This is a genomic window from Streptomyces viridiviolaceus (genome assembly GCF_014650995.1).
Lineage (GTDB): Bacteria > Actinomycetota > Actinomycetes > Streptomycetales > Streptomycetaceae > Streptomyces > Streptomyces viridiviolaceus.
Genome location: NZ_BMWA01000030.1, coordinates 1 through 57671, shown reverse-complemented (window position 1 = coordinate 57671; position 57671 = coordinate 1). Strand labels below are relative to the sequence as shown.

At 66.9% G+C, this 57671-nt stretch carries 50 protein-coding genes and 8 pseudogenes (1 of these 58 running past the window's edge); 40 read left to right on the top strand and 18 right to left on the bottom strand.

The window, feature by feature from the left end; all coding sequences use genetic code 11:
• The 4 genes and pseudogenes from IE260_RS33805 to IE260_RS33790 form a co-directional block, all read left to right on the top strand.
• A protein-coding gene (locus IE260_RS33805) for a hypothetical protein (RefSeq protein WP_189878904.1) crosses the window boundary here: on the top strand, nt 1-282 show its 3' portion. It extends 168 nt beyond the left edge of the window; the window shows 282 of its 450 coding nt (coding positions 169-450); its start codon lies beyond the left edge, outside the window; the stop codon is at nt 280-282.
• A gap of 37 nt (nt 283-319) precedes the next feature.
• A complete protein-coding gene (efeU, locus tag IE260_RS33800; protein WP_189878901.1) occupies nt 320-1144 on the top strand; it encodes an iron uptake transporter permease EfeU in 825 nt (274 codons plus the stop codon).
• A 260-nt stretch (nt 1145-1404) separates the two neighbouring features.
• Nucleotides 1405-1527 carry a hypothetical protein gene (locus IE260_RS42695; RefSeq protein WP_268254956.1) on the top strand — a complete coding sequence of 41 codons (123 nt, stop codon included), beginning with the start codon at nt 1405-1407 and terminating at the stop codon, nt 1525-1527.
• Nucleotides 1528-1801: 274 nt separating this feature from the next.
• Nucleotides 1802-2204, top strand: a pseudogene (locus IE260_RS33790) (ABC transporter substrate-binding protein); the annotation flags it as partial.
• Between the two features lie 295 nt (nt 2205-2499).
• On the opposite strand, the gene IE260_RS33785 reads toward IE260_RS33790, so the two are convergent.
• Nucleotides 2500-3900: a DHA2 family efflux MFS transporter permease subunit gene (locus IE260_RS33785; RefSeq protein ID WP_268254955.1), complete on the bottom strand. Its 1401-nt coding sequence runs from the start codon at nt 3898-3900 to the stop codon at nt 2500-2502.
• A gap of 701 nt (nt 3901-4601) precedes the next feature.
• Here IE260_RS33785 and IE260_RS33780 point away from each other — a divergent pair.
• The 3 genes from IE260_RS33780 to IE260_RS33770 all read left to right on the top strand — a co-directional run bounded on the left by IE260_RS33780 (nt 4602) and on the right by IE260_RS33770 (nt 8723).
• A complete protein-coding gene (locus tag IE260_RS33780) occupies nt 4602-5291 on the top strand; it encodes a cysteine hydrolase family protein (protein WP_189878894.1) in 690 nt (229 codons plus the stop codon).
• Between the two features lie 117 nt (nt 5292-5408).
• Nucleotides 5409-6074 carry an L-threonylcarbamoyladenylate synthase gene (locus IE260_RS33775; RefSeq protein ID WP_189878892.1) on the top strand — a complete coding sequence of 222 codons (666 nt, stop codon included), beginning with the start codon at nt 5409-5411 and terminating at the stop codon, nt 6072-6074.
• Nucleotides 6075-6311: 237 nt separating this feature from the next.
• Nucleotides 6312-8723, top strand: coding sequence for a SpoIIE family protein phosphatase (locus IE260_RS33770; protein WP_189878890.1), 2412 nt, complete (start codon nt 6312-6314; stop codon nt 8721-8723).
• Between the two features lie 84 nt (nt 8724-8807).
• Here IE260_RS33770 and IE260_RS33765 read toward each other — a convergent pair whose 3' ends face one another.
• From IE260_RS33765 to IE260_RS33755, 3 genes are all read right to left on the bottom strand, one after another.
• Nucleotides 8808-9788 carry a zinc-binding dehydrogenase gene (locus IE260_RS33765; protein ID WP_229881581.1) on the bottom strand — a complete coding sequence of 327 codons (981 nt, stop codon included), beginning with the start codon at nt 9786-9788 and terminating at the stop codon, nt 8808-8810.
• A 90-nt stretch (nt 9789-9878) separates the two neighbouring features.
• On the bottom strand, nt 9879-10250 hold the full coding sequence (locus IE260_RS33760; protein WP_189878886.1) for a cupin domain-containing protein: 372 nt from the start codon (nt 10248-10250) through the stop codon (nt 9879-9881).
• A gap of 598 nt (nt 10251-10848) precedes the next feature.
• The gene (locus IE260_RS33755) at nt 10849-11460 is read right to left on the bottom strand and encodes a VOC family protein (protein WP_189878884.1); all 612 of its coding nucleotides are present in this window, start codon (nt 11458-11460) and stop codon (nt 10849-10851) included.
• Between the two features lie 456 nt (nt 11461-11916).
• Between IE260_RS33755 and IE260_RS33750 the strand changes: the two genes are divergently transcribed.
• Entirely contained in the window at nt 11917-13125 is a 1209-nt protein-coding gene (locus IE260_RS33750) for an amidohydrolase family protein (protein WP_189878882.1), read from the top strand.
• A gap of 174 nt (nt 13126-13299) precedes the next feature.
• Here IE260_RS33750 and IE260_RS33745 read toward each other — a convergent pair whose 3' ends face one another.
• Nucleotides 13300-13983 carry a FadR/GntR family transcriptional regulator gene (locus tag IE260_RS33745; RefSeq protein WP_229881552.1) on the bottom strand — a complete coding sequence of 228 codons (684 nt, stop codon included), beginning with the start codon at nt 13981-13983 and terminating at the stop codon, nt 13300-13302.
• A gap of 218 nt (nt 13984-14201) precedes the next feature.
• On the opposite strand from IE260_RS33745, the gene IE260_RS43220 reads away from it, so the two are divergent.
• The 3 genes from IE260_RS43220 to IE260_RS33730 all read left to right on the top strand — a co-directional run bounded on the left by IE260_RS43220 (nt 14202) and on the right by IE260_RS33730 (nt 16330).
• Nucleotides 14202-14588, top strand: coding sequence for a Rieske (2Fe-2S) protein (locus tag IE260_RS43220; protein WP_189878879.1), 387 nt, complete (start codon nt 14202-14204; stop codon nt 14586-14588).
• 214 nt (nt 14589-14802) lie between these two features.
• Nucleotides 14803-15591, top strand: a complete 789-nt coding sequence (locus tag IE260_RS33735) for an HpcH/HpaI aldolase family protein (RefSeq protein WP_189878877.1) — start codon at nt 14803-14805, stop codon at nt 15589-15591.
• A 253-nt stretch (nt 15592-15844) separates the two neighbouring features.
• Nucleotides 15845-16330, top strand: a complete 486-nt coding sequence (locus IE260_RS33730; RefSeq protein ID WP_189878875.1) for a MarR family winged helix-turn-helix transcriptional regulator — start codon at nt 15845-15847, stop codon at nt 16328-16330.
• 942 nt (nt 16331-17272) lie between these two features.
• Here IE260_RS33730 and IE260_RS33725 read toward each other — a convergent pair.
• Both IE260_RS33725 and IE260_RS33720 read right to left on the bottom strand, forming a co-directional pair.
• Nucleotides 17273-18670 (bottom strand): cytochrome P450, encoded by a 1398-nt coding sequence (locus IE260_RS33725; RefSeq protein ID WP_189878873.1) that lies wholly within the window; start codon nt 18668-18670, stop codon nt 17273-17275.
• Nucleotides 18671-19123: 453 nt separating this feature from the next.
• Nucleotides 19124-19633 carry a MarR family winged helix-turn-helix transcriptional regulator gene (locus IE260_RS33720; protein WP_189878871.1) on the bottom strand — a complete coding sequence of 170 codons (510 nt, stop codon included), beginning with the start codon at nt 19631-19633 and terminating at the stop codon, nt 19124-19126.
• A gap of 368 nt (nt 19634-20001) precedes the next feature.
• Between IE260_RS33720 and IE260_RS33715 the strand changes: the two genes are divergently transcribed.
• From IE260_RS33715 to IE260_RS33680, 9 genes and pseudogenes are all read left to right on the top strand, one after another.
• A complete protein-coding gene (locus tag IE260_RS33715) occupies nt 20002-20523 on the top strand; it encodes a DoxX family protein (protein WP_229881549.1) in 522 nt (173 codons plus the stop codon).
• A gap of 600 nt (nt 20524-21123) precedes the next feature.
• Nucleotides 21124-22248 (top strand): thiolase family protein, encoded by a 1125-nt coding sequence (locus tag IE260_RS33710; RefSeq protein WP_189878869.1) that lies wholly within the window; start codon nt 21124-21126, stop codon nt 22246-22248.
• 421 nt (nt 22249-22669) lie between these two features.
• Entirely contained in the window at nt 22670-24043 is a 1374-nt protein-coding gene (locus IE260_RS33705) for an MFS transporter (RefSeq protein ID WP_189878867.1), read from the top strand.
• Nucleotides 24044-24218: 175 nt separating this feature from the next.
• The gene (locus IE260_RS33700; RefSeq protein WP_189878865.1) at nt 24219-24704 is read left to right on the top strand and encodes a hypothetical protein; all 486 of its coding nucleotides are present in this window, start codon (nt 24219-24221) and stop codon (nt 24702-24704) included.
• Nucleotides 24705-24909: 205 nt separating this feature from the next.
• Nucleotides 24910-25119 (top strand): annotated as a pseudogene (locus tag IE260_RS43215) (IS3 family transposase); the annotation flags it as partial.
• A 77-nt stretch (nt 25120-25196) separates the two neighbouring features.
• Nucleotides 25197-25646 carry a DDE-type integrase/transposase/recombinase gene (locus tag IE260_RS43210; protein ID WP_373303440.1) on the top strand — a complete coding sequence of 150 codons (450 nt, stop codon included), beginning with the start codon at nt 25197-25199 and terminating at the stop codon, nt 25644-25646.
• A 368-nt stretch (nt 25647-26014) separates the two neighbouring features.
• Nucleotides 26015-26581, top strand: a complete 567-nt coding sequence (gene folE, locus IE260_RS33690) for a GTP cyclohydrolase I (protein ID WP_189878998.1) — start codon at nt 26015-26017, stop codon at nt 26579-26581.
• Between the two features lie 97 nt (nt 26582-26678).
• Nucleotides 26679-27227, top strand: a complete 549-nt coding sequence (locus IE260_RS33685; RefSeq protein WP_189878996.1) for a peroxiredoxin — start codon at nt 26679-26681, stop codon at nt 27225-27227.
• 333 nt (nt 27228-27560) lie between these two features.
• Entirely contained in the window at nt 27561-28250 is a 690-nt protein-coding gene (locus IE260_RS33680; protein ID WP_229881546.1) for a FadR/GntR family transcriptional regulator, read from the top strand.
• 444 nt (nt 28251-28694) lie between these two features.
• Here IE260_RS33680 and IE260_RS33675 read toward each other — a convergent pair whose 3' ends face one another.
• From IE260_RS33675 to IE260_RS33655, 5 genes are all read right to left on the bottom strand, one after another.
• A complete protein-coding gene (locus IE260_RS33675) occupies nt 28695-29288 on the bottom strand; it encodes a cysteine hydrolase family protein (RefSeq protein WP_189878859.1) in 594 nt (197 codons plus the stop codon).
• A gap of 211 nt (nt 29289-29499) precedes the next feature.
• Nucleotides 29500-30267 (bottom strand): SDR family NAD(P)-dependent oxidoreductase, encoded by a 768-nt coding sequence (locus IE260_RS33670; protein ID WP_189878857.1) that lies wholly within the window; start codon nt 30265-30267, stop codon nt 29500-29502.
• Between the two features lie 252 nt (nt 30268-30519).
• Nucleotides 30520-32070 carry a class I adenylate-forming enzyme family protein gene (locus IE260_RS33665; protein ID WP_229881543.1) on the bottom strand — a complete coding sequence of 517 codons (1551 nt, stop codon included), beginning with the start codon at nt 32068-32070 and terminating at the stop codon, nt 30520-30522.
• Between the two features lie 378 nt (nt 32071-32448).
• On the bottom strand, nt 32449-33585 hold the full coding sequence (locus IE260_RS33660) for a helix-turn-helix domain-containing protein (protein ID WP_189878853.1): 1137 nt from the start codon (nt 33583-33585) through the stop codon (nt 32449-32451).
• Between the two features lie 458 nt (nt 33586-34043).
• Nucleotides 34044-34253 (bottom strand): hypothetical protein, encoded by a 210-nt coding sequence (locus IE260_RS33655; protein ID WP_189878852.1) that lies wholly within the window; start codon nt 34251-34253, stop codon nt 34044-34046.
• Nucleotides 34254-34613: 360 nt separating this feature from the next.
• On the opposite strand from IE260_RS33655, the pseudogene IE260_RS42095 reads away from it, so the two are divergent.
• The 7 genes and pseudogenes from IE260_RS42095 to IE260_RS33625 all read left to right on the top strand — a co-directional run.
• A pseudogene (locus IE260_RS42095) lies at nt 34614-34712 on the top strand (5-deoxy-glucuronate isomerase); the annotation flags it as partial.
• A 120-nt stretch (nt 34713-34832) separates the two neighbouring features.
• The gene (locus IE260_RS42090) at nt 34833-34967 is read left to right on the top strand and encodes a helix-turn-helix domain-containing protein (RefSeq protein ID WP_229881541.1); all 135 of its coding nucleotides are present in this window, start codon (nt 34833-34835) and stop codon (nt 34965-34967) included.
• 214 nt (nt 34968-35181) lie between these two features.
• Nucleotides 35182-35562, top strand: a complete 381-nt coding sequence (locus IE260_RS43205; RefSeq protein ID WP_189878993.1) for an ATP-binding protein — start codon at nt 35182-35184, stop codon at nt 35560-35562.
• A gap of 247 nt (nt 35563-35809) precedes the next feature.
• Nucleotides 35810-38044 carry a telomere-associated protein Tap gene (tap, locus tag IE260_RS33640; protein ID WP_189878850.1) on the top strand — a complete coding sequence of 745 codons (2235 nt, stop codon included), beginning with the start codon at nt 35810-35812 and terminating at the stop codon, nt 38042-38044.
• A gap of 9 nt (nt 38045-38053) precedes the next feature.
• On the top strand, nt 38054-38611 hold the full coding sequence (tpg, locus tag IE260_RS33635) for a telomere-protecting terminal protein Tpg (protein WP_189878848.1): 558 nt from the start codon (nt 38054-38056) through the stop codon (nt 38609-38611).
• Between the two features lie 98 nt (nt 38612-38709).
• A pseudogene (locus IE260_RS33630) lies at nt 38710-39219 on the top strand (IS30 family transposase); the annotation flags it as partial.
• Nucleotides 39216-39611: a DUF6188 family protein gene (locus IE260_RS33625; RefSeq protein WP_189878846.1), complete on the top strand. Its 396-nt coding sequence runs from the start codon at nt 39216-39218 to the stop codon at nt 39609-39611. The pseudogene IE260_RS33630 and the gene IE260_RS33625, both read left to right, overlap by 4 nt.
• 62 nt (nt 39612-39673) lie before the next feature.
• On the opposite strand, the pseudogene IE260_RS33620 reads toward IE260_RS33625, so the two are convergent.
• Both IE260_RS33620 and IE260_RS33615 read right to left on the bottom strand, forming a co-directional pair.
• Nucleotides 39674-39990: pseudogene (locus IE260_RS33620) on the bottom strand (transposase); the annotation flags it as partial.
• Nucleotides 39991-40080: 90 nt separating this feature from the next.
• Entirely contained in the window at nt 40081-40830 is a 750-nt protein-coding gene (locus tag IE260_RS33615) for an IclR family transcriptional regulator (RefSeq protein ID WP_189878844.1), read from the bottom strand.
• A gap of 217 nt (nt 40831-41047) precedes the next feature.
• Between IE260_RS33615 and IE260_RS33610 the strand changes: the two genes are divergently transcribed.
• From IE260_RS33610 to IE260_RS33560, 11 genes and pseudogenes are all read left to right on the top strand, one after another.
• Nucleotides 41048-42133: a zinc-binding dehydrogenase gene (locus IE260_RS33610; RefSeq protein WP_189878843.1), complete on the top strand. Its 1086-nt coding sequence runs from the start codon at nt 41048-41050 to the stop codon at nt 42131-42133.
• A gap of 19 nt (nt 42134-42152) precedes the next feature.
• Nucleotides 42153-43634, top strand: coding sequence for an ABC transporter substrate-binding protein (locus tag IE260_RS33605; protein WP_189878841.1), 1482 nt, complete (start codon nt 42153-42155; stop codon nt 43632-43634).
• Between the two features lie 32 nt (nt 43635-43666).
• On the top strand, nt 43667-44557 hold the full coding sequence (locus IE260_RS33600; RefSeq protein ID WP_189878839.1) for a carbohydrate ABC transporter permease: 891 nt from the start codon (nt 43667-43669) through the stop codon (nt 44555-44557).
• A gap of 45 nt (nt 44558-44602) precedes the next feature.
• A complete protein-coding gene (locus IE260_RS33595; protein WP_189878837.1) occupies nt 44603-45568 on the top strand; it encodes a carbohydrate ABC transporter permease in 966 nt (321 codons plus the stop codon).
• 85 nt (nt 45569-45653) lie between these two features.
• Nucleotides 45654-46622, top strand: a complete 969-nt coding sequence (locus IE260_RS33590) for a hypothetical protein (protein WP_189878835.1) — start codon at nt 45654-45656, stop codon at nt 46620-46622.
• Nucleotides 46619-47674, top strand: a complete 1056-nt coding sequence (locus IE260_RS33585; RefSeq protein WP_189878833.1) for a zinc-binding dehydrogenase — start codon at nt 46619-46621, stop codon at nt 47672-47674. The genes IE260_RS33590 and IE260_RS33585 overlap by 4 nt, the downstream gene beginning before the upstream one ends.
• Nucleotides 47675-47818: 144 nt before the next feature.
• Nucleotides 47819-49000: a homogentisate 1,2-dioxygenase gene (locus IE260_RS33580; RefSeq protein WP_189878831.1), complete on the top strand. Its 1182-nt coding sequence runs from the start codon at nt 47819-47821 to the stop codon at nt 48998-49000.
• Entirely contained in the window at nt 48997-49890 is an 894-nt protein-coding gene (locus IE260_RS33575) for a hypothetical protein (RefSeq protein ID WP_229881538.1), read from the top strand. The genes IE260_RS33580 and IE260_RS33575 overlap by 4 nt, the downstream gene beginning before the upstream one ends.
• Nucleotides 49887-51098: a fumarylacetoacetase gene (fahA, locus tag IE260_RS33570; protein ID WP_189878829.1), complete on the top strand. Its 1212-nt coding sequence runs from the start codon at nt 49887-49889 to the stop codon at nt 51096-51098. Before IE260_RS33575 ends, fahA begins: the two co-directional genes overlap by 4 nt.
• An 8-nt stretch (nt 51099-51106) precedes the next feature.
• Nucleotides 51107-51259: pseudogene (locus tag IE260_RS33565) on the top strand (CoA-transferase); the annotation flags it as partial.
• A gap of 264 nt (nt 51260-51523) precedes the next feature.
• Nucleotides 51524-51649 (top strand): annotated as a pseudogene (locus IE260_RS33560) (IS5/IS1182 family transposase); the annotation flags it as partial.
• Between the two features lie 22 nt (nt 51650-51671).
• On the opposite strand, the pseudogene IE260_RS33555 reads toward IE260_RS33560, so the two are convergent.
• The 4 genes and pseudogenes from IE260_RS33555 to IE260_RS33540 all read right to left on the bottom strand — a co-directional run.
• Nucleotides 51672-51980: pseudogene (locus IE260_RS33555) on the bottom strand (IS630 family transposase); the annotation flags it as partial.
• Nucleotides 51981-52264: 284 nt separating this feature from the next.
• Complete coding sequence (locus tag IE260_RS33550) at nt 52265-52453, bottom strand: hypothetical protein (RefSeq protein WP_189878825.1); 189 nt, start codon at nt 52451-52453, stop codon at nt 52265-52267.
• Between the two features lie 50 nt (nt 52454-52503).
• Nucleotides 52504-53595 carry an integrase core domain-containing protein gene (locus tag IE260_RS33545; protein WP_189878823.1) on the bottom strand — a complete coding sequence of 364 codons (1092 nt, stop codon included), beginning with the start codon at nt 53593-53595 and terminating at the stop codon, nt 52504-52506.
• A gap of 396 nt (nt 53596-53991) precedes the next feature.
• Entirely contained in the window at nt 53992-56532 is a 2541-nt protein-coding gene (locus IE260_RS33540) for a DEAD/DEAH box helicase (RefSeq protein ID WP_189878821.1), read from the bottom strand.
• Nucleotides 56533-56832: 300 nt separating this feature from the next.
• On the opposite strand from IE260_RS33540, the gene IE260_RS33535 reads away from it, so the two are divergent.
• Together IE260_RS33535 and IE260_RS33530 are read left to right on the top strand one after the other, a co-directional pair.
• Nucleotides 56833-57108, top strand: coding sequence for a DUF6199 family natural product biosynthesis protein (locus IE260_RS33535; RefSeq protein WP_229881536.1), 276 nt, complete (start codon nt 56833-56835; stop codon nt 57106-57108).
• A 124-nt stretch (nt 57109-57232) separates the two neighbouring features.
• Nucleotides 57233-57400 carry a hypothetical protein gene (locus IE260_RS33530; RefSeq protein ID WP_189878819.1) on the top strand — a complete coding sequence of 56 codons (168 nt, stop codon included), beginning with the start codon at nt 57233-57235 and terminating at the stop codon, nt 57398-57400.
• The last annotated feature ends 271 nt before the right edge of the window (nt 57401-57671 follow it).

The window sequence follows — 57671 nt, the reverse complement described above, 5'->3', positions numbered from 1 at the left end:
CTGCAGGTGCCGATCTGGCTCGGGCTGGCCGGACTAGCCGTCAGCGGCCTGTTCCTCCACCCGGACCTGACATCGCCCCTGACCCGCGTCAAGCTCGGCCTCGTTCTGGCCATCACCTTCAACGGCCTGTACGCCCACTGGCTCGGGCAGCGCCTCGGCCGGTGCCGGGATGACGCTCGGGTACCTCGGCGCCTGCTGATCCAGTCGGGTGTGGCCGCCACCGTCAGCCAGCTCGGCTGGTGGGGCGCCACCTTGATCGGCTTCGTCAACAGCCAGTCCTGACCTCACGACGTCTGACGACCGCACACAAGGAGACCGTGTGTTCGCCAACTACCTGATCGGCCTGCGCGAGGGACTCGAGGCCAGCCTCGTCGTCTGTATCCTCGTCGCGTACCTCGTCAAGACCGGCAACCGGAGCAAGGTGCCACCTATCTGGCTCGGCGTCGGTATCGCGGTTGCGCTCAGCATGGGCGTGGGCGCGGTGCTGCAGTTCGGCTCCACGCAGTTGACGTTCGAGGCCCAGGAGATACTCGGCGGCTGTCTGTCCATCGTCGCCGTGGCGCTGGTGACCTGGATGGTGTTCTGGATGCGCCGCACCGCCCGGCACCTGAAGGCCGAGCTGCACGGAAAGCTGGACCAAGCCCTCGCCATCGGCACCGGCGCGCTGATGGCCACCGCATTCCTCGCCGTGGGACGCGAGGGCCTGGAGACCGCGCTCTTCGTCTGGTCCGCCGTGCAGGCCACGGACGACGGAGTCCGCCCACTGGTCGGCGCCGTTCTCGGTCTCCTCACGGCCGTCGTGCTCGGCTGGCTGTTCTACCGGGGTGCGCTGCGGATCAACCTCGCGAAGTTCTTCACCTGGACCGGCGCCATGCTGGTCGTGGTCGCGGCCGGCGTCCTCGCGTACGGCATCCACGACCTGCAGGAGGCAAGCATCCTGCCTGGCCTGGACAACCGCCTGTTCGACATCAGCGCGACGATCCCGCCGGACAGCTGGTACGGCGCCCTGCTGAAGGGCATCTTCAACTTCCAACCGGACCCCAGTGTGCTGCAAGCCACGTTCTGGGCGCTCTACCTCACACCCGTTCTCCTCCTCTTCCTCCGCCCAGCCCGCACCGCACCGGCCACGCCGGCGACGGCATAGAACGCACCAGAACCACGACACCTCAGAAGAAGTGGACGTGCGGGGGCGGCGGGTCTTCGCCCTCCCTGCTGAGCCGGGCCGCCTCCTCCACGTGCTCCTCCGGGGTGTTCTTCCCGCCGAACAGCCGCAGCGCGGCCATCACACCGCCGCGACCTGCTCGACCGTGCCCAGAGCTCACCCGCCCCTTCTGCGGCGAAGCCGAGAACCGTCCCCATACCACGCACGGCACCAGACGCGCGGTCTTGGAGGCACGGAGGTCGATGGCGCCCGACTGCCCCCACCAGCGGCTCGCCGAGAAGCGGCTGTGGCAGGCACTGGACGACACAGGGCTGAACGCCACCGGCTTCACCAAGCCGGACTGCTCGGCCCTGCCTGGTCGGTGATGACCCGGGTAGCGCGGCCCATTCGCTCTCCTGCCGCATCTACCCCAACCCCGGAACCCGGCCGGGGCACCCGACGTCGGGCAACTCCGGCAGGCCCTCGAAGCGGCCGCCCGCGAAGCGGACTGACCTGGACCGCTGCCGACAAGCCTCGGCGATCACACCGCCGCGGTTTTCCGACGTTCAAGACCTCCCACGGCCCCCTTTGGGACTTGCCTCGATCACACACGCCTCCACCGCATCCCCGCCGAGAACGGCGAAGTTGGGCGCGGCAGCCTTGCTGACCACCCGTGGAGCCGACACGTCGTCCCCCGACACCGCCAAGAACGCATCGGCCCAGCCCCAAGACGGGTGGCACACTGCGTGTCGGCGCCCTCGGGCCGGGCGACCGCCATCACCCGTGACCCGCACGGCACTCAGGCTAACGAGAGCGACTACCTCCTCCTGCCGCTGGTTACGACACCCTCACTATCCCCGGCGCCAAACCGAACACGCTGCCCCGCCTCGTGTCCTCCTGGACGGCCTCGGACGACCTGAAGGCCTGGCGCTTCACCCCCGCCAAGGACGCGCAGTTCCACGACGGAACGCCGGTCACCGCCGAGGACGTCGTCTTCTCGCTGCGCCGACTGCGGGGTACCCCCTCCGGCGCCTCCCGCCTGCCCGGCATCAAGGCCAAGAACTGATCTGTGCAAGGGGGATGACGTCTGGCCCCTGGGAATGGCCGGGCGGGCGACTTCCGAGGTGGCCAGCAGCGCGGTGATCGTGATCCGGGGCGGCGGGCTGGGGGTTGCGTCTGTCTGACGAAGGGCCGAGCGCGCATGGTCCGCGACTGCCGCACTGACTGACGCGTTGACGGTTGAGCCGCTAGACCAGCTCTGGAGGGGAGGACCCGGAGAAGCCGGCAGCCGGAGGAAGCGTCTGCCGGCTGCCGGCTTCGATCACGGCTTGTTCATGTGGGCGCGATGGCTCTCCCTCTCAGCGGGCGGGGTTGCTGCGTCCACGACAGAGCGAGGCGATAAGCCCTAGGACGCACGTGGTGGCGAGGGCCAGCAAAGCCCACTGGTAACTGTGGGTGAGGGCGCGCAGAGTGTGAGGGCCGAGAGCGGAGACGGTGCCGGCGTAGGCAGCCTCCTTGGCCGGGGCGGGCAGGCCGCCAGTAGCGATCGCCAGGGCCAGGGCGGTGCTGACGGCGTAGCCGGCGTTCTGAACAGTCTGACGTACACCGTTAGTGATGCCGCGCCGTTCGGCGGGCACGGACCCCATGATGGCACTGGTGTTGGGGGTCATAAACAGCCCCACTCCCGCGCCCACGGACATCAGGCAGACTGCGAAGAGGATTCCGTTCATCCGAGGTCCGATCGTGGCAGCGAGAGAGAACAACCCGGCTGCGGACAGGGCCAGGCCGGTGCTGGCCAGGGCTCGGGCGCTGAAGCGGCCACTGAGTCTGCCGGCAGCCGGAGCGGTAGCGGCCATGGCCAGCGCCACGTACAGAACATGCAGTCCGGCCTGGTAGGGGGCCATGCCCGCGGCTGCCTGGAGGTACAGCGACATCAGCAGCACCACGGCGAAGTAGGCCATCGCCATCAGGAACAGTGCCACATAGGCCATGCAGCGGGCCCGGTCGGTGAACAGGGAGAGATCCAGCAAAGGGTGGCGGCGCCGGGCCTGCACGGCGAGAAAGACGGGGCTGAGGAGGAGGAAGAGTGCTACGCCAATGAGGACCGAAGGGCTGGTCCAGCCGAGTGCCCCGCCTTCAGAGAGGGCCAGAATCAGACCGCCCAGGGCCAGGGTGGACAAGACGGCACCGAGGTAGTCGAAGGACTCGCCGCTGGCGCGTGCGGCTCCGGGACGGAGGTTCAGGCAGGCCCATATCAGGCCTACCAGGCCGATCGGCACGTTGAACCAGAACACCGCGCGCCAGCCCAGGCCCGAGGCCAGAGCTCCGCCCAAGGCCGGACCGATGACCTGGGCGAGTGCGGAGATCGTGGCGTTGATTCCCAGCGCGGTCGCCAGCTTCCTGGCGGGGAACGCGTCGGTGATCAGCGCGGTGATGTTGCACAGCAGGGCCGCGGCTCCGACGGCCTGCACACAGCGGAAGACGATCAACCAGACGATGCTCGGCGCCAACCCGCACAGCAGGCTGCCGACTGTAAGCAGGCTGATGCCGCCCACGTACATGCGGCGTCGGCCGATCATGTCGGTGACCCGTCCGAAGACGAACACCAGGACGGTGGTCACCAGCATGTAGGAGAGCAAGGTCCACGAGGCGCCAGAGGCCGATGCGCCGAAGTGACGGCTGACGGTGGGCAGGGCGACGTCCATGGTGGAGGTGTTCACGCTAGCCAGGAAACCGCCGAGCCCGGCGACGAGTTGCACTTGCCACAAGCGTCCCTGGTCTTCGGGGCCGGCTCCGGGCCGGGTGGCCGGGGCGGGGGTCCGGTTGGTGGTGGGGGTGGGGGTCGTCAATGCGTCCTCCCTTCTTTGTCACTGGCGCCGGGCAGCGCCTCGGGGTCGAGACGGGCGAGCAGAGCCTCGCCGACAGCGGTGAGCTGGGCGCGCTGCTGCGCACTGAGCGGGCCGAGCACTTGTTCGCCAACGCAGCACGTGTAGACCCGGCGCGGTCCGTTCCGCCTGCTGAAGCTCTGCCGGCGTGAGCACGGCCAGCCAGCCACGCAAGTGGCCTTCGGGGCTTTTCGGCGGACCAGATCGGCCTTCTCGAGTCGTTCGATGGCGTGGGTGATCCGGCTGCGCCTGGAGCGCGCCGTCTCCGCCAGCCGACTCGTCCGAAGAGCCCGGCCCGGAGCACGGCGCAGCCGCCAGAGGATCGCGATGTAGCAGCTGCGGGGCAGCCCCGTCTCGGGTTCCAGGCCGCAGCCAAGGCGGGCCGTCACCGACTCCCACGCACGATTAGGGCGTGAAAGGCCCGCAGTCCGTCGGAGTTCAGCCAGCTGAGTTGGTCATCACTCATCACGTTTACTACACTACAGGATTGTCCAGCGCTGTAGTAAACCGGTAGCCCATGGGAAGGAGCTGCCGCCAACTACGGAGCACAAGCCACCCCTTTGAGAAGGAACCCCTTGGCGAGCAAGACCCCCACACTGGTACCGAGCCGGACCGCGCTCCTGATCATGGACTTCCAGGACTCACTGCTGGAGGGTGTCCCCGAGCCGGACAGGCTCCTCGAGCGCGCCCAGCGCGCCCAGAGGGCGGCGTTGGCGGCGGGCGTCCTGGAGATACACGTGCGCGTGGCCTTCACGCCTCAGGACCACGCCGCCGTCCCAGCGCACAACAAGGTTTTCGCCCCCCTAGCCAAGGCCGCAGCTCTGGCCGAGGGATCACCAGATACGGAAGTCCACCACTTGTTACGGAAGAGTGGACGCGCACTCACCATCACCAAGAACCGCGTGAGCGCCTTCAGTACCACCGCACTCCACCAGCTGCTGCAAGAACAGGGCATCGACACCCTGGTGCTCGCCGGCGTCTTCACCCGCGGCGTCGTTCTGTCCACCGTGCGGGACGCTGCCGACCGCGACTACCGTCTGTTCGTCCTGAGGGATGTCTGCGCCGACGGAGACCCGCAACTCCATGAGATGCTGATGCGCTCCGTCATCCCGATGCACGCCGACATCCTCGACCTGTCGGCCTTCGAAGCCGCTATCCGCTTGGCCTCCCAGTCGCCGCAGCACGCGGATGATGATCCCGCCCCAACAGGGGCACTGCCCGCGGACCCGATGCAGTCCGACCCCGAAGCCGCGAGTGCTGTCTGACATAGACACTGCGCCGATGCCGCCCTGACCGCGCCGGCGGCAGAATCCCGCACGTTGGAAGCGCCGCCGGCACCGGCAGGTAGTACAGCCAGTAAGTTACTCGGGAGAAAACAAGCCATGTACCTACACGACTGTCAGGACACCCAGACCAGGCGTACCGGCCTTGCGTATGCCGCTGACATGCTCCGCGCTGGCGAACTGGTTGTCTTCCCCACGGACACCCTGTACGCGGTCGGTGCCGACGCCTTCAATGAGAAGGCCGTTCACGCGCTGCTGGCTGCCAAGCACCGCGGCGGTGACAAACCCGCCTCCGTCTTGGTGGGGGACCCAACCGCCCTGGACGCTCTGGCAGCCCACGTGCCGCCAGCTGGCCGCCAGCTGATCGATGCATTCTGGCCCGGCGCCCTCTCCCTGGTCGTGCCTGCTGCTGCCTCCCTGACCTGCGACCTCGGGCAGACGCATGGGACCGTCATGGTTCGCATGCCTCAGCACCCGGTCGCGCTCGAACTGCTCCGCAAAACCGGCCCCCTAGCTCAGTCCAGCGCCAACCTCACAGGCCATCCGCCGGCGACCACTGCCGAACAGGCATGCACCTACTTCGGTGCCGCCGTGCGCGTCTACCTCGACGGCGGTACGACCAGGAACCGTCCCTCCACCATCGTGGACGTGACTAAGGGTGATAACCCCGTCATCCTGCGCGATGGCGCCGTGCCGCATGACCAGATCGCCGCGGTCCTGAGGCAGCAGGGCCCGGCCAGCGCACTCCAAGGCCCAAAGAACTGATTCCTGCGTCATCAGGTGAAACCGGACAGGACAGCGTTCCCTGCCACCATCCCGACGGCCGTACGCAGCCCTGCACCCGCTGCCGATCCCGGTGCATCGCTCATCTTCGACGGGAATCCGTGACTGACGGAAGAAGCGACACTCTCCGCAACCGGCCGGTGCGCATTGCAATTGGCGCCCGGTCTGAGGGTGGGCGCATACTGGATCTGGCAGTGATCCAGAGTAGGACGTAGTGCCATGGATTCTGACGAAGCCCCTCCGCTCCGGCAGGCTCCCAGCACGGATGGTGGGCGGGCCATCGCGATCGTCGACGAGCAAGGCACTGTGACTGGATGGAGCCGGGACGCCGAGCGACTGCTCGCCTGTGGCGCCGAAGAGATTCTGGGCCACCGGGCCGATGAGCTGTTCCTCTGGACGGCCGGCTCACCATTCTGGACCCTCCCATTGGGGCAGGACGATTGGCAGGGAGAGCTGTCGGCGCGGTGTGGAGACGGCCGTCCGCTTCGTCTACAGGGCATGGGCCGACGATTTTCAGACCGCGACGGACGGTCCCAATGGGTCCTGCTGATGTCGGTCCCGGGGCAACTCCTTCCGCAAGAGATTGGGGCAGCTCTGCTCGACTGGCTGCTCACCCGTTCACCAATAGCGGTGACCGTGTTCGACACGGACCTGCGTCAAGTGCAGCAGAACTCCGCGATGACTCAGCTCACGGGGGCCTCGCAGGCAGATCGCCAAGGGAAGAGGCTGTCACAAGCCCTGCCCGGACTCCATGCCGAGGCGTGGGAACGACGCATGCGCCAGGTGATCGCGACGGGAGAGCCCGCATTCGACGAGGAGCTCCACGGCCGCGTTCCCGCCGACCCCCATCGCGAACACGTCTTCTCCGCCTCGGCTTCGACTTTGCAGGACTCCTACGGGCAGGTCCTCGGCCTCTGTGCGACGGTGACCGACGTAACCAATCGGCACAAGGCTCGAGAACGGCTCATCATTCTCAACGAGGCGAGCACACGGATCGGCACCACCCTAGACGTGATGCACACGGCTCAGGAACTCGCCGACGTAGCTGTTCCCCGGATAGCCGACCTGGCCTCCGTCGACTTGCTGGAGACCCTGCTCAATGGTGACGAGCCCGGTCCGTTCACCGGATCAGTGGCCCTACGTCGAGTGGCAAACCAGTCCGCCTTCGACCTGGCACCCGAATTGATTCACCGGCCCGGCGACGTGGACATCTACCCCGCCGATTCACCCCCGGTGCGCTGCATGGCGACCGGCCGGTCGGCCCTGCTCCGACTGGCAGACACCGAAGTGCGGTCCTGGCTGACCGAGGACCCCGAGCGTGCGGCCAGACTCCAGAAATACGCACTTCAATCGATCATGGGTGTCCCCGTACGGGCACGCGGAATGACCCTCGGCATCGCCATCTTCTACAGGCGATCTGCTGACCCATTCACCGACGAAGACCGGCTCCTGGCGGAGGAACTAGTCGCACGAGCCGCTGTCTGCCTCGACAACGCCCGACGATTCACCCGGGAGCGCACCACCGCCCTCGCGCTCCAGCACAGCGTGCTCCCGCAGAGAGGCCACGCGCAGGCAGCCGTGCGGACCGCTTCTCGATATCTCCCGGCGGGAGGCCAGAGCGGCCTCGGCGGCGACTGGTTCGATGTCATCCCCCTCTCGGGCGCGCGGGTTGGCTTGGTCGTCGGCGACGTCGTCGGTCACGGCATCACCGCCGCTGCCACCATGGGTCGACTACGGACTGCGGTGCGCACCCTCAGCGACGTGGATCTGCCTCCCGACGAGCTGCTCACCCACCTCGATGACCTGGTCGCTCATCTCTCCGAAGAGCGAGAGGATCCGGACAACGACGCTGCCGAACTCGGCGCCACATGCCTGTACGCCATCTACGATCCGGTCTCCCGACGCTGTTCCATGGCCTGTGCCGGACATCCGCCGCCGGCCGTGGTCACACCGGACGGCGCCGTCGAACTCCTCGAACTCGCCCCGGGCCCTCCGCTCGGCCTGGGTTATCTGCCTTTCGAACCCAGCGTGATCACCCTCCCCGAGGGAAGCCTGCTCGTCCTCTACACCGATGGCTTGGTCGACTCTCGCACGGGGGACGACGGGTATGAACGGCTGCAGCGCGCGCTCACCAAGCCCGTCCCCTCGCCAGAGGCATTGTGCGACAGCGTGCTCGAGGACCTGTTGCCCGACCAGGTCCTCGACGACGTCGCCTTGCTGATCGCCTGTACCCGGGCACTCGATGTAGACCAGGTCGCGAGCCTGGACATACCTGCCGAGGAAGCAGCCGTAGCCAAAGCCCGCGCCTGGGTCACGCGCCAACTTGCTTCTTGGGAGCTCGAGGCAGCGGATTTCGTGACCGAACTGGTGGTGAGTGAGCTGGTCACCAACGCCATCAAGTACGGCCATGCCCCCATACAACTGCGACTGATCCGGGACCGAACGCTCATCTGCGAGGTCTCCGACGCCAGTAACACCGCCCCACACATGCGCCGCGCACGGCTCTTCGACGAGGGAGGACGTGGTCTTCAGATGGTGGCCCAGCTCACTCAGCGTTGGGGCACTCGCCAGACGAGGGAAGGCAAGACCATCTGGTGCGAACAGCTGAACCCTGAGGGTGAGCCGGTCTGAATCACACGCAGCCGGGCAGGACAGCGCACCGAAACCTGCTATCCGCAAGGAAGCTGAGGCCCAGAAAGCTTGATGAAGGCCCGCTTACTGCCCGCCGATCTTAAGTACCACCTTGCCGAGGTGTCCGTTTGTACTGACGACGGCCTGCGCGGCGTGCACATCCGTCCAGGGCAGCACCCTGTCGATCCTGGCCTTGAGGGCCCCCGACGAGATCCCTGAGTCGAGCTCCTTCCGCATCTCGTGCACCAGAAGGGCCTTCTCTTCCTGATCCCGGGTCCTGAACGTCACACCGATGATCTCGAGGCGCCTGAGGGCGACAGCCTCCAGATCCAGTGGACCCTGCGGTCCACCAAGACGTCCGACACTGATGATCCGGCCCCTGAGGGCAGCGATTCTCAGGTTGTCAGCCAGACAGGGACCGCCCACGTGATCGACGACGATGTCAGCGCCTTGGCCCTGGGTAACATCAAGCACGTTCCGTACGAAGAACCGGGAATCCGTTCTGAGGACGACATCGGCGCCCAGCTCCTTGAGGAGCGCATCGTCCTTATGGCTCCTTACTCCAGCGATGATGCGGCCGGCGCCCAGGTGCTTCGCGATCCGGATGCCCATCTGGCCGACGCCCGAGTTCGCCGCGTTAACCATCACTGAGTTCCCGGGCACGAATCGTCCCGCGGTGCGGATGGCGTTGTGCTCGGTCATGAGGGCGAGAACGGCTGCAGCACCGTCCTCGAAGCTCCACGAGTCGGGCAGTGGTATTGGCATGCGTTCGTCAACCACGACTCGCTCGGCGAGACCCCCGTTGACCATGGTCATCACGCGCTGTCCGACCTTGAGCTCCGCCCCAGGATCTGCATCGATCACCGTCCCCGCGGCGTCCAGACCCACGACGGTGGCGCCAGCTCCCGTTCGCGACGTCCCGTGGGTGCCGGCGAGGACCGCGAGGTCGGCCCTGTTGACGGAGGCGGCATGCACCTCGATGAGAACCTGACCGGCAGTCCGCTGCGGTTCGTCGATGTCCTGTTGCTCGATCGTGGGACCTGATTCGGTGGTGGTAATGACCATCGCCTTCACGGCGCTGCTCCCTAGCTCTTCATGTTCTTTCAGGGCCGACTGCCCCGCGCACTGGTCTGGAGAGGTCCGATGCGGTACCCATCAGGTGAACGGTGCCGCCGCATCCATACCTTGGGCGGCACGCCAGTAGTCTTCCCGGATCGGCTGGAAGACCTCGATGCACGTTGAGCCTTCGGGACCAGCGATCGACCCGTGCTCGACTCCACTCGGTATGAAATACCCGTCCCCAGCTCCTACTTCGTAGGTCTCGCCCTCAATGGTCAAGAGCTGGACACCCTGCGTGACGATGCCGATCTGCTCCTGCGGGTGGGTGTGACTGGGGGCGACAGCATTCGGCGCGAACTCCACCAGCGCAATCATCGAGCGCTCGCCGAAGATCGGTTGCCCGCATACTCCTGGAGCGGGGCAGTGCCGCTTCAGGTCCGCCATCTTGAAGACACGCCTGACAGCCATGTTGCTCCTGACCTCGTGTGAGTGATGTTTCGATGCCTTCTGCGGCCGGAGGCCTGAGGTGTCACCCATGCCACGTTCACGCATCACGGAGGAACATCGGAGCGTCAGGCCGACCGTAGGGCTACTGGGCGCGAACGGGGGGCGGGGGGAGGATGCGGCCGCGGAACCGTGGCCTTTGGCGTTCGTTTGGTGGCCGTGACGGGGCAGCTAGCAGCAGCTTTGTGTCTTGAGCCCTTGAGCCCGACGGCCGGAGACCATCCGCTGAGCGGTGAGGCCGCCCGATCCGGCTACGCGATCGACTCCGGGAATGCACGAGTGATGAAAGGGGAGAGCCGACTGTCTCTCCCCCTCTGTTGCATCTCGGCCGCAGAAGTCCGCATGACATCGGGGCTACGGCTACTCATGGCAATGGCTCCGCCAGCGCGGCACCCGCAGCCGTCGGACATGCGAGTGCGCGACGGCCGGGCCTCGCCTGCTTCCAACGGCTCACCACATGAGATGTTCCTCAAGCAGCCGGCGCAGAACCATCGTTTGGCACGGTCGTCCACGACCACGCCGGGCGATCACGGCTATCGGCAAGCTGCCGACAGGACGCGGATCACTCGCCCCTCAGCGCGGGCACGGGCTCGGGGTCCCAGAACCACATGTTCGGGTCGTGGGTCTTCCATCGGGGGTGCGCCCGATCGAAGGTGGCGATCTCGAGAGGAATACCGTTCGGGTCGTAGAAGTAGATCGACTCGACGAAGTGCTCGTCCTCACGCGTGATGATCTCTGTGACCTTGACGCCGCACTCCCGCAGATGGGCGTGGAACCAGACCATGTCGTCGTGGCTCTCCACGTCGAAGGCGAGGTGGTCCATCTTCCGGGGGAACTGCGGCCCGCGGGTGGTGTCCGGCCAGAGCCAGGAGCCCGACACGGCGGGTTCGGTGTCCTGCGGGGAGCCCTGAGCGCCCTCGATCTGGACGAGTGAGAGCAGCCCGCCGTTTCCCATGTCGAAGAAGTAGTTCTTCAACATGTTGAATCCACTCGGCGAAACGGGATAGTTCTCCTTGGTCCGTGTCCGTACGACCCTCAAGCCCAGCACGTCGCGGTAAAACCGGACGCTCTCATCCATGTCGTCCACGATGAGCTGCAGGTGATTGACCCCCTGCAGTCGCCCCGCTGCCGGACCGGCGCTGGTCACCAGCGCCGGAGAAGCCTCAGTAGACATCTCTTCTCCTCTCTCGAGACCCGCCCTGTCCTAGTCGGAACTCGACGGCCAACCGCTGTGTGTGCCAGAGGTGTGGCCGCGGCACGCGGAGGACTCACGGATCTATCCCGGTAGTTCATATAAATAGATTTCGTTTGAGAGTGTCAAGGTCCAGGGCGCAGCTCTCGCCTCGGCGGCGGTCGACGTGGAGTCTGCCTGGCCTGCGGCCGTGGCTGGGGTCCTCACTGGTTCGGTTCGGTGCGCTCATCGGCCGGCGGTCGCTCCAGCCGACCTGGGCATCCCACTCGCGGGGCTGGGGTGGCTCAACGGAGTAGTGACGCGAGCTGCCCTTCCTGGCAGGCAAGGGCGTCGGCTGCGCGACCTCTTGACACGACTTCGAGAAAACTATTTAGATGAATTGCATCCAGGGGTCGGTCAAGAGGCCCCTGAGGTTCTAGCCGGAAGGACGACGAGGCCGTGGGCAAGTACAGGGTCATCGACACCGACACCCATGTCATTGAGCCGCCGGACCTGTGGACGGAGCGTCTCCCCAAGTCGTGGGGGAACGACCGCCTGCATGTCCGCTGGGATGAGAAGGCACAGGCCGACCTGTGGTTCTTCGGCGACGAGCCGCTGAAGGCCGCATGGCAGTGGGCGAACTGGGGTTGGGAAGGCAAGGGCGAGGTCCACGACGGTTCGGGCCCGACTCGGCAGTCCGAGGCGCACCCCGCCACCTACGACCCGAAGGCACGTGTGGCCTTCATGGACGAGCAGGGCTTCGAGATGCAGGTCCTGTATCCGAACCTGGCCGGCTTCGACTGGAAGCCCTTCGTTCAGCACCCGAACCGGGAGCTCGCCGCCGCACACCTGAGCGCGTACAACGACTTCCAGCTCGAGTGGGTCCAGCAGTACCCGGGCCGCTTCATCCCGATGATGGTCGTGCCCTACTGGGATGTGAAGCGGACCGTCAAGGAGATCGAGCGGCTCGCCGACGCGGGCTTCGGTGGCATCGTCACCACAGGCGCCCCCCAGGAGCACGGCCAGCCTCCCCTCTCCAGCCGCAAGTGGGACCCCATCTGGAAGGCATGTGAGGAGGCCGGACTGTCCGTCAGCTTCCACACGGCCAGCGGTGACTTCCGGCAGCTGATGGACCGCCACGAAGACGACGAGCTCTCCGGCGGCGCCCTGGTGGTGCGCGACGGCCCCCACATTTACCTGGCCAACGCCAACCACGTCGCTGACCTGCTGATGTCCGGGATCATGGCACGGTTCCCGAACCTGCAGTTCGCCTCCGTGGAGAGCGGCATCGGATGGGCACCGTTCGTACTGGAGGCGCTGGACAAGCGTTTCGAGAAGAACGGCGTGCACAAGTCGAACCCCGAGTTCGGCGGCATGCTCCCGAGTGACTTCTTCAAGCGCCAGATGAACGTCAACTTCTGGTTTGAGGAGCTTGACGACTACCACATCGACAGGCTGTCGCTCCGACCGCTCCTGTTCGAGACTGACTTCCCGCACCCCACGGGCTTCCACCGCCCGACTCTCGAAGAGAACATCGAGCTGGTGTTCGGCAATCAGTCGGAGGAAGTCCGGCGGGCCATTCTGTGGGAGAACCCCGCCAGGCTGTACCGCAAGGCGCTCGAGAAGCAGGGTGTCCCGCTCGCACTCGACCTGCCGAGCGCAGCCTGAGGGTGAGCCCGAACCGGAGTGAGTAGCTGTTCCCCGGCACCACCTGGGCAAGGTGGTGCCGGGGAACAAGCCCGCACGCTGGGCGCGGGCGAAACCGCCTGTGACGATCCGCCAACGCCCGGGGTTGCACTGCTGGAAAAATCTATCGCTCCGCGCCCTGGCCGCTCGTGCGCTCTATCCCCACTCAATGACATGGTCAAGAAGGTACGGGAAATCCGTCTCGAGGATGCTGACGTACTCGCTGATATGCTCGCGCATCAGTGATTCAGCCCTGGCCGGATCACCCATTTTGATAGCTGCCTCGACATGCTCATGTGAGACAGCGAGGTCGGTGTCCACCTGCGGCGGAACCCGTTCGCCGTTGGAGATTTCCACGGAAATGTTGCGCAGTGCGTCGGCGAAGAACAGCAAGATGGGATCGCCTGTGAAACGAGCCACATGGAAATGGAACCCGACGTCGGTGAGTTCTGGGTCCCTCGACGATTCCCTGCCCCCCCATTGCCTGCCGGCTTTCACTTGCTCTGCCGCCACTCTGGCCATCATCGGTTCAAGCCGAAGTCTCGTGGTGAGTACGTCGCGGAAAGTGAGCCCGAGCAGATGGAAATACAAGGATGAGGCGGTCGCGAACTGATGACTGGCGACCGGATTAACCAATGCTCCGCCTCCGGGGCCGGGGCGGAGCGTGATTACCCCGTACATTTCGAGAACGCGGAGAGCTTCCCGGAGTGAGGGACGACTGACCCCATACCGCTTGAGCAGTTCTGCCTCGGAAGGCAGTCGATTCAGGCCTTCGGCGGTAATATCTCGGACGATTTGACCTGCGACCAGGCGCGCAGTCTTTCTTCCTACGACTCTCACGATAGGGATCCTGCCGTGTATGTGGCATCCATATTGCATACTCCGGTATCGCGGTGCGGCTGGTATTCAGTCCGGATGAAAGGGAACTGCATATTCCGGCCCCTGAAGGCCTTGACAGGTAGATAGTCTATCCATTCAGATGAATTTGTCGAACCGCCGGCCGGTTGTACACCGGGGCAGCGCGGCCCCCAGCCGGGGTTGCCGGGAGGTCAACGCTCATGGATGACGCGAGCACCGGGTCGAACCACACCCAACCAGCCAATCCCGTCCAGGGCGGGAAGCGCGGCGCCCAGGTGGTGTCGATCGACTGCCTGCGCCAGCTCAAGGAACGCAAGCGTCTCGTTCTGGAGCTGCGAGCGCCCCGGGAACGGATCTTGGTCCTATGGTCTCGACGTGGCCCTTATGCGGTCGAGAGTCACTGTCCACACCGCCTTCTCCCGCTCGATGATGCGGAGATCTCCGGTGGAGAACTCACATGCCGGGCGCACGGGTGGTCCTTCTCTCTGGAAACCGGTGAGTGCACAAACCCGCCTTCTCGTGGTGCGGCGCTTCGCCGCTATCCAGTGTGGGTGGCTGACGGCCTCCTTTGCTTGGACCGCATGTAGTGGCTGCGCCAGCCCTGTCCGGAGGGGCCGGCAGAGGGTGGCGGCATGCTCCGCCGCCCTCACCTTCGCAGGGCCCGACCCTGGCAGGGCCCCATGCCGCTCTCACCCCTGCCAGCAGTTCGCATTGACGGACGCACCCCTTCGGTGAGCTCTCCGGCAGCGCCGGAGGTCGGGAATTCACAAGATCAATCACCTTGAAGGAAGGGGCCCATCCATGCATCTGCGCGAGAACAGGCTGAAGAAGATACTGGAGCGCGGAGCCACCGCCCTAGGCTGCAGCTTCAATGAAGCCCGGGACGCGGGGATGGTGTACGCCATGGCGGCCGCGGGCGCGGACTCTGTGTTCATCGATCTCGAGCACAACCCGCACAACCTAGAAACGGTCAGTGACCTGATCGCACACGCCCACGCCGCGGGTATCACGCCGATCGTCCGCCCGCCGCAGGTCGACTATGCATGGATCACTCGCCTCTTGGACTGCGGCTGTCAGTCACTGCTGATCCCGCGCCTGCGTAGGCCGGCTGAGGTCGAGCAACTTCTGGAACTGTCGCTGTACCATCCCCGTGGCCGCCGCGGGGTGGCTGTGGTCGGTGGTGCCGGCGTCAACTACCAAGAAGTCACGGACGTTCCCGCAGCCACAGCCTGGGCCAACGATCAGATGCTGCTGGCTTTGGTTGTGGAGACGCCTGAGGCAGTGGAGAACCTGGACGGCATGCTCATGCCCGGCATCGGCCTGGTCGTGATGGGCTATCAGGATCTTGCGCAGGGCTACGGAGTGTTGGGTAACCGGGATCACCCGCTGATCGCGGACGCCGAGGCCGAAGTCAGAACCCGCTGCTTGGAACGTGGTATCGCCTTTGGGACCTTCCAGCCAGACCTGGAGAAAATCAGTGAGGAAGTCTCCAAGGGTGCCCAGCTGATCGTGCACGGTGGCGTATTCGCCTTCATACGTCGTGGAGTAAGAGAGGCCGCTGCTGTCGTTCACGGAGGACCAAGCGAGTAGGCACGACGGCGCTACTGCCCACGTGTCGGCTTTCTTTGTCGAGCAATTTTTGGCTGCAGGTCGGCTTCGGTGGGTGATGGAGCAGCGCCGGCAATCCGGGCCGCAAGCTTCTGCAAGAGTTGACGGGTAATCCTCTGAGTGTCATCCGCTTCCTTGCAGCTTTGCGAGCGGCCCTGGCGGGTCGCCTTGCGTACATGAAGTCGGCGTGACGAATATATTGCGGAGTTGGGTCGTCTGGGCTACGTTCCCGCCCATGGGTGACCCAGCTTGGCTCAGTTACGATGAACTTAGAGTTTTCCGAGCCTTCAACCGAGCCTCCAGGGCGCTGATGGCTCAAGTCGAACGCGATATGCAGCACGACATTGGGCTTCCGTACACCTACATCGAAGTCCTCTGGCGTCTGAGGCGGGCTCCGGGACGCGCGCTCCGAATGAGCGACTTGGCTGATGCAACCGAGTCCAAGGCAAGCCGCATCACCCATGCCGTCGGGCGGCTAGAGGCTGCTGGTCTTGTGCGGCGTGAGGTGTCGCTGGAAGACCGGCGTGGATGGCTCGCAATCCTGACCGACGAGGGGATGCAGACGGCGGAGCATGCGGCACCGTGCTTTGCGGAGAGTGTCCGCAGGCACTTCCTGAACGTTCTCCCGCCCTTGATGCGTGACCAGCTCACGAATATCGGCGAAATGCTCCTCATACATGTCAACGCGGCGGCGCCTGTCGATGCCGACAGCGGATCTTGAGTAGCTGGGTGGGAAGATGCCTCTGAGCCCGACGTTGGGGTCTTCCACGCCTTCTGCGGACGTCATCCTTGCGCCGATCGCCATGCAGCACCGAGAGGCGCGGCCGTTTGCTTGATAGACGATTCCCGGCTCGCGCTGCTGGCTGACCACACTCTCAAGGGGTCGGGAACTGCGGTCGCGGCGACGGGCGACAAGACGGCGAGTGCCCCGTGTGGACCGTGTGACACGTCTCCAGGCGTCATGAACACTCCCACCGATTCCCACGGCCGGCAGGCACAGAGTATGGACATGCTGTTCCATCAAGGGGCCCGCCACTGGTGGACGCGGTGCGGGAGGCGAGGGCCTTGGCCACTCACGAGGCGGGTCCTCCACCAAGCTCCGCCTGAGCGCGGACGGCCGCTGCCGGCCGCCCTCCCTGGTTGTAACACCAGGTCAGCGGGCCGGACTGCACACAGGTCAAGTCGGTGCATGAGAAGTTTCCGCGTCCCGCGGACGGGCCGGCCAGGCCCCGCAGGAAACCCGACAGCCTCACCGCAGGCAAGGCGCACTGCAACGGTCCATGCCACGAGTACCTGTGGTGCTGGGGCATCCGAGACTGTGGCCAGACCGAGTTGTGACCGACGATGGCTACGCTGATTCCGCGCATACCTGAGGCGAGGCGGCACGAAGGCAACGATCCCCGGGTGAGTCGACCAACTCGCGGTCCGGGCACGACGCCGCGAACGTTGGTGCGGCTTCGACAAGACCGTTTACCGGTGCCGCACGGTCGTCGAGCGATGCTTCCACTGCCTCAAGCCATGACGTGCCATCGCCACCTGTCGGCGCACGCAGGTCTCTCCAGCCTGGTAGAGAGACAGCCCCAGCGATACCTCCATCACCCTGGCTGGCACACTCATCTGGCTCACCTCACGGTCGACAAGAGGTGCCTTAGCAGTCGGCTAGCTAGCCCTGGAGGTTCGGAGTTCGACGGGTGGGCGCCGTCGTCGCGGGGCGGAATCCGTCGATTGTCTGCTCTCCGACCACCGTCACCCGCAGCGGCGCCCGGAAGGACAGCAGGCCCAGCATGGGCCGCTCCCCGTCTTCCTCGGCCAGCCGTACCTGCGGCAGCCTACGAGCCGCGGCCCGCAGGGCCACCGCCGCCTCGGTACGCGCCAACGACGCTCCTGGACAGCGGTGGCGGCCCGCGCCGAACGCCAGGTGGTGGCGGACGTTCGGCCGGTGTGGGCACATGCTGTCCGGTTCGGCGAAGACCTCCGGGTCCGAGCCGCTGCCCAGAAGCATGAGCAGCAATGGTGCGCCGGCGGGCAGCTTCGCCCCGCCGAGTTCCACCTGTCGCGCCGTGACCCGCCGCCAGGTGGTGACCGGCGGCTCGCGCCGCAGGACCTCCTCGACCCAGGCCCCCGCCAGGCCCGTCTGCTGAGCGAGGTTCGGCCACAGCCCGGGATGGGCGAGAGCCTGGCGGAGCACGGTGGCGATGAGCTGTCCGGTGGTCGACTGTCCGGCGATCAGGACGAAGAAGCACACGCTGACCGTCGTCCCGTGATCCAACGGTGTCCCGTCAGGGAGACGATGCCGTGCGAGTGCGCCCACGAAGGAGCCCGAGGCTGCCGCTCCGCCCGACACCGTCGCGCTCAGCCACTGGTGGAACTCACCGACCAGCTCCGCCAGTTCCAGCTGCCGGTCCGGGTTCGGCCGGCCCCAGAACAGCTCCAACGAGGCGTCGCTCCAGCGGATCAGGGTGGCTGGATCGACGTCCTCGATGCCCAGCAGCTCCATCAGCACCCGGCAGGGAAGGACCTGGGCGAACGTCGTGAACAGGTCGCCTTCACCTTCGGCGTCGATGTGCGCACTCGTCACGGCGAGCAGCTCGTCGGCGATGCGCTCGATCACCGGCACAGCCGCTGCGACGCACCGGGCGTTGAAGAACCGGGTGACCACCCTGCGCAGACCTGAGTGGCTGGGCGCGCCGTTGTTGGCGAGCGCCGGCGGGAGCTGGAAGCCCGCCCGGGCGAGCACCCGCAGCACCGCCATGGGCAGCCGGGTGACGGCCTGCTGAGCATTATCCGGTCGGAAGGCGGCCGGGTCGAGCAGCACACGGCGGATGTCCCAGTGCCGGCTGATCAACCACAGTCCGGTCCTGGGGTCGTAGTGCACGGGGGCCTGGGCGCGCAGCGCGTCCAGCCAGGGGTAGGGGTCGCGGATGAAGCCGTCGCCGAACAGATTGAGCAGAGCGAGTGGGTCGGGGGCGTCCGGCGGTACGGGTCCGGTCGTGGGGCCGCACGGGCCTGCGGTGCGGACTCCGGTACCGGGCGCAGGCGCCTCCAGGGCCGGTCTGGTCACCCGCGGACGCTAACACGCGACCGCCCTTGCCACCGCGGGCATGTGCGCGGCATCACCAGGATCGTCGGAAGGCCACGTGCCGAGGACGGGCGAGACCCGGGCGTGGAACGACGAGCATCAGCCCAGGGATGAACGGTACTTCAAGCAAGTGGAATTCGGCCTTCGGATCGATGGCCTGGCGCCGGCATGCGCGAGGTCGGTGTCACCGTCCGGCAGGCAGAGAAGCGGCAGCGGGTGTCCGGCGGTGGCCAGGACCACTCCGGTCGCGGGCGAAGTCGAGGTGGGCGTAGAGACAGCTCATGAGCGGGGCCGAGATCGTCGATGGCTCGGCGGGAGTGGGAAAGTACACGATCAGGAACCATGCCTCTGGCCGTGTTGGCGTGGATCTCGGTACGTACCTGCCCCATCAGGGCGACGGCCAAGTTGTGGTCCGGAGGGTCAAAGGCGGCGATGTCACGGCGTGGTGCCTTCGCCCTTGCCGTTCGCCTCCGTGAGCGCCCCTGGTTCAAGATGGGCGAGTACGGTCTCGCCGATAACGGTGAGCTGGTCGCGCATCTCCGCAGTGAGCGGGCCGAGGACATGCTCTCGAACGCTGCGCGCGTACACGGGCGCGGCCTGCTCCACCCGCTCCAGCCCCTCCTCGGTCAGCACCGCCAGCCAGCCGCGCCGGTCGCCTTCGGGTACTTCCCGGCGTACCAGGCCAGCCTTCTCAAGGCGGCCGACGGCATGTGTGATCCGGCTTGCTTTGGAGTGCGTGATCTCCGCCAGCCGACTCATCCGCAAGGACTGGCCGGGGGCTCGACGCAGGCGCCAGAGGATGTCGAAGTAGCTGCGTGGCAGGCCCACTTCGTTCTCCAGGTCGGTGTCAAGGCAGGCCGTCACCGCCTCCCAGGTTCTGTTGAAGGCGCGGAAGACCCGTAGCTCCTCAGGGCTGAGCCATTCGTATTCGTCGTCCCTTGTCACTGTTACGACAGTACACGATTGTCCAGTGCTGTAATAAATCGGGAGAGGTGGATTCGGTGCAGGTGTCCAAGAGCTGAGCAAGAGGCGCTCCGACCCCCGGGTCGGGCTGGACCGCTGTTGTCCCGTTGAAGTCCATCGGTCCTCATGAAGTGGACCGTCGTCGCGGGCGACGCCGTTGACCTCTTGGCTGAAAACTATTTAAATGAACAGCAGATACTGCCCAGCCTACAGCGCTGATGTCCGGCGGTCCTGCCCGTGTCGGTTGAGTCGGGCGATCCCCTTGTTCAACGGTCTGCGCCTGAGCGGCGAGAGGCCATGTCCAGACATCAGTCAGCCTCAAGTCCCCCGGAAAAGCAGCAGGGAGCGGTGTGGACACCTCGGCCACAGATTTCGGCATCTTGATCGTGCGGGTCACCCTTGGGGGGATGCTCGTCATTCATGCACTCAACAAGATCCTTGGACCTGGCGGTCTGACCGGCACGGCCAACTGGTTCGCATCGATCGGCCTCCACCCTGGGCGGCTCCATGCCTATCTGGCGACCACCACAGAGCTGGGAGCTGGGCTCTTGATGTGCGCCGGCCTCTTGCAGCCGCTGACCTCTGCGGGTTTCGTCGGGCTCATGGCTGTTGCCGCGTTCACCGACCATCGTGGCAAGGGCTTCTTCGTCTTCAAGGGTGGATGGGAATACGTCGCCGTTGTGGGGCTGACGGCGACGGCCGTAGCGTCCACCGGACCTGGGCGATGGTCGCTAGACCACGTCCTGGGGGTAGCCTTCCACGGTATCCCCTGGGCGATCGGATCGGCCGTTGTCGGCCTGACGGGCGCGTGCGTTGTTATCGTCGCGGCGCGACGCCCTGACCGGCCTGCGGCTGAACAACCCGTGACCTGATCATAGGGAACCGAGGCTCCCGTCGGCGCCGGGACGGTACGCACCTGACATGCGACATGCGCGTTGGCCCCGCCCGGTGAACTCCCACAGGCTGCGCGGAGCAATGTGCGTCGAGACGGCGGAGTCAACTCCCCGGGCAGAACGCCGGTTTCTGCGATAAGCAATGGTTGGACCCGGATGTCCGTCGGGCTGCGGTCGTGGACCCCGATTCCCGACGGCCGTCGGCCCCGTGCCGCCGGCAGCATGTGCCTAATCACCGGCCCACCCCGCGTCACTGTCAGGCCAGAGGCGACTGACTGCGCCGCCTCATCGGCGACCCGCCCCTCTGGCGGGCCGACTGAGGGGCGGCCGCGGCCGTGACAGCCGGATGGGGGTGTCGGAGTCGGGCCTGCCGGCCTGGCACCTGGCTCTCCGACTCCCAAAACGTGGGCGACAGAGGGTTGACGCAAACTATTTAGATAGTTTAGATGGACTACGGTCTGGGTCTTCCGGCGTAGGCCCCGCCTGCGAGAAGCGGCGAGGCGCAACGCCAGAGGCGACGGCTCATATCCGAGATCCCGAAAGATCGATCGTCTTAGGGACGGGCCCCTAGGAGTCGAAATGCATGACGTCGTAATTGTCGATGCAGTCCGGTCGCCACTCGCGCAAGTTCACCGCCGCGGCAGAGGAGCCGGTAATCACGTCGGTGGCCTGCTTGCGCAGACCACAGCAGGTCTTCTGCGGAGGGTACGGCTCGAGCCTGCGGCCATCGGCGGAACGTTCGGTGCAGGCGCTAGCCTCAAGCAGCTCCGATCGGATCTCTGCCGGTCCCTTTCCGAGATACGCGACGACGCTATCGTCTACCAGAGCGGATCCAGCATGGAGGCGGCACAGTCTGCGTTGCAGTGGATACAGGAGGACCCTGGAGCGGTTGCGCTCGTCGTAAGCGTCAACGATATCGATGCACGCAATTCGCGTGCCGATGGTGCAATGCTCTCCGGTGAAATTCAGCGCGGACTTGCGGCTGAGCTCGTCGCTGCTCGCTGGAAGCTGTCACGCGACGACCTCGACGAGTATGCGGCACGCTCATGTGAGAGATCCTATGAGTGCGCCATCGCCGGTGACTACGCCCCGGAAATCGTCCCGATTGTCGTTCCTGCAGACGAAAGGACAGTGGAAATCGTTACGGGCGACGAGTTGCGCAGTGGAGCAGGTCTTGCTGACCTCGAGCCGGCCTTCCACGACACGACTCTCGGCTTGCAGCATCCCGAGGTCCGCTGGTCCGTGACCACCGGAAACTCGGCGGCTCCTGCGGCTGGAGCCTGCGCGATGCTCATGATGAGCTCGCGGCGGGCAAGGGAGCTCCGGCTACGCCCACGGGCTCACCTCCGCGCCCTGACTGCAGCTCCGGAAGACTCCATACTCGGGGTGGCGGGACCGCCTGTTACGGCGACGAAAGCGGCGCTCCAGTCGTATGCGGGATCAGTGGATCAGATCGACCACTTTGAGATACCGGAGACCTACGCGTCTACCGTGCTGGCCTGGCAGGCCGAGTTCAAGGTGATGCCCGATCTGCTGAACCCGAGGGGCGGGGCGCTGGCAATGGGCCGCCTCGCAGCGGCAGACGGCATGCGTGCCCTGGTTTCCATGCTCGGCGCGCTCGAAGCGACCGGAGGCGCGCGCGGGCTGCTTGTTGGTTCGGAGGGAAGAAGCGTCTCCCGTGCCATGGTGGTGGAGCGCTGCTGAAGTCGACGGACTATGAATTTCCGAACATGCACTATTCGGAAATTTTGTCGCGCGAAAGATCAGTGCCGAATTGCGCTCTTCTAATTCAGTACTGAAGCTTTACGGATTGGTTAATTCGGTCGCGTAGCAGTTTCAGCTCAATGGTCGCGTCAATTGCGAGATGTCTTGACGCCTGTCGGGTAAACCATTTCAATGTTTTCCCGGGCGTGCCGGAGGATCGCAAAGCGACTCTGCCTCAGTGCACTCCTGTAGCCGCACACCCATTTCGGCATTCGGGCGCCGGTCTGACGCGGCATAATGTTCCTACGTGCACTGGAGGACGCCGATGAGCTCCCCATCTCCAACCAGCCGGCGCGGCCGAGCCGGACTCGTACTCGCAGTCGTTCTCTGCGCTGTCGGGGCCTATAAGGGGCTCGAATCGATGGTGTCGCCCGCATTGCCCCTCATGCGGGAGCAACTCGGCGTCTCCAGGGCAGAGATCGCCTGGGCGGTCAGTGGTGTGCTGCTGTCCGGTGCGGTCGCTACGCCCGTGATCGGTCGCCTGGCCGACATCTGGGACAAGCGGAAAGTGCTGCTTGGCGTTCTGGCGGTTGTTTGCATCGGGACGGTAATCTCCGCGCTCTCGGTCTCGGTTCTCATGCTCACACTGGGACAGGTTCTTCAAGGAGTCGGGCTCGGTACGGTTCCGCTCGCTGTGGGAATCATGCGGCAGACGCAGTCGGAGCGACGTGTGAAGTCCGGTAACGGAATCATGGTGGGGACGATCTTCTTCTGCACTGCTGTAGCGATGGTCGCCTCCGGCGTGGTCGCGGATCACCTGCACTACGGCTGGCTGTTCTGGTTCCCGTTCATGATCCTTGTGGTGGGTCTCATCGTTACTTGGCACGTCGTCCCGTCCTGTCCGCCGCCAGGCAGTGGGCGCAGCCGCCGGGTCGATCTACCCGGTGCTGCACTTCTTGGCGGCGGACTGGCCATGCTCCTGTACGGCATCACCATGGCCGCGACTTGGGGCTGGATCTCGACGGGCTTCCTGTCGCTGGTGGGTGTCTCGTGCCTGCTGGTCGCCCTCTTCATAGTCGTTGAGCTGCGGACGACCGAGCCACTTGTTGATATTCGGATCCTGACCAGTCGCTCGGTTATCACCGCCAGCTGTTTCATGGTGGTCTCTGGATTCAGCATGAACGTCCTGTTCGTTGCCATCCCGATGCAGGTCCAGGAGCCGATCTCCACTGGCTACGGGCTCGGTGCCACCGGAACGATCACTGGTTTCATCTTGCTTCCGGGGATCCTCATCGGGACAGCCGCACCGGTGGCCAGCTGGTTGGATCGAACCATCGGGCAGCGTGCGACCGCGGTCTTCGGACCGATGTGCAGCGCCACGGGCTTCCTGATCATGCTGGGATCGGCCGGCAGCCTGCCCATGGTTCTGATCGCGCTGGTCGTGGGCGGGTTCGGTACTGCTGCGACCATCACCCAGGCGATGAACATCGTGGTGTCGTCGGTGCCGTCTGAGCGCGTCGGTGCGTTCAGCGGTCTCGCCTTCGTGATCAAGGCAGTCGGAGGAACGCTTGGCGCCCAGCTCACGGCGAGCATTCTTGCGACCGACTCGGACGGCGCGAACGCCGTTCCTTCCTGGGGCGCGTTCAAGACCATCTTCTTCGTGGGCGCTGCGGTCTGCCTGACTGTCACCCTGTGCGGGCTCAGGCTCCTGAAGAGGGGAAGCGGTCAGCCCGCCCAGGGTGAGGGCGCTGAACCGGGGAGCGGCGAGCTCACGGGGCGCACGAGTTCCGCTTGACCATGCACAGTCTGGCGTCGGGCGACTCACCAAGTGGAGCCTCTCCATTTGGTGAGTCGCCTTTACTGGCTTCGGAAGCGTGTGTCGTTGGGCTGACGTGTGTGATCATCTCGGTATGTCTTCTTTGCGAGGTATCCGCAGGGCGGCGGGCTGACGCCAGAACTGCAGGCGTGTCATGAGCGGACCGGATGGAAGGCCGCCGAACGCTTCAACGTCGGCATGGCTGGAGCCGCCAGGTCCCGGCGCGCGACAAGCGGTGGTGCAGGATGACGCCGCTGTGGCCGGGTGGGTGAAGGAGATCTTCCCCTGCACGTGGAACACCGCGGCGGCGCTCCACGCTTACCTCGTCTTCGAGAACGGCCAGATTCTCGATGACGCCGCCCACCGCTCGTACCTGGTCCCGTCGCGGCGTCATCCCAGTCATCACAGTGAGGCGACGCTCCCGGTGCCGGATCTCGATGGACCCATGCCTGCCGGACCCCGGCGAGCGATCGCGGTTCATCTGCCGGCCAATGAGCCACCCGGATCACAGGGCGACCACGCGACAGTGGACACCACGAGATTGGATCTTGAGTCCGAGCTGGTGCGCTCGTCAGGCCGTCCGGTCTCGCAGATGGCGGGTGAGCTCGGCGTGAACCACGAGCGCTGCGGCAGTGGGTGAAGACCGCGGAGAGGCCGCCTGTTCCGAGGCGGTGGCCGATTCAGCGAAGGACGCCGAGATTGCCGCGCTGCGCAAGCAGGTCCGCGAGCTGTAGATCGAACGCGCCATCCTGCGCCGGGGGCCAAGTATTTTGCGGGACAGACCAGCTGATGCGCCGCTTCCAGTTCGTCGCCGACCACCGTCACGCCTTCGGCATGAAGCGGCTGTGCACCGTTTTGAACCTGGCGAGGTCCGGGTTCTATCGCTGGTTGAAGACCGCGCCGGCCAGGCCGCAGAGAAGGCCGCCGACGCGGCCCTCACCCGGCGAATACGCACGATCCATGCCGCGTCCGGGAAGACGTACGGGGCCAAGCGGATCACAGTCGAACTCCGTGAGAGCGGTCTGCTCGTCAATCGCAAGCGCATCGAGCAGCTGATGCGCCAGCACGCACCACCGGCCGGAGGCTGCGGAAGAGACATCGCACGACGATCCCGGCTCCGGGCCGTCAGGCGGTGCCGGACCTGCTGCAGTTCCTCTGCTTGGCCACGGTCATCGACGTGCACTCTCGGCGTCTGCTGGGCTGGTCGATGGCCGACCACATGCGCACCCAGCTCGACACCGACGCCCTGGACGCGGCCGTCTGCATCCGCGGCGGCCAGGTGAACGGCGTAGTCGTCCACAGCGATCACGGAGACCAGTACAGCTTGAAGGCGTTCGCCGGTGCCTGCCGCACCGCCGGGATCCGGCGGTCTGTGGGACCGTCGGCTCGAGCGCGGACAGCGCGGCCGAGTCGTTCTTCGCCTCGCTCAAACGGGAAATCCTGGCCATCGCTGCATGACAACCCGTGTCCACGACCAAGGTGGAAGCCGCCGTTGTGCAGCCCACCTACGAGGTTGCCTGGCTGGAGGAGACCGAGAACACCGGCCTGCCGCACCACGGCGGTGAGCTCCAGCCGGGCGTAGGGCACTTGTTCCTCCCCGCCGCTGGCAGAAGCGTATTGACCTAGACTCTCTAATCTATTTAAATGAATAGCCAACGGGTCCCGTCCGGAGGCGCCCGCCTCAGCGGGCTTGGACGGTGGTCTCTCGACCACCTGCTTGGAACGACACACCCCGGTGCCGCGTGAGCGATCAGCTCCCGCGGCAGTAGGGCGATCGCGGCATTCCCGCGGCCGGTTTCCGTCAAGCCTCCTCGGAGGAGCCGCCAAGCGGGCGGCGTCCAGAAGGCATGGCAGACGCGGCTTCCCTTCTGTCTGCGGAAGGTCGGAGGCGCAAGCCGCACCGACAAGAAAGAGGAGAAGCCAGTGAGCACCGTGCTGCCCTTCCTGCACATGCGATCACCCGCCATCGACCTGGTCAATGCCGAACGCGCAGCCCAGGCCTTCATCCACGCGCTCGGCGTCGACACGGGGTCGGAAAGCACCAGAAGGACGGCAGAGCGAATGGCCCGCGCCTATGCAGAGCTGTTCACGCCGAGGCCATTCGACTTGACGACCTTTCCGAACGACGAGAGATACGACGAATTGGTCCTCGCGAAGGCGATTCCCGTTCGGTCCGTGTGCGAACATCACCTGCTTCCGTTCCGCGGCGTCGCACACGTGGGCTACCTGCCCGGCGACCGGATCCTCGGGCTATCGAAGCTGGCCCGCGTGGTGGAGTACTTCGCGTGCCAGCCCCAGGTACAGGAGCGGCTCACCAAGCAGATAGCCGACTGGTTGCACGAACAGCTCTCGCCGAAGGGTGTCGGCGTGGTCATCGAGGCCGAGCACAGCTGCATGACGCTTCGCGGCGTCCAGGCGCTCGGCTCCGCCACCGTCACCTCGACGCTCCTGGGCCTGCTGCGCGACGACTCGCGTTCGAGGCAGGAGTTCTTCGCGCTGTCCGGATCCACACGCTAGCAACCCACGACTACCAGTTCGCTCAGCCGCAGGCGGCAGGATCTCCCGCTCAGTGGAGGAACTTGCCTGCGCAGCAATGAGAAGGAGGAGGAAGGCGATGCTCACCGTTGGGGACCAGTTTCCGGAGTACAGCCTGACCGCGTGCGTCAGCGCTGAGGATGCGGATCCATTCGCGCAGGTCGACGACAAGATACATCGAGACAAGTGGCGCGTGGTGTTCTTCTGGCCGAAGGACTTTACCTTCGTGTGCCCGACCGAGATCGCGGCGTTCGGAAAACTGAACGAGGAGTTCACTGACCGCGACGCCCAGATCATCGGTGTCTCCGGCGACTCGGAGTTCGTCCACCATGCCTGGCGCAATGATCACCCGGACCTGCGCGACCTGCCCTTCCCGATGCTCGCCGACCCCAAGCACGAGTTGATGCGGAGTTGCGGCGTGGAGGGCGAGGACGGCTACGCCCTGCGAGCCGTCTTCATCGTGGACCCCGGCAACGAGATCCAGTTTGCCATGGTGACTGCCGGCTCCGTCGGCCGTAACCCCAGCGAGGTCCTGCGGGTCCTCGATGCCGTACAAACCGGTGAGCTGTGCCCCTGCAGCTGGAACAGGGGCGAGCCGACACTCGAATCCGCGTCGGCTGCTGGGTGACGGGCGTCACCCGTCGGTCCAGGCCCGGCTGAAGGAACCGCACCAGCGTCCCATCGGGGCAGGAGCAGCCGGCACCTCTAGTGTCGACTTCCCTGTGTCGGGGCGCTGGGCGGTGGCAGCGCCCCGGTGCAGTTCGTGGCCATCCGCGCCGCCCACGCGTGCTGGCGCGATATGCCAGACATAATCCGGACAATTCCAACCAGATCTCCGGCTCAATATCACCCCGTTGGGCGGTCCCCGGTTCGATGCTGAGGGGACTCCGAGCAAGCCCTGGCGCCGCCGCCGGAAGACAGTAGTTACGGGTTCCGTCGCAGTCGGGCTAAGATGGTATTCGTGAGAGTAGTGGGGAAAAAGACGGCGCGGCTAGTCGCGGGCCAAATCGTGCGCTATATCACCATGGAGGGGTTGGATCGCCTACCGCCCGAGAGCGAGTTGCTGCAACAGTACGGGGTTAGCCGGCCTTCGCTCCGTGAAGCGCTTCGCATTCTGGAGATGTACGGCGTTATTTCGTTGCGACCCGGTCCTGGAGGAGGCGCGGTCGTCAATCCGGTGGCCAGTTATCAGTTTGCCACAGCTTCTTCTCTGTACTTTCATCTCCTTGGCCTCACTATGCGGGATTTGGTGGCCACAAGGATTCAACTGGAACCGCTCATGGCGCGTATCGCAGCCGAGCGCGTCAAATCGGGCATTCCTTGGGATGCTCAGGACCCGCCGAAAACGAGGTCCCCGCAGCCCACCAGTACAAATTTCCATTTCGCCGTCGCGAAATTCGCGGGCGATCCCATTCTGCTGCTTTTCGCCGATGCTCTCCGTGATATCTCCGTCGAGATTTCCAACGGCGAGCATACGCCGCAGGGAGTCCGCGGTGACCTGTCGATTACGCACGCTGAAATCGAGTCGGCCATCGTGTCCGGCGACCCCGCTGAAGCGGAGAAACTCATGCGAGCGCATATCGAGGAGTATCTGCATCTTCTTGACGAGCATTCTCCTTATCTGCTCAATCAGGTCATCGACTGGGGATAGGGGCTGCTGGCCTCCCGCACATCAGAAATGCGGGACATGGAACCCGGCGCAAGCGTCCGACCCCCCCCGGCTGATACGGCACCGGCTCGCGAACCGTATTTCCGCTCACCGGCCGACATCGCGCCTCTGCCGATCCCCAGCCCATCGCCCGGTGCGCAGTAGGGAGGAGGCAGTGTCCCGGTGCTCTCGGTCTGCCCTCGGTGATCCTGCCGCCCCAACTCGGTAGTGCGGGCGTGCGGGATGGCGCCCAGCCCCCAGCCCAGGACGCGTCGATCAACTGTCGGCCGGCGGGCACAGTATCGAGGCGGGCTTTCACCGCTTCGATACTTGGCGGCCAGCAAGCATGTACTGCGCCTGATCGGAGGCGTCGACTCAGCCCCAGGACAGGGTGTCGGCAGGGAAGACGATGAGCCCGCCGGAGCAACTTTTGGCCGGTAGAGCCAGCTACGCACGTGGCTGAGCCGCCGCCGATGCGAGCGTGGTGAGCCAGTCGTCCACTGTCGACAGGGTCGCGTGCATGGGGATGATGCGGTTCATCAGGTACTGGTGGTCCTCCTCATGTACGTCGGCGCAGCCGTCGACGAGGACGGTGACCTGGTAGTCGCGGTCGGCCGCGTCGCGCACTGTCGACAGCACCACCCCAGACGTGCAGACGCCGGCAAGGACGAGGGCGTTGATGTGCATCGACCGCAGGACAATCTCCAGGTCGGTCCCGAAGAAGGCGCTCACTCGGCGTTTGGTGACGACGATATCGTCGCTTGACGGTTTGAGTTCCGGGCAGATCTCTGAGCTCAGGTCACCTTCGCCGAAGGGGTAGTTGTGCGCCACTTGATGGATGAGGCGGTTACTCTTCGTTACCTCGGGTGAGCCGGGGCGAAAAGCGGTGCGGGTGAAGATCGTGGGCACTCCCGAAATCCGTGCCTCATTCGCGAGGTGCTGAACCTTCTGTAGGAGGTCCGGACTTCCCCCGAAGGCCGGCACGACGGCCGGTATGAAGTCGAGCAGCAGAAGTGCCGTGGAAGGGGACTTCTCCAGCATTCGGCTTTCCTTTCGTGCCTGTCAGTGACTTGACTCGAACTCGATGCCATCTGCGCCCTTGGCGCCTGCGCGCGTGGGGATGCTCACAACACTAGGCTCGTGCGTTCCTGCTGACGAGCGGGCCACTCGACGGCGGTCAGGGATGCATCGTGAGATCCTTCGGCGCCCCGTGTCCTGGAGCGGCAGGCGATGCCCTGACGTGCAATGGCGCCTACTTCGCCGCGAGCGTGCTTCCGCCATCAACGATTATTACCGCCCCCGTGACATAACTGGCTTGGTCGCCGGCAAGCCAAACGCCGAGGTTTATGACATCGGCGGGATCGCCCATCCGGCCAAGAGGAATATTGGATTTCAGGGACTCCATCGCTGCGGCTGGATCAGGAGAAGCGTCCACATAGCTCCATGCCATCTGAGTGTCAATAACGCCCGGGCAAATTGCGTTGACACGTATGTCAGGGGCGAGTTCGTAGGCGGCCGCCTTTGTCAGGTGCAGCAGCGCGGCTTTGGTCACACCATAGTGCATCTGTGTAGGGTAGACGCGAATTCCGCCTATCGAGGAGACGTTACAGATGGAGGCACCCGTGCGCCCTTTCATGAGAGGAACGAACGCTCGGGTGACAAGGAACGGAGCGGTCAGATTCACCCTGATTGCTCGCTGCCACTCCTCATCGGTGGTCTCATGAATAGGCTTTACCATCATCACGCCCGCGTTGTTGTAGACACTGTCGATGTGGCCCCGCGTAATTCGCACATGGTTGGCTAGGGCATCGACTTGGGTGCTTGACCCTAGGTCGGCCTGATGGAACTCGAAGTCAAATCCGGCGGATACGAGTTCGTCGGTGAACTTCGCTGCGCCTTCCTGAGTGATGTCCGTACCGACTACCGCTGCACCTTCTTCGCAGAACCGTCGGCATGCGGTGCGCCCCTGGTCGCCGAGGGCGCCGGTGATCAGCGCGGTTTTGCCGGCGAGTGCTCCCATTTCTAATTCTCCCGTTCATCAGGGCTATCAGTAACTGCATCGGGAGCATTGTGCTCACCAGTTGGATACGATGCGGCCGACCGAATGCCTGTGCCCAGCTGCTTTTCGGTGGAGCGACGCCTGCAGGAGCGGCCGTCCGCAGGTCCATCACCGTAGTGAAATCAGTGAATGGTTTACGCAGGGTTGTCGACCCCTCGTTGAGTTTCGAGGGCCGCATCGGCGGACGTGCCTGGGTCACCGTGCGTAAGGGGGCTACGGCGTGGTGGGAATGGCAAACCGGCGGATCTTTCCGACACTGGTGCGAGGCAGCTCGTCGATGAAGTGCCATTCGCGGGGGCGAGCCTGAGGCGGGAGCTGACGCTCTGCCCAAGAAACCAGGGCGTCCAGCGCCGGCGGCTCGTCCTTCCGGCGGGGAACGACGTAGGCGACGGGGACCTGGTCGCGGATGGGGTCCGGGCGTGAGACGACCGCTGCTTCCAGCACGCCGGGCGCTTGAGACACGGTGGCCTCGATCTCGGTGAGGCTGACGTTCTCCCCAGCGACCTTGATGACGTCGTCAGCGCGCCCGACGAACCGCAGGGCTCCTGACGGCGTCGCGACTGCCAGGTCACCAGTCTTGAACCAGAGCTGAGCGTCGATGGTGATGAACGAGCGGCCCGTCGTGATGGGGTCGTCGAGGTACTCGCTGAAGAGGTCGCCACCTCGGGTTCCGGCTACGGCAATCATTCCGATCTCGCCAGGCGCGACATCGTCCTCAGTCACGGGATCGATGAGCCGGACGCGGCGCCCCTCCACTGCTCGGCCGATCAGGTCATAGGTGGGCGGCTCGCTGTCGTCCGCCGTGACGATGGAGACGGTTTCCGTCATTCCGTACAGCTGCCGCGGGTGGCAGCCCGCGAGTTCGCTGAACGCCCGGTGGTGCTCGGCTCCGAGGCTCTGCGCGAACCACACGTGCTGAAGGCTCACGGGTTCAGTATCGGGCGCCGTTCGGGCCAGGATCATGCGGATGGGGGCAGCGAACAGACTGGCATGCGTGGCGCTGAGGTCTCGGGCCTGGCGCACCCACTGGCTGGCGGAGAACCGTGCGGTCAGTGCAACGCTGGCACCGACGGCGATGGCCGGGGCGAAGCAGTAGTACTGAGCGTTGGCATGGAACAGCGGCAACGTTACGAGCCAACGGTGGTGGGGCTGGAGGCCCACGCACGCGGACATCACCTGGGCGACGTGCGCGTAGTTGCGCTGGGTGAGCACCACTCCCTTGGGCTGAGACGTCGTACCCGAAGTGAACATGACGGCGAGGCGGTCTGTGGCTGCCGGGGTGACCTGCGCCGACGGAGTGGTTCCGACGGCGAGCAGGGGAGAGTCGTCGAGGTCGGCGTGCGTCTCACGAAGCGCGACGAACTCGACATCACCACCGGCACCGTCGGCGTAGACATCCCTGCGCGCCTCGGCGCAGATCCCGATGGCAGGTCGCACGCGGGAGATCTGGTTGGAAATGTCGCGGACCGTGGACGCGGGATCGACGGGCACTATCCAGGCGCCGATCCGGGAGGCGGCGAGCCACAACGCGATGAACGCGGGGCAGTTGCGCAGGCAGACATGTATTGCGTCGTTCCTGCGGACGCCCCTGCTCTTGAGAAAGGCGGCGGTCCCAGCGACGACACGGTCGAATTCCGCGTACGTCCACTGCGCCGTGTGGCCGTCTTCCTCCTGGAAGAGAAGGAACGTGGACTCGCTGTGAGCCGTCACTGACTCGCGCCAGAGCTCGGCGAAGGTTTGGGCAACGTTGATGCCATCGGTCACCGGACACCGTCCGCTACTGTCGGAGCGGTGCGGGTCGTCCCCCATGAACTGACGCAGGCCTGGATTGGGCAGGATGCGCTGGCCGAGTCGGCGCCCGCGACCATCGTGGTCTCCCCATCGAGTTGTCGGGACATCGCACATCGCTCCTCTTCCCACGTGGGCTCGTCTCCGAGTCCGTGCGCACGCGCACTGCTTGAACGGCTTCTCGCCACGGCTGAGCTCGGCCCTGCATCTCGGACCGCCTACCGACGCCTGCGGTGCGGCACCCGCTTGGCTACGTTGCGAGTCATGGTGCGCCGAGCAGCGGCATGGATCTACGTCCCGCGGCACAACAGCGACGCACAGTGGTTGGAGAACTCTCCAACCGCCGCGGACTGATCAGTGGTGGGGTGGTGGCACTTGTTGCAATGCCCACGACACCTCAATGATGACGTCCGTCTCGGCGAGGGAGGTTCCTGTCGCCTCCTCGAAGCGGGCCAGGCGGTAGCGGAGGGTGTTCTGATGGACAACCAGGGCGGCGGCTGCGTGCTTGATGCTGCGGTCGCAGGCCAGGTAGGTGCGCACGGACTCCAGCACCAGGGCTCCGAACTCCCCGTCCTGTGCCAGCGGCTCGACGTACTTGGACCGGAGGTGACCGCTTACCCAGGGTTCGGCCTCGACAGCCAGACGCCACGACATCTCCTCCACGCCGAAGACACCCTGGAAGGGACGGTTGGTAAGACTGAAGATGCGATCTGCTACGGCCACCGATTCAGGTATGCGGGGCAGCGACACATGAGGGCCGACCGCGACGAAACCGAGATCGGCAACCTGCGGGCGGCGCGGAGCCAGCCCCACGCACACTCCGCCAAACTGAGCCATCAGCGCCGGCCTGGCCCCAACGCTGCCGGACAGCTCGACGGCGCGGCAGAACTGCTCGGGGCTGACGCCCTCCCGGGGGAGCGCCTTGACCGCCGCATACTGCCCTGCTGGATCGAGTCCCGCGGCGGCGACCCTGCCACGACTTGTGTCGCTGTCCGCTGCGCCCGCCAGGACCGCGCGTAGCAGCTCGGCCCGCTCGAGCGAGCGACGGACCGCGTCATGGATGGCACGGTGCTGATACTCGGCCGCTGCACGTGCTGTGAACCAGTCGCCCACCGCCCACAGGAGGTTGGATCCCCGCAGCACTACCTCGACTGAGGAAGGTGTCTCGTTGGCGAACTCGATGAAGCGGTCATGGATGACGCGCAGGGAGATCCGATAGGCCCGAATGATGTCCTCGATCGGGACCCCTTGCTCGGCTCGCTCCCGGGTCGTGAACGCGGCCTCATCGCCGGTGTCGGCCTCGGGGACCTTCCCGTCTCGCAAAGTCGTGATGGCCCGGGCGATGTTCTTCTCCAGCGAGGACCGGACAGCCTCGACCGGCACGCTGCGATACGAGTTGAGCTCCCGGTAAATCAGTTCGACCGCGCTGCCGACCAGGGCGTGCCGTTCCTCATGCAGCCGCTGCGCGAGAGACGCCAGGGCACGGTTCATTTGTTCTCCCCGATCAGTACGAGGCAACCAAGGGTATAGAGGGGTTTGTCACGCATTCGCAAGGCTCAAGCCGCTGAGCAGGGCGCTGTCCCGGGCAGCAGAAGACGCTGCTGGCTATCCCCGTCATCTCGGCCTCGGGACATCGGCCGGCGGCGAGGAACTGAGGGGTCGATCTGCAGGGCCGACGACCAGGTCGCCTTCCTTAACCCGCTGGCCCTCCTCCCCGGCGAGCTTGACCATGATGCCTCAAGGCTGGCCGCGCCCGGCCTTTAGGGCAGATGAAGAAGGGCGCCGATCCCACCCGCTGGCAAGGTAGCTGGCGCGAGGAGCACGGCGAACGAACGGGTGCTGCTGGTGGCCGTGTAAGGGCCGGTTTGATCACCCGCGGACGCTGACACGTAACCGCCACTGCCACCGCAAGCCTGTACGCGGCATCACTGGGGCCTGTCCTGGGAGATTCATCGGTGATGGATCGCGGTGGCTGATCCATCTGCGGCGAACACCACGGCGCCGAAGCCGTCGCCGGCTTCCATACTCCTGCGTGCTCGCGTTGTACTCCAAGCGTCGGTCAGGTACAGGCAGGCCTCGGAGTCGAAGGGCAGCCATTCGGTGGTCGGCTTCTCCGCGCGGCTGTCTACACGTTGACCGACTCCGGCTGCCGTGAGCATGCAGGGAGTGCATTGACCTCAACCTGCGAATCCATTTAAATGAATACCCCCGGACGAGTTCCGAAGTGAACTGGGACGTCGCTTCTATGGTGCTTGTCCGGGGCCCCACGACTACCTCCTTGCAACTACACGCCAAGCTGTCGAGTGAGCGACCGAATCAGCGGCGGTCGGTGCGATCGCGCCTTCCCCCACGACGTCGGCTTCCGTCTGGCCTCTTCGGCAGAAGCCGCCAGGCAGGGCAGCACCCACTAAAGGGCGCGCAGAGAACCGGGGTAGGACGCAAGGACGAATGCGAAGGGAACGCGATGGCGTTCGACCTGCCCGCGGCAGGCTCGCCGACGCGGTCCGTCCCCGGCACCCCGGGCACAGAACGCCTCCGGTGCGGGAGGCCGCTTCGCCCTGGCAGGAGCGAAGTGCGAGCGCCGACTCCCCGCCCGCCATGGCCCCGCGCCGGAGGTCCGGACCTGCCGCCTGCACCGCACCGGCGCTTCTGTCGGCGACGCCTGAAAAGTGGACCAGTAGCGAGCTTAGGCGCCCCCTCCAGAGGGGCTGGCTCGTTGAGCCAGGCCGGGAGGAGGGGTGATCAGCGTAGATGACTGGGCGGAGATCCGCCGGCTGCACCGGGCCGAGCAGATGCCGATCCGGGTGATCGCCAGGAAGCTGGGGATCTCGAGGAACTCCGTCCGCAGAGCGATCGCGGACGACCACCGCTGAAGTACCAGCGGGTGCAGAAGGCTCGATCGTGGAAGCTGTCGAGCCGCGGATCCGTGACTGCTTGAGCAGAGCCCGGAGATGTCCGCGACTGTGATCGCCGAGCGGATCGGCTGGGCCGCGGGATGACGGTCCTCAAGGGCCGGGTCAGAGAGCTGCGGCCGGCCTACCGGCCCGGGTATCCGGCCTCACGGACGGTCTATGAGCCGGGCGAGATGTGGAAGGCCTCGCTCAGACTGCCTCGCGACCACTGCGTCCCCGCGCGGCCCGCTTCCCGGCTCGCAAGTCATTGGAGAACTTCGATTTCGACCACCAGCGGTCCTCAAACGCGAGGTCATCGCCACCTCGGGACACTCGACTTCGTCGCCTGCAAGGAGAATGTGATCTTCCTGGGCCCGCTGGCACCGGCAAGACCCACCTGGCCACCGGCCTCGTGGTCCTACTCGGTACTCGAGCTTCGTCCTTCGGCACGCTGGACCAGGTATGTCGGCGCGGAGGGATCTTCGAGATCGTCGGCGACTCGAGGCACAGGCACGGGCTGATGCCGTGGGCGTCTTGTGTAGTGGCGAGGGCAGCGGCGAAAGGCTGGCCGCGGTGACCCGATCACCGGTCGCAGGCTCGGGCCGACCGTGGCTGGTGTACCCGCCAGCCCGAGCCGCGGTCAGCAGCCGTGGCAGACGGGGCCTGCGCGCTCGAGTACGCACGGGATCGCGCAGGCGCGACCGCGGGGGTAGTGGGGGTGCGACGTTTCAACGCGCGCGAGAGACATTCGTACGCATTGCGTACGGTAAATGTACGTTACCCGTACGGTCCGTCGGGTAGTGTAGTGGCCAGGAGGTTTTCCCATGTCCGAGTTGTTCGACGCGGTCGACGCGCTGGTCGCGTCCCGCTCTCCGCTGCCGCTGGCGGAGGAGCGCAAGCGGCTGCGGATCGCACACGGCCTGACTCTGGACGAGGTGGCCGCCGCGCTGAAGGTGCGCCGGGCCACGGTGTCGGGCTGGGAGTCGGCCAAGAAGCCGGTCGAGCCGCGCGGCCCGGAACGTGAGGCCTATGCACGGCTGCTGAAAAAGCTCGCGGAGCTCTACCCCGCGCCCGCAGCAGCGCCGACCACCTCGGCCGCGGTGCCGGCCGCGTCCACCGGCCAGTCGGCCCCGGTGGAGCAGGCTATGCCTACCGGCCCGCCGTCCGATGGTGCGGCCTCGACGACACACGAGAACCTCCAGACCGCCTCCGCTCCGGCCGCCGAGCAGGCCGCGTCGCGTCCGGCGCGTACCGCCAGGAGCACGTCGATGTCGCGCCGCCCGAGCGCGCGGAAGGCGGCCCCGGCCGACACTGCGGCAGGCGGCACCGACCCGCGCTTCGAGAACAGTCCGCTCGCCGTCGTCGACGTCGACGCCGACGGCCAGGTGGTGGCGTACTGTCCCGGTGGCCTGGTCTTGGACGTGCCTGCCAAGTCTCTCCCGGCTCTGGTGGCGTGGACGCTGAAGGAGGCCCGTCTCGGGCAGCCGAGGCTGTCCGGTCCGGGGAAGGAAGCCGACCCGCTGCTGGTGCTGACCGAGGCGGCGCTGGAGCGCTACGGCCTGCCGACGATGCTTACGGAGGAGGAGCGGCACGCCGGGCGCCTGTCGGAAGGCCACAAGGTCATCAAGCAGCTCACGCGTATGGAGTGGAAGCTGACCAAGCGCGGATTCGGGCCGTGGGCGCGGATCTACCGCCCCGCGCAGGGCTCCGAGCGGGCCTGCGTGCAGCTGTGCATCCCGTCCTGGCACGCTCTCGACTCCCGCCACTGGGGCAACGCCGCCGAGCTCCCGCCGGCGGAACTCGCCCGTGTGCTGGGCGTGTACGCGTCCCGGGTGATGACGCCACGCGGCTCCACCGCCGTCACCGGCCTGGAGCTGATGACCGCGCTGCACCCGCCCACCCGTGCGTCCGAGCCGGATGCAGACGGCCGCCGGCACTCTGAGCCCAACCCCGGCAGCCTGGGCAAGGACCCGGTCGACCCGGCGCCGTGCGAGGCCCCCGACGGCCACCCGCTCCTCAAGGACCTGCCCCGCTTCCACGTCCGCGGCCCCGGCGAGAAGCTGTTCGAGGAGGCGTACGACTGGGCCCGGCCCATGACCGACGCGGAGTGCACCCTGCGCCACCTGGTTGGCATCGACGTGAACATGGCCTTCGCCGCCGGCGCCAACGGCCTGGTCGTCGGTCTCGGAGCCCCGACGCACGTCACGAACCCGGTCTTCGACCCGAAGCTGCCCGGCTCGTGGCTGGTGGACCTCTCCCACGTCGACCTGTCGAAGTTGAGGGTCGGCAAGGAGTGGGTAGAGCTGGACGGCGACCTGCTGCCCAGCCCGTTCACGCCGAAGGGCGACCGCCCGGAGGGGCCAGCCTGGTACGCGACGCCCACCGTCGCCTACGCACAGGAGCTCGGCTACGACGTCACGCCGCTGGAGGCGTATGTGCGCTACGAGAACGGCCGCTATCTGGACGCCTGGTACAACCGGCTCCGTGACGCCTACCTCGCCACGATGGCCGACCTCGGCGTCCACGCCGACCTGTCGCCAGCCGACTTCCTGGCAGCCATGGACGACTACAAGAGCCGCGACCCGCAGCTGGCGATCGTCGCCTCGGCGATCAAGGCGACGGTCAAGGGCGGCCTAGGTAAGCTGCGCGAACGCCCGCGCGGCGACGGCTGGCGGCCCGGCGCGCCGTGGCGTGCGCTGTCCCGGCCGACGTGGCGGCCGGACATCCGCGCGGCGGTCATCTCCCGCACCCGGATCAACCTGCACCGGAAGATCGTCAAGCACGCTGTGTTCACCGGCCAGTACCCGGTCGCGATCATGTCCGACTGCGTCGTGTACGCCGCCGACGGGACGACGCCGCTGGACTTCCTGCCCTATCGGGACGGCAAGCCGCTGCCCGGCGGCTTCAAGCTGGGCATCAACCCCGGCCTGGTCAAGCACGAGGGCACCCAGACCGTCCTGTGGGGCGAGGAAGTCCGCGAGCGGTTCAACGCCCCGGACCTCAACCTCGCCCGCTACATCAAAGACGGCACCGTCACCGACACCGACAACGGCGAGTAGGAGAGGACCATGACCCTGTTCGGGGACGGCCTGGACGCCGCGGTGCAGAAATCGTTCACCCGCCCGGCCCCCAAGAGCGCACCCGCGCAGATGCGCTACCTGGTCAAGCAACTCAAGGGCACCAAACCGGTCGCCCAGATGCTCCGCATCTCCCAGCGCACCGTCGAACGGTACGTCAAGAACCAGATCAAGAAACCACGCCCGGACCTCGCTGCCCGCCTGGAACGCGAAGTGAAGAAGCGATGGCAGCCGCAGATCCGCGCCAAGGCACGGAAGCATGCGGCGACGACCGGTGGCATCGTCATCGACACTCGCGCCCGGATCGGCTACACCGCGCCCGTCGGTACGACCGACGACGCCCGCCTCCGGCACCTGACCGTCGCGCTGCCGCCGCACTACGCCGCCCGCCTCTTCGACGCCCAGCAGGCCGGAGCCCCCGACCGGCAACTGCAGCAGATCGCCGCCGAAGGACTCATGGAGATCTACTTCCAGGACGGCGGCCGCCGCGCCGGCTCCCTGGAAGAGGTCCGCTTCACCGATATCGAGCACGTGGAATTCGACCTATAGGACGTGCCGCCGACGTTGTGGTGCCCCGGCAGCTCATGAGCCGAAGCACGATAGGCGTCACCAAGGCAGGCTTACCGTCACCAAGGTCAACGGGCGGGGAAGGCGACTTGATCCTCGGCCGCAAGAAGCATTCCGCGATCGCCACCCTGGTCGACCGCAGCACCCGCTACCTGATGCTGGTCCACCTGCCCGACGGCTACAACTCCGCGGCCGTGCGCGACGCCCTCATCGCCGCCGTCAACACCCTGCCACCTGACCTGAAACGGTCACTGACCTGGGATCAGGGCACTGAGATGGCTGCTCATCGCGGCTTCAGCATGGCCACCAACGTCCCGGTCTACTTCTGTGACCCCGGCAGCCCGTGGCAGCGCGGCTCGAATGAAAACACCAACGGCCTGCTCCGTCAGTACTTTCCCAAGGGCACCGACCTGTCCGTCCACACTCGCGAACACCTGAACGCGGTCGCCGCCGAACTGAACAGCAGGCCCCGCAAGACGCTCGGCTGGGAAACGCCGGCCGAGCGCCTGTCTACACTGTTCAAGGCGCAACAGAGCCGGTCGTCGGCTTTCCGTCGACACACGGCAGAACCGCGGCAGGGGGAGCGGTGAGAGTACCTGCGGAGCTGGTCGGCACCCGTGTCACACGCACGGCCTTCGACCACCAGGTCCGGATCAGCTTCACTGATCACGCCCCAGACGGCCGCATCCGCGTCGAGGGCGAGCTCGTCATCGAGACACCGTTCACCCTCACGGATTCCTCGGGCCACCAGGCCCAACTGATGCCAGCCACTGGACCGTCCTTGGCACCGGTACTCGGCCTGTTCGCCAAGTGCGTCACCGAAACGGAGGTCACCGGGCAAGGCACCCTGTCCCTCGGCTTCGACGACGGCACTCGGCTCAGCATCGAGCCAGACCCCGACTACGAGTCGTGGAACCTCTCCGGCTCAGGAATCGATCCCGTCCTGGTTGGCCCAGGCGGCGAAACCGACTGGCAACACTGATCATCGCCGCAACCGACACCGTTGCGGCACTGACCTGTTGCAACGACCGCTGGAATCCGCCCGGTGACCTCGGCGACATCGTCGGCCGGCCCCAGCCGCAGCGTGTCCAGGGTCTGACACAGCCGGGCACGAACTGGTCCGAGGAGCGTCCGCTGCGGCCGTAGACGTGGCAGAACAAACGATCCGCACTGGTCGGCGCGTCCGGCCGGAGTCAGTGGGTGACGTCCACCGCCAGGATCAGACGCCCGTCGGCGGCCTCGGGCTGCGGCAGCCCAGCCAGCACCTGCCGCAGCCGCGGCACATCCACGTGCCCGCGGTTCAGTGCCTCGTACATCGCGCCGTGCCCGCGCCGGTGCTCGGCCGTCAGCGTCAGGTCGACTACAGGCGCACCAAGACCGCTCTGTCAACAGCCTGTTCGCCGAGATACACACCAACTCCGCCGCCCTGCACGGCATTCTCGACTACTCTCTCACATTCCCCCGAGACGCCGGTGCCGCAGTGGGCCCAGTGCCGCCATTCGTTCGCCAATGAGGGCTGCCGCCGTTGCTGCCAGGGAGGCGGTGTCCTGTACCGGTAGTGGTTCGAGCGCCACGACTGCGACGGCTGTGTCCGGGGTGCCGCCGGGGCGAGGGACGGGTGTGGCCAGCGACCATGGTCCGGTCGCGTTCGCACGGGTGACCGCGAGCCCCCCGGCGTGTGTCTCTATGTCGATGCTGTCGTTGTCTGGGCTGGCGGCGTGGCCGAGCAGAGATGCCCCGGAGGGGGTGCTGGTGGCCGGCCGACGCAGTCCGATCTGGTAGGCGACATGCGTGGTAGCCGTTCCCGGTTCGACGACCATGAGGCACACCGTGTCCGTGCCGTCGAGGCGCTCGAGGATGGCGGTGGAGTGGGTCCGGTCGGCCAGGGTGCGCAGCGGCTCGTGCGCGATGGAGCGGATGTCGGAACGGGCGGCGCCGGACAACTCCACGATGGTCAGCCCGAGTTGGTAGCGGCCGTCGGTCTCCTGTCGGACCATCCCGTGCCGCTCCAGGGTGCCGAGCAGTCGGTAGGCGACCGTGCGGTGGATTTCCACCTCGCGGGAGAGGGCCGCCACCCCCAGCCCGTCCGACGCGCTCGCCAGTGCCTTCAGGATGCGGATGCCCTTGTCGAGCGTCTTCGAATCCGCCCGGGGTGCTGCTGCCTGCTGCGCGTCACTCGCTCGTGCCGAGTTCTTCTCCACGACCGTCCTGCTCTCTTCGCGCCCACAGCTTTCGTCCGCGAGCGACTTCGTCCGGACTGTTGACACCGTTGGGACCCATTTCTACGCTGTACGAAATCAGCACCTACAGTGCGAATATAGCACCTCTTCGGCGTTGGGGCAACGGACCCTCGACGCATCCGGCTTCCAACTCCTTGACTGCCCTGCTTTCCGCTGCTTGAGAAAGGCGCCGCCGCCCGTGAGCGAGACGACCCCCACCACGACCGCCGACATCATGAAGGCCGTAGTTCTGACCGCACCGAACGGCGTGGACGCGCTGGCTTGGTCGACGGTGCCGCGACCCGAACCGACTCCGGGCGAGGCGCTGGTGCGGGTGTGCGCGAGTTCGGTGATGTCTGCGGACCTGCCCACCCTCGACGGGGTGTCCGCTCCCGGCCCCGGACTGCCCGGCCCCCGGTTTCCGATGATCATGGGCAACGAGTTTGTCGGCGAGGTCGTCGAGTGCCCCGGCGGCGAACTGCCTGTGGGACAGAAGGTCGCGGCAGGCTTCGGCGGCTACGGCTTCACCCGGGACGGCGGCCAGGCTGAATACGTTCTGGCCCGCTGCCGCGACCTGTGGCCCTTCACCAGCCATCTGCCATGGACAACGCTGACCGCCCTGCCCAAGGCGTTCGGCAGCGCCGAGATGATCAAGCAGGCCATCGCCTGGCAGCAGGGCGACGTGCTGTTGGTGCGCGGTGGCTCCACTGCGATCGGTCTGGCCACCGCCGCGCTGGCCAAGTTGGACGGCGTCACCACCGTCGGCACCACCCGCAACCCGCACAAGGCCGACGCGATGCGCGAGGCCAGCTTCGACCATGTGCTGCTGGATGGCGACGACCTGGCCGCCCGGGTGGTCGAGCTGTTCCCCGACGGCGTCGGCGGCGCTGTCGAGATGCTCGGCTACCCCCATGTCGTCGAGACCCTGAAGTGCGTCAAGCCGCTCGGGACCGTCTGCATGGTCGGCATCCTCGCCGAGCAGGCGCACTCCCGGGTGGCGGCCGAGCCGCAGAATCGGCTGGCCCCGGTAGCCCCCAGCCCGCAGTGGTTCATCCCCGCGGGCGTCCGCCTGACCACCGCCATGCAGAACGGCGTCACCGTGATGAAGGTCCCCGACCCGCAGCTCAACCACATGCAGGACTGGGCCGACCGCATCGCCGAAGGCCGTATCACGGTCCCCGTGCAGGCTGTCCTACCCATGTCCCGGGCCGCCGACGCCTACCGACTGCTCGAAAGCAGCGACCGCATCGGCCGCATCGTCCTCGCCGCAGACGCCTCCAGCTGACCCCCGAACGGAGACCCACGTGAACGCCAGACCCACGCCCGCCGGGCGCCTCGGCGCATCCCGGTTCAGCCGCCGCGCCGCGCTGCGCGCGCTCGGGTTCGCCAGCGCCGGCGCCGCACTCGGCAGCACCCTGGTCGGCTGCGACTCCGACAGCACCGGCTCCGACGCCGTCGAGAAGGGTCCAGGACCCGGCGGCTACGCGCTCGACCTGGGCGGCTACCAGGGCCCAATGCCCCGCAAGTCCCAGATGACGCTGCGGGTGCTGCGCGCGGACACCCCGCCGCCGGTCAACGACTGGTACACCAAGGCGTACGCGGCCTTCCACGCGGCCTACCCGAACATCAAGATCGACGAGGAGCGGGTGCCGTTCGGCAGCCTCCAGCAGAAGGTCCAGGTCTACATCCAGTCCGGCGACGCCCCCGACATAATGATGGGCCGCACCGACCTGACCCCCTACTACGGGGCCGGCCGACTGGCCGCGCCGCTGGGTCCCTACCTCACCGAGGAATTCGTGCGCACCCAGCGGCCCTCCGTCGTCGAGGGCGCGTCGGCGGACGGCAAGCTGCTGGTGATGCCGTGGGAGGACGGCATCCCCATGGTGGTGTTCAACCTGGACCTGTTCGCCAAGGCCAAGGTGGACCCGCCGGCCGAACTCTCCCCGCAGGGAGTGACGTCGGGCTGGACGGTGCAGGACTTCCTGGACACCCTGACCGACCTCAAGGAGGGACTGGCCCGCGTCGGGGACCCCTCGCTGTTCGCGCTGGAGGCCTCCACCCTCGGTAACGGCGGCCCGGGCTCCAACTACAGCGGCTTCGAAGGCCACTTCATCCGCATGATGGGCGACCCCGAGGCGAGCAGGTCCTCCGACGCGTACCGCACCTGGGCTGCCGTCGACCCCTCCGGCTACAAGGTGACCGGCTATCTGGACTCCGACGGCGCGGTGCGCGGAATGCGCAACTACCAGCGGCTGTTCAAGGAGGGGCTGACCCCCAAGGGCGCCGTCCCCAAGCAGTTCGCCGGCGGCCAGGCCGCCGTTGGCTGGGAGGCGATGGCCCTGATCAACCGGTACAGCGCCAGCCCCGAGGACAAGCCGAAGTTCCGCTGGGGAGCCACCGTGGTGCCCCGCGGCACCACCTTCTTCGGCTGCAACCAGGCCGAGGCGCCGTTCGTCTGGTCTGGCAGCAAAAACCAGGCCGAGTCCGTGGCACTGCTGGCCTTCCTGGCCAACAAGAAGAACCGTATCGGCTACCACGCCGTGCGCGGCTCCGTGCCGGCCCGCGACGACATCGTCTCCTCACTGCCCGTCTATGAGGGCAAGCCCCAGCAACTCGGCCTGGCAGCGGGCCGGCACTACGTCAGCGCCCCCAGGACCCCCGGCTGGCCGGACTACTCCACGGCCGCAAACAGCGCCATTCGCAACATCGCGCTCGGCGCGGACGCGGCGTCCACCCTGCACGAGACCGCAGGCAAGATCGACGCCCAGCTCAAGAAGTACCGATGAGCACCGCCCACCCATTCACGGAGGTACCCGTCATGTCCAACATGACCGTGAAGGAGGGCCGTCGCCGCCGGGACGGAATTCCTGCCATGCTCATGCTGGCACCGGCGTTCATCGGCATCCTGCTGTTCCAGTATCTGCCGCTCGTGGACGTCCTCGGCACGAGTCTGCGCCACGTAAACCCCTTCACCCGCGCCGCTGAGGGCGGGCTGACCTTGGCCAACTACACCGGGCTGCTGGCCGATCCGGAGTTCCGCAGGGCGCTACTCAATACGGTTGTCTACATCGTCATCACCATCGGTCTGGAGATCCCGCTCGCCCTGGTCCTCGCGATCATGGTGAACCGGCGCCTGCCCAGCTCCCGCGCCCTACGTGCCGCTGTGATCGCGGCCATGGCGGCGTCGGAGACGGTCGGCGCGCTGGTCTGGTCGCAGATGTACGAGTCGTCGTTCGGACTGTTCAACTCGGTGCTCTCGGCCCTGCACCTGTCGCAGCAGCCGTTCCTCACCTCGGAGCACCAGGCCTTGGCCGCCATCACTGTGATGTCGGTGTGGCGGGGGGTCGGACTGCCCATGCTGGTCTTCCTGGGTGGGCTCCAGCTCATCCCGCAGGAGGTGTACGAAGCGGCGCGGCTGGACGGGGTCGGCCCCGTGCGGACTCTGCTGCAGATCACGGTGCCGCTACTCAAACCGTCGCTGGTGGTGGCAGCGTTCATGTCCACGCTGTCCGGTGCCCGCATCTTCACTCCCATCAATGTCATGACGGACGGCGGCCCGAACGGCAGCACCACCAACCTCATCTACTACTCGTACCAACAGGCTTTTAGCTTCCAGTCCTTCGGGACAGCTGCCGCGGCGGCAGTGGTCATGCTGCTTCTCCTGGTTGCGCTGTCCGTCATGCAGGCACGAATTCTGAGGAGTGAGTAAGTGGTGGCCCCGCGCTCCGCCGGCACTGCGAGCACGACCGGTCCGATGACGTCCCCAGCACCTGGGGCGGGGGAGAGTACGGCACTCTCCGGCCCCGACAGCCTCATCCGCGGCGAGCACCGGCACCCGCACCTGGGGCTGGGCGGGCGCAGATCGCGGACGACGGCACGGCACTGGCGCCGTACCACCCTCTCGGCCGCGCAGACGGCAGTCCTGGTCGTGGTGGCGTTCCTGTTTGCCTTTCCGATCCTGTGGATGTTCGCCTCCGCCTTCAAGCGGACGTCCTCGGTCGTCCGGGACGCGTTCCCATTGAGCTGGAAGAGCTTCCTGCCGGCCGAACCGACGATGGCGAACTTCGTCACCCTGTTCACCCGACTGCACTTCGGCCGCGACTTCCTGAACACGCTGATCGTGTCCGTCGCCCAGGTCACGCTGACCCTGATCGTCGCCACCTTCGCCGGCTACGCCTTCGGGCGGCTTCAGTTCCGCGGCCGGAACGTGCTGTTCGCGGCCACCTTGCTGGGAGCGTTCATCCCTGTTGAGGCGATGGTCATTCCCATGTACGGGGTGACCAAGCACCTCGGGCTGCTGTCCACCTACCCCGGCATCTTCCTGCCGTTCGCCTTCAGCCCCTTCGCCATCTACCTCATGCGGCAGAGCTTCAAGTCCCTGCCCAACGAGACCTTCGAGTCCGCCAAACTCGACGGCGCGAGCACCCTGCGACTGTTCTGGCACGTCGGACTGCCCAGCGTGCGCCCGGCCCTGGCCAGTCTGGTGCTGATCCAGTTCATCAACTCCTGGAGCAACTTCTTCTGGCCGCTTATCGCGATGCAGGACCCCGCCAAGCAGGTGGCACAGGTGTCCATGGCGGGCTACGCGGACAACGCCAACACCCCTTTGTACGGGGAGATCTTCGCCGCGTCCGCCCTGCTCACCCTGCCGCTGGTGCTCCTGGCCCTCGGCCTGCAGCGCTACTACGTCGCCGGATTGGCCAGCAGCGGCCTGAAGTAGCCCCGGGCAGCCGACCGAGCCGCCCCCTTCCCACCCCAACCCGCGCGCCAGCCGGCACGCCTCTGCTCCCAAGGAGCGTCAGCACATGCCTTCAGCTCAACCCGAGCCCATGGTCACCGTCTTCGGCACCGGCCCGAGCGCCGCAGCATACGGCCGCGGACTGCGACACTACGACATCGCGCACACCTTCACCGACCCTGCCCTCCTCGGACCCGAGCCGGACCCGAACCGGCTGCGCCGGGCCCTGCGCGACAGCGGGGACGTGGTGGTCACCGTGCCCGCCGCACCGCAGGACTTGTGGTGGTCGACTGCGGCACTCGGAGCGGGCAGGCACTGCTACGAAGCCGAGAACCCTTACCAGGACCCCGAGGGCCTGCGTGAGCTGGGCCGCACGGCCCGCTCGCGGGGCCTGCTCGCCGGCACCGGTCCCGACACCTTCCTGGGCAGCACGGTCCGGGGTGGGCAGGCCGCGCTCGCCGAGGACGTGGTGGGCACGGTGCACGGCGCCCGCGTCTGGTTCGGTGGCCCGGACCCGGAACAGAGCCGGGCCTCCGCTCGGAGTGTCGTCGACGCAGTTCTTTCGCTGTTCGGCGACGTCACTGTTGTCGAGAGTGTCCCGGAGCCGGCCGGAAGTCCCGGTGACGCTGCCCGGCCGGTATGCCGACTGCACACCGCGCGGGGCCCTGCTGTGGAGGTGTACGCCGCCGAGGACGACCAGACGGCGCGCGGCACGCTGGTCCTGGACGGGACGGGCGGCCAGGTCCGGCTGAACGGGCTGCGCCACTACGACCGGCCGCTCCACGTCCGGCTCCACGAGGACGAACCGTGGCGGGACCTGGACCTCGGCATGGCGCCGACCACCGACCAGGCCGGCGCCCTGTTCCGCGGGCCCGGAGTGCACGACCTCATCCGGGCCCTGGACGGCGGCGCTTTCGCCGCCAACGTCGACCGAGCCGCCGCTGCCGCTGAGGCGACCGCACTGCTATTGGCCGCCATTGGCACCGGAGCGACGCCGGCTCAGGCCAGCGCGGCTGTGCATGAGGGTGCCGCATGAGCGCGCCCTCGCTGCCGGAGACGATGACGGCCGCGGTCCTGGAGCGTCCCGTCGGCCCCGACGGCATCCGCGTCCAGCAGGTACCGCTGCCCCGGCCGGGCCCCGGCGAGGCACTGGTCCGGGTGCGCGCCGCCACGGTCATCTCCTCGGAACTGTCCTCCTTGTGGGGGGTCGCCGACCCGGACGGGCCCTCGTATCCGATGGTCCTGGGCAACGAGTTCGCCGGCGAGGTGGTCGTCTGCCCCGGTGGCGAGGTGCCGCTCGGGCAGAAAGTCACCACCGCCTGGGCTGGACACGGCTGGACCCGGGACGGCGGGCACGCCGAATACGTCCTGACCAACGCCGCCGACCTCATCACCTACGAGTCCACCCTGGACTTCACCACCGTTGCGGCCATGCCCAAGGCATTCACCCGGGCCGGGCTGGCCCGGCGCACCCTGCGCTGGGAGCCCGGGCAGGTGCTGCTGGTGCGCGGCGGCACCACCGCCATCGGCCTCGCGGCGGCGAGCATCGCCCGCGCTGACGGTCTGACCGTCGTCGCCACCTCCCGCTCCGAGACCAAACGCACCGCGCTGGAGCGACTGGGCTTCGGGCACGCAGTGCTCGACGACGTGCAACTCGTCGCACATGTACGCGAATTTGCGCCGGACGGCGTCGACGTCGCACTGGACACCCTGGGCTATCCCGCCGTCGCCGACACCATGAGGTGTGTGGCCGAAGGCGGAACCGTGGCCCTCATCGGGCTCCTTGAGGAACAGACGTACGCCCGGCACAGCGGGCGTCCCCTGGACGGGCGTACGGCCATCGCGCCCAGCCCGTTCCACTACATTCCGCACGGCGTCCGCCTGACCACGGCCAAGCACAAGAGCCTGAAACCCACCGACTCCCTGCGGGACTTCTTCGGAGAGCTCCAGCCCTGGCTCGACGGGGTGGAGGACGGCCGGTACCAAGTCGTCGTCGACCGGGAGTTCCCGCTGGCCGAGGTCGCCGACGCCTACCACCATCTCGCCCACCAGGACGGGGTGGGGAAGGTCGTCATCCGCGTCGGCTGAGCCGTGCGTACCCCTGCCGCCACCGAAGGCTCCGAGGCAGGGCGAACGTAGCGTCAATCATGCATTTAGCCGCACAAAGATGAGCGCTCATCGCACAGTCTTTTTTGTATCTGGCAGCGAACTCCACCTCGCAAGGAGAAGGACGTGCCGTACTACCACCAGGCGGGCCTGGTGCCGTCCAAGCGTCACACCCAGCACCGTGACCCGGAGGGCAACCTCTACTACGAGGAGCTGATGGGGGAGGAGGGCTTCTCCTCCGACTCCGCGCTGCTCTACCACCGCCACATCCCCTCGGCGGTCCGCGAGTACCGGGTCTGGGACCTCGGCGACCAGACCCTGGTGCCCAATCACCCGCTACTTCCACGCCATCTGCCCACCCACCGGCTGTTCGCCGTCGGGAACACCGGCGTCGACGCGGTGCGCGGCCGCCGGTTGCTGCTCGGCAACGAGGACGTACGGCTTGCCTACGTCGTGGCCGACAGGCCGAGCCCCTACTACCGCAACGCGATCGGTGACGAGTGCCTCTACGTCGAGGTCGGGCGTGCCCGCGTCGAGACGGTCTTCGGCGACCTGGACGCCGGCCCCGGCGACTACGTTGTGGTGCCCAGGGCCACTACCCACCGGATCGTGCCGGACGGCCCGCTGCGCCTGTTCGTGATCGAGGCCAACTCGCACATCGACCCGCCCAAGCGCTACCTGTCCGACCACGGCCAGTTGCTGGAGCACGCGCCGTACTGCGAACGCGACCTGCGCGTACCGAGCGGCCCCCGGCAGGTCGAAGAGGAGGACGTGGACGTCTACATCAAGCACCGCGGCCCCGACGGCATCGCTGGCACCGTGCACGTACTGCCCGATCACCCGTTCGACGTGGTCGGCTGGGACGGCTTCCTATACCCGTTCGCCTTCAACGTCCGTGACTTTGAGCCGATCACCGGCCGGGTCCACCAGCCGCCGCCCGTCCACCAGGTCTTCGAGGGCCATAACTTCGTGATCTGCAACTTCGTGCCGCGCAAGGTGGACTACCACCCGCAGGCCGTCCCGGTGCCGTACTACCACTCCAACGTGGACTCGGACGAGGTGATGTTCTACTGCGGTGGCGACTACGGGGCCCGCAAGGGCTCCGGGATCGGTCAGGGCTCCATCAGCCTGCACCCCGGCGGACACCCGCACGGCCCGCAGCCGGGTGCCGTGGAGGCATCCATCGGAGCGGCGTTCTTCGACGAACTGGCCGTCATGGTTGACACCTTCCGGCCGCTGTTGCTCGGCGAGGGGGCCCTCGCGGTCGACGACGGCACCTACGCCGGCTCCTGGGAGCGGAACCGGTGAGCGCCCCGCCCGGGCACCGCGAGACGGCCCAGCAGGGCGTACCGGAGCTGTTCGCCGGACTCTGCGACGACGCCGCCGCCTTCCCGCCGGGCTCTCTACCGCTAGCCCGTGCCGTGCCAGCCCACGTCGCCCACACGACAGGCGCCCACCGCCGGCTGGTCGGACCCTTCGTGCTGAGGGCCGCCGACGCCCACCAACTCGGCGCGCTTGCCACGGACCTGGCCGACGACTCCTTCGCCCTGTCCCTGACCGTGCCGCTGCCCGAGATCGCCGCCGCGCTCGCCGCCGCGGCCCGAATTCCCGCTGCACACGTGGCTGGGCTGGAGGTGACTGTCACCGACGGCGTATCGGCCGCCGAGGTGGTCCCGACGCTCACCGCTGCCCTCGAGGACACTGCGATACCGGTGTACGTGGAGGTGCCGCGCGACGAGCGGCGCGCACCGCTGCTCACCGCGCTTGGTGCCGCCGGACTGAACGCCAAGTTCCGCACCGGCGGCATCCGCGCCGGTCTCTACCCCGACGAGGCCGAACTGGCCGCGGCGATCCTGACAGCGGTCCGCGCCGGCGTGCCGTTCAAGGCGACCGCAGGACTGCACCACGCCCTGCGCAACACCGATCCGGCCACCGGCTTCGAACAGCACGGGTTCCTTAACCTGCTCACCGCCACCGGCGCAGCCCTGGGAGGCGCCGAACCGGAGGAACTCGCCGCGCTACTCGCCGACCGAGACGGCCCCCGGGTCGCCGCCCGGGTACGGGAGCTCCCGGCCCGCGTACGCGACCTGTTCCGCTCCATCGGCACCTGCTCCGTGGCCGGACCGGCACGGGAACTCGCTGGCCTCGGGCTGCTGCCCGACGACGCCGTCGCCGACCTCACCGAGGTATCCCCATGACCACACTCACTACTCGGCTCTCCGTGCCGGCCGACTCCCCGTTCGGCCCGGCCAACCTGCCCTACGGCATCTACTCCGTCCCCGGCCAGCCGCCCCGCCCCGCCACCCGGTACGGCGACCACGTCGTCGACCTGGGGCTGCTGCTCGGGGAGCAGGGCGAGAACGCCGTCTTCACCGAGCCCACCCTGAACGCCTTCATGGCCCAGGGCCACGACCGCTGGACCGAGGTCAGGGCGGTACTGCAGGCGGCCCTGCGCGAGGAGATCGCCGCCGCGGCAGTCCACGACCTGGACGCCGTGACCCTGCACCTGCCCGTAGAAGTTGCCGACTACGTCGACTTCTACGCCTCCGAGCACCACGCGGCCAACCTGGGCCGGCTGTTCCGGCCGCAGAACCCCGATCCGCTCACCCCGAACTGGAAGCACCTGCCGATCAGCTACCACGGCCGGTCTGCTTCCATCGTGGTCTCGGGCACCGACATCGTCCGCCCGGCCGGCCAGCGCAAGGGCCCTGACGACGCGGTCCCCGTCTTCGGACCGTCCGCCCGCCTGGACATCGAGGCCGAGCTCGGCTTCGTCGTCGGCACCGGAAACCCGATGGGCGAGCCGATCTCCGTAGAGGAGGCGGAGCAGCACATCTTCGGCGCCGTCCTGTTCAACGACTGGTCCGCCCGCGACATCCAGGCCTGGGAATACATCCCGCTGGGCCCCAACCTCGGCAAGTCCTTCGCCTCCACCGTCTCCCCGTGGGTGGTCCCGCTGCCCGCCCTGGACGGTGCCCGGGTCGACACGCCGGTCCAGGAACCGGCCGTACTGCCGTATCTGGCCATGGACCGGCCGTGGGGCCTGGACGTCGATTTCGAGGTGCGGTGGAACGGCGAGGTCGTCAGCCGACCGCCGTACGCCGCCGTGTACTGGTCCCCGGCTCAGATGCTCGCCCACCTCACCGTCAACGGCGCCCCCACCCGCACCGGCGACCTCTTCGCCTCCGGCACCGTCTCCGGCCCCGAGAAAGACCAGCGGGGCGCCTTCATCGAACTCACCTGGGGCGGCACCGAACCGGTCATGGTCGCCGGCGCCACGCGCACCTTCCTTCACAACGGCGACGAGATCGTGCTCACCGCGACCGCCCCCGGACCGGGCGGTACCCGGATCGGCTTCGGCGAGGCGCGCGGCCGGATCCTCGCCCACCCTTCCGACGGCAGGTAGGAGGCCTGATGGACAAGGTCATCACCACGGCCACCGAGGCCGTCGCCGACATACCGCCGGGCGCCAGGCTCGCCGTAGGCGGCTTCGGACTGTGCGGCATCCCATCCGCCTTGATCCAGGCCCTGCTGGAGGCCGGCACCGACCGACTGGAGGTCGTCTCACCACGTCCGTGCCCTCGCCGACCTCGCACATGCCGGATGGCAGCCGTCCGACTGGGCGCGCGTCATGCTTCAACGACGCCGCAAAACCGTCGTGGCCTGCGACACCTGCCACGACCGCATCCATTCGGAACGATCAGCCAGACCACTCACGCAGTAATCATCGGAGAGCCGGATGACCGGGAAACCGTCATGTCCGGTTCGGCGGGAGGCCGCGCGGAACAGGATCTGCCACGGCAGACACCTCGCCGCGCGGCCGACCCAACCGCCTGGCTCCACGGCTTCCGTCGGCTGTGCATCCGCTGGGAACGACGCGACGACATCCACGAAGCATTCCTCGGCCTCGCCGTCTGCCTGATCACCCACCGCCACGTCCAGAGGCTTTGTTACTGAGCTTTTCGAAGGGTTGTCGCAGTCAGTGGGGTGGTGGCAGTCCCGTTCCGGTGAGGCAGCCGTCGATGAGCTGGGGTCTGCGTTGGATGCGGCGCATGCCGGAACGGACGGCCCTGACCAAGTGATCTCGGTCGGTGAAGACTATGTTGGCGGTCGTGGACCGTCGCAGCAGTGAGTCCCAGATCACCACGATGGGGCCGCCGAGTTGGAGGTGGGCCCGCACGATCAGGTCGCGGTAGTCCTGCCAGCTGAAGCCGCGGTGATCGCCACGCAGATGTCCCTGGACGCGCGGCCGATAGATCAGCCGGCTGCGTTCGCCGGTCTTGTAGCACCCATGAGGGCTGGGGCTGTCAAGACACATGACGCCCCGGCCCGGCTCGTTCCGTAGCGGCCCGCACCGGGTTGATCGCGGTGGGAGACAGGGACGTTGGGCCGCTGGTTCCCCGAATGCCGGTCGTGCGGAGGAGACTCGCACGCACCCATTCGATCCCGGCCGACCGGGCCGGATCATGACCTTCCTTCGGGGGCCGGGCTGCTCATTAGCTCGGCCGTGGCCGGCTCATGCTACAAGGCGAGCTCGCCCGGGGCTTGCCGTCCCGTCCGGGGGTGTTGTCGTCATGCCGTGGTGCACGGCTCCTTCGGCTGCTGGGCCGCGTCGAGGTCGCGCAGCACGTGATAGGCGTGGGTGAGGAGTTTGCGGGCGACCGAGACGGTGGCGATCTTCCGGCCGCGGCGGTGCGCGATCTGCTCGAAGACGGTGGCGTAGGGCGGGGTGCGTTTGGCGGTCTGCGCGGCCTGGGTCATGATCCAGCGCAGCCATGGGTCTGCGGGTGCCGATTTTTCATCGGTCCAGCTCAGGCTGCGTGTTGGTACTCGTGAAGGATTCCGCCAAGCCGATCTCGTCGGCGGATCTCCAGGCGTCTGATCTGCCCTGGGTCGGTGATCGGTTCGGACAGGGAGCGGAGCGGGGCGGCTTGATTCAGGGCCCGGTGGGGCCGGTGCCCGTTGTAGTGCGACTCGAACTCGCGTAGTGCGTGCAGGAGATGGCGCCGGTCCCAGATGAGGGTGCGGTCCAGCAGTTCGTGTCGGCAGGTCTGTATCCACCGCTCCATGATGGAGTTCATCCTCGGCATCCGGACACCGCTGGTGACGACCTCCAGCCCGGCATCGGTCAACACGGTGTCGAAGGCCTGCGTGAACTTCGAGTCGCGGTCGCGTATCAGGAACCTGGCCTTGCTGCCTGCGTCCTCCAGGTCCATGACGAGGTTGCGTCCGAGCTGCACGATCCAGTCCGCGGTGGGGTGAGCGGTGGCGCCCAGGATCCGGATGCGCCTGGTGGCGTGTTCGATGACGGCGAAGACGTACAGGCGCGCTCCGGTCAGGGTGCGGGTCTCGAACAGGTCGCAGGCGAGCAGCGCGTCGGCCTGGCCGCGCAAGAAGGCGGCCCAGGTGGTGCTCTCCCTCTCGCGTGCGGGCGGGATGCCGTGCTCCCGGAGGGTCTCCCAGACCGTGGAGGCTGCGACCTTGATGCCCAGCGCCGCGAGTTCGCCGTGGATGCGGCGATACCCCCACGAGCTGTTTTCGCGGGCGAGGCGCAGGACCAGGGCGCGGATCGAGCGGATGGTGCGCGGTCGTCCTCGTCGTTTCGGCCCGCAGGTCGCGGCATGGCGTCGCTTGAGCAGGTCGCGGTGCCAGCGAAGAATCGTCTCCGGGCGTATCAGGAGCAGGAGGTGCCCCAGCTTCTCCCTCGACAGGTGATGGAGCAGGCCGGCGAGGACTGCGCGGTCGGTGTCGGTGAACGCGGGCCTGCCGACCTGGCGCTGCAGGACCAGTAACTGGTGGCGCAGCGCCAGGATCTCCACGTCCTTCTCCCGGTCGCTCATTGGCAACAGGCGCAGGAGCGTGAAGGTGTTCGTCACGGCGAGATAGGCCAGGCGCAACAGCACGACAGGCCATGATGCCGCCTGTTCCCGGTCAAGGTGAAGACAGCTGGGCGAGCGACGGGCACGGCCGGAGATCAGTGATCAAGGGTGACCTGGCCGGATGATTTATCGGCTGCCGAAGTCCTCTAGCGGGTCGAACGCCAGTAAGGGAGTCGGCGACCTCCCGTCTACTCGCGCTCTTGCCGGGAGCGGTTGGCGGCAGAGTCGGATCGCCAACTGGTGCCGGCGCCCGCGTCTCGATGGCCGGGGCGCGCATCGTGCGCCAGCTGGTGCGCGGCGCGGTGACGACGTGGACCAGGACGACGACGGTCTGACGCCTCACGCCGCCCCGCACCCGGGCGCCAGTCGGTGACCTCTCCCTTTGGTTATGGGGGAATCGCGGCCGCGTGTGACGCGCGCCTACCCAGTCCATCGCATGCCGATTCGTGAGAGTTGCTCGATCCGCTCCGGTGACAGGGACGCGGCCCGCGAGCGCTGGTTGCTGATCCATGCTCCCAGTCGGAGCTGCCGTACTTCCTGGCCCTGGCTGCTGCCGCCGTTCCCGTCGCCGCCGACGAGGATCCGTTCGACGTGTTTCCTGGGTACCCGAAGGTGCCCCTCGCGTTCGTAGTACTGGCGGGCGGCCTGGTAGTTCAGTGCCCATTTGTCGGCCTGGCTGGTCCGTGGTCTGGGTTTCTCGTTCTCGCCGGCGGGTGAGATCCCGAGGATGTGCTCGCACATCCACTGCTGGACGGTCGTCAGCTTGTCCCAGCCGAGCCGGACGGACCGTACCCACCGGCCGAGGTCCTCGCCCTGGTGCACGACGTCACCGGGCTCGGTCGGCAGCTCGCCGCCGGCCTCCAGGTGTTGCCGGACCAGATGGAAGCACCGCTGCCACTCCACCGGCCAGGCGGGGCACCAGGCCGGGTCGATGTCCTCAAGCTGTTCGCGCCGTTCCTGCGTCAGCGCTCCGGTCGCCGATGGAACGGGCAGGCCTTCGGCGCGCCGCTGTTCGATCTCCTGTGCCTTCCGGGCGGCGGCCCTGGCGTTCTTCAGAAAGATCCCGACCTTGGCTCCCTGGTACGTGGCATCGAGCGGGGCCAGGGCGTGCCCGTGTTCGGCGGCCCACCCTCGAACGGCAGCCAGACCCTCTTCCCACGCGACGTCGAAGTGCGACCACACCATCCCCAGCTTCTCCAGCTGCGCGATGCGGTCGTCGTCCATGTCCCCGCGGGCGTAGAACCTCCGAGCGTCGGCGATCCATTGCCCCAGGGGAAAACCGGCGAGCGCGGCCGGCCACTCCTCGGGCTCGGCCTTCTGGTCGTCGCGGCCGGGCACGCGGTACGTGAACGGGACCTTCAGGTCGTCGTGGAGCCGGTGGTAGATGCTGGCGGCCTCGATGCCGCGCCGCCAGTGCTGGTGCTCGGGGTTGAGGACGCGCAGGTTGATGAACGCGGCCAGCTGGGCGGGGTCGCGCGGCGTGCTGAACTTCAGTAGCTCCCGGGCCGGCACGGACAACCGGTCGCTTCGGTCGCTCCCGGCTTCCTCACCTTCCACCCAGCTGCGGCTCTGCACGCCCCGGACGCGGCTTGGCGCCTGCTGCTCGGCCAGAGCTTCCACGACGCGGGCATCGTGCGCCCTGAGCGCCTCCAGCAGCTTCGCCAACCCGCCGAACGCGCGGCTCGTCAGCATGCTGTCCGCTGTCTCGCCCGGCCCAAGCAGGACCGGCACGACCAGGCTGGCCACCTTCCCCTCGCCGGGCTGCATCCGCAGCGCGCGGCCGACGGCCTGGACGAGGTCGGGCATGGAGCCGCGCACGTCCGCGAAGTACACGGAGTCGCAGCGGGATGTGTCGACGCCCTCGCCGAGAATGCGAACGCTGCTCAGGAAGGTCTTCTCCACGACGGTGCCGTCCGTGGCGATCCCGGCCGCGAACTCGCCCAGTACACGGCGCCGGTGGAGCGGCTTGTGCTCCCCACACAGCCAGTCGACCCACACCGTGCGCGGGTACAGCTCCGGGTCGGCGGCGTGCAGCCGCTTGGCGACGTCCGGGAGGCCGGCCGCGAACGCCTCGGCCTCCTTCACCATGTGGTGGAAGACGAGCGTCATGCGGAAGCCTTCCTCGGCCGACGCCTTCACCAGCGCCGTCTGCAGAGCAGCGAGCCGCGCCCCGCGCACCTGCTCCGAGCGCCCCTCCACGCCCAGGAGCTGGGCGGCCTGGAGCTGGGTATCAGTGATGTCCACGCACACCACCTGGTACGGCGCACAGATTCCGCGGTCGACGGCCTCCGAGAGCGTCAAAGTGAAAGACCTGCTGCCGAACGGCCCGTCCGGATCGTCTTCCATCGAGGCCACCAACTCGCCCGGCGCGCCCTGCTCAGCGTCCTCGTCCAGCTGCCACAGCCGCGGCGTGGCCGTCATGTACAACCGCCGCAGGGATGGGATACGGGTGTTGTCGTGCACGACCGCCCACGGCTTGCCGATCCGACCCGACGTCCGGTGCGCCTCGTCCACGACGATCAGCGACCACCCCGGAAGGCCGGCCTTGTGGGCGCGTTCCAGAGTGCCGAGCCCGAGCGAAGCGTACGTGGCAAAGACGGTGACCTTGTCGAGCGGCCGCACCCAGTCGACCAGCTCGCCCACGTCTGTGGTGTTCGGGAAGGGCACCTCCCCACCCCGCAGGGACGAGACCCCGATCATCGGGCCTGTGCGGCCGCCCTCGCGCCACGCGGCCTCGGTCTGTGCCAGCAGGTCCAACGAGGGCACGAGAACCAGCACACGGCCCGCTCGCAGCTCCTCGGCGCTCCGGGTGGCGACGAGGGTCTTGCCGGTTCCGGTCGCCATGATCACCTGAGTGCGAAGCCCTCGCCCTGGCACAGTGGATCTTGCAGGCAATTCAAGAGCCCGCAGCACCGCGTCCACGGCTTCACGCTGATGGGGACGCAGCTGCTTCACTGCCATTCGAGTCTGCCTTCCTCTGCGGGACCGCGTAGGGCCGTCAACACGGCAGGAAGCTGAAAACTCCCACGCCGGGGCGCACGCTCGGCTGCCTTGATCCTCTCCGATGCCCGCTCACTGCCTCGGATCAGTATCCAGGGGAGCGTGATCAGAACCGCCTCCCCCTTCCCTCATCGATGCTGCCGCCTCACTCCAGAGTCTATCCGATACACAAAATGAAGCAGAGCTTTCGCAGGACATGCCAGATACCCGACTCGAAAACGTGCCAGTTACCTGACTCCTGGTCAGGGAAACCGAACCTCCATGAACCTAGCCCTGACACTTCAAGCCGCCTCGGATAACGGCGGCGGGAATCCAGCCGTCATCCTGCTCCTGTGCCTTTTCCTGATCATGGGGGCGGTCCAGGTGGTACGCCCCCAACTGCTATGGAAGCTGAACAGCCGGCTGCAACGGGACTGGGTGAAGAATCCTGAGGCGACTGAACCAACCAGCAAGGGCTACGCCATGCAGCGGGGCACCGGGATCCTCTTCCTCGCAGTCGCTACCTGGATGCTCATCCAGCAGCTCCAGCAGGCGTGACACTCAGCCAGACCCCGGGCCCCGTGCCAGAGCCAGGTGATGCACGAGTAGATGGGCTTCTACTCATGCCTGCGGAGACGGTGACGGGGCATACGGACTTCATCCGTTTGAGAGGAGCTTGTTCATGCTTGGCATAGTCGCGGCGGTGCTGTTTTTCTTCGCGTTTTTGATCAACGCGGCAGAGATCGGTACCAACGATGTGTTCTCCTCAACGAACGTAATGCTGCTGGGGTTGACGACTCTGGCCCTGCATGTGGCCGGAGTCGGTACCGCCCGGACCCGCAGACGCTGATCCCGCCCGGCAGGCTCGGTGACAGACCGTCACCGAGCCTGCCGACTCCCCGACTACGCGAACCCCCGACGCTAGTAGCCAGCCAAGCCCGCGAAGCGGGCCCCCGGTCCTGGAGGCGCAGCCGGAAGGACCGCAGGCGGGGGAGCGCAGCGGACCCGCCCCTCAGGCCGGAGCGAAGCGCAGGCCTGGCAGCGGGACGAAGTCCCGCCGGTCCGGGAGCGCAGCGAACGGACCGTCACCCTGCCTGCGAAGCAGGCAGGGTGAGCGGGCG

Excerpts from the sequence above, each read along its gene's own strand:
- IE260_RS42695 (WP_268254956.1), top strand. The coding sequence starts at position 1,405 with ATGGCGCCCGACTGCCCCCACCAGCGGCTCGCCGAGAAGCGGCTGTGG.
- IE260_RS33775 (WP_189878892.1), top strand. The coding sequence starts at position 5,409 with ATGTACCTACACGACTGTCAGGACACCCAGACCAGGCGTACCGGCCTT.
- IE260_RS33770 (WP_189878890.1), top strand. The coding sequence starts at position 6,312 with ATGGATTCTGACGAAGCCCCTCCGCTCCGGCAGGCTCCCAGCACGGAT.
- IE260_RS33765 (WP_229881581.1), bottom strand. The coding sequence starts at position 9,788 with ATGGTCATTACCACCACCGAATCAGGTCCCACGATCGAGCAACAGGAC.
- IE260_RS33760 (WP_189878886.1), bottom strand. The coding sequence starts at position 10,250 with ATGGCTGTCAGGCGTGTCTTCAAGATGGCGGACCTGAAGCGGCACTGC.
- IE260_RS33755 (WP_189878884.1), bottom strand. The coding sequence starts at position 11,460 with ATGTCTACTGAGGCTTCTCCGGCGCTGGTGACCAGCGCCGGTCCGGCA.
- IE260_RS43220 (WP_189878879.1), top strand. The coding sequence starts at position 14,202 with ATGGATGACGCGAGCACCGGGTCGAACCACACCCAACCAGCCAATCCC.
- IE260_RS33735 (WP_189878877.1), top strand. The coding sequence starts at position 14,803 with ATGCATCTGCGCGAGAACAGGCTGAAGAAGATACTGGAGCGCGGAGCC.
- IE260_RS33730 (WP_189878875.1), top strand. The coding sequence starts at position 15,845 with ATGGGTGACCCAGCTTGGCTCAGTTACGATGAACTTAGAGTTTTCCGA.
- IE260_RS33710 (WP_189878869.1), top strand. The coding sequence starts at position 21,124 with ATGCATGACGTCGTAATTGTCGATGCAGTCCGGTCGCCACTCGCGCAA.
- IE260_RS33705 (WP_189878867.1), top strand. The coding sequence starts at position 22,670 with ATGGTGTCGCCCGCATTGCCCCTCATGCGGGAGCAACTCGGCGTCTCC.
- IE260_RS33700 (WP_189878865.1), top strand. The coding sequence starts at position 24,219 with ATGAGCGGACCGGATGGAAGGCCGCCGAACGCTTCAACGTCGGCATGG.
- folE (WP_189878998.1), top strand. The coding sequence starts at position 26,015 with ATGCGATCACCCGCCATCGACCTGGTCAATGCCGAACGCGCAGCCCAG.
- IE260_RS33685 (WP_189878996.1), top strand. The coding sequence starts at position 26,679 with ATGCTCACCGTTGGGGACCAGTTTCCGGAGTACAGCCTGACCGCGTGC.
- IE260_RS33675 (WP_189878859.1), bottom strand. The coding sequence starts at position 29,288 with ATGCTGGAGAAGTCCCCTTCCACGGCACTTCTGCTGCTCGACTTCATA.
- IE260_RS33670 (WP_189878857.1), bottom strand. The coding sequence starts at position 30,267 with ATGGGAGCACTCGCCGGCAAAACCGCGCTGATCACCGGCGCCCTCGGC.
- IE260_RS33660 (WP_189878853.1), bottom strand. The coding sequence starts at position 33,585 with ATGAACCGTGCCCTGGCGTCTCTCGCGCAGCGGCTGCATGAGGAACGG.
- IE260_RS33655 (WP_189878852.1), bottom strand. The coding sequence starts at position 34,253 with ATGCTCACGGCAGCCGGAGTCGGTCAACGTGTAGACAGCCGCGCGGAG.
- tap (WP_189878850.1), top strand. The coding sequence starts at position 35,810 with ATGTCCGAGTTGTTCGACGCGGTCGACGCGCTGGTCGCGTCCCGCTCT.
- tpg (WP_189878848.1), top strand. The coding sequence starts at position 38,054 with ATGACCCTGTTCGGGGACGGCCTGGACGCCGCGGTGCAGAAATCGTTC.
- IE260_RS33600 (WP_189878839.1), top strand. The coding sequence starts at position 43,667 with ATGTCCAACATGACCGTGAAGGAGGGCCGTCGCCGCCGGGACGGAATT.
- IE260_RS33595 (WP_189878837.1), top strand. The coding sequence starts at position 44,603 with ATGACGTCCCCAGCACCTGGGGCGGGGGAGAGTACGGCACTCTCCGGC.
- IE260_RS33590 (WP_189878835.1), top strand. The coding sequence starts at position 45,654 with ATGCCTTCAGCTCAACCCGAGCCCATGGTCACCGTCTTCGGCACCGGC.
- IE260_RS33585 (WP_189878833.1), top strand. The coding sequence starts at position 46,619 with ATGAGCGCGCCCTCGCTGCCGGAGACGATGACGGCCGCGGTCCTGGAG.
- fahA (WP_189878829.1), top strand. The coding sequence starts at position 49,887 with ATGACCACACTCACTACTCGGCTCTCCGTGCCGGCCGACTCCCCGTTC.
- IE260_RS33550 (WP_189878825.1), bottom strand. The coding sequence starts at position 52,453 with ATGACCCAGGCCGCGCAGACCGCCAAACGCACCCCGCCCTACGCCACC.
- IE260_RS33540 (WP_189878821.1), bottom strand. The coding sequence starts at position 56,532 with ATGGCAGTGAAGCAGCTGCGTCCCCATCAGCGTGAAGCCGTGGACGCG.
- IE260_RS33535 (WP_229881536.1), top strand. The coding sequence starts at position 56,833 with ATGAACCTAGCCCTGACACTTCAAGCCGCCTCGGATAACGGCGGCGGG.
- IE260_RS33530 (WP_189878819.1), top strand. The coding sequence starts at position 57,233 with ATGCTTGGCATAGTCGCGGCGGTGCTGTTTTTCTTCGCGTTTTTGATC.